Annotated in this window: 50 protein-coding genes and 3 tRNA genes (2 of these 53 running past the window's edge); 25 read left to right on the forward strand and 28 right to left on the reverse strand. The window is 66.8% G+C overall.

The window, feature by feature from the left end:
• The 4 genes in view from ASG71_RS02385 to ASG71_RS02400 are tightly spaced (at most 53 nt apart) and all read right to left on the reverse strand, a layout consistent with a single transcriptional unit that may run on beyond the window.
• Nucleotides 1-955 carry the 5' portion of a biotin carboxylase N-terminal domain-containing protein gene (locus tag ASG71_RS02385; protein WP_056736693.1) on the reverse strand. The gene continues 830 nt to the left of window position 1, outside the view, so the window shows 955 of its 1,785 coding nt (coding positions 1-955); its start codon is at nt 953-955; the stop codon falls past the left edge of the window.
• Nucleotides 955-2,616 (reverse strand): 5-oxoprolinase/urea amidolyase family protein, encoded by a 1,662-nt coding sequence (locus ASG71_RS02390; RefSeq protein ID WP_056736695.1) that lies wholly within the window; start codon nt 2,614-2,616, stop codon nt 955-957. The genes ASG71_RS02385 and ASG71_RS02390 overlap by 1 nt, the downstream gene beginning before the upstream one ends.
• 42 nt (nt 2,617-2,658) lie before the next feature.
• Entirely contained in the window at nt 2,659-4,008 is a 1,350-nt protein-coding gene (locus ASG71_RS02395) for an MFS transporter (protein ID WP_056736697.1), read from the reverse strand.
• A gap of 53 nt (nt 4,009-4,061) precedes the next feature.
• Entirely contained in the window at nt 4,062-4,835 is a 774-nt protein-coding gene (locus ASG71_RS02400; protein WP_056736699.1) for a LamB/YcsF family protein, read from the reverse strand.
• A gap of 107 nt (nt 4,836-4,942) precedes the next feature.
• Between ASG71_RS02400 and ASG71_RS02405 the strand changes: the two genes are divergently transcribed.
• Entirely contained in the window at nt 4,943-5,623 is a 681-nt protein-coding gene (locus ASG71_RS02405; RefSeq protein WP_056736700.1) for a GntR family transcriptional regulator, read from the forward strand.
• Between the two features lie 41 nt (nt 5,624-5,664).
• Nucleotides 5,665-6,000 carry a hypothetical protein gene (locus tag ASG71_RS02410; protein ID WP_056736702.1) on the forward strand — a complete coding sequence of 112 codons (336 nt, stop codon included), beginning with the start codon at nt 5,665-5,667 and terminating at the stop codon, nt 5,998-6,000.
• A 44-nt stretch (nt 6,001-6,044) separates the two neighbouring features.
• Here the strand turns inward: ASG71_RS02410 and ASG71_RS02415 are convergent, their stop codons facing one another.
• Nucleotides 6,045-6,782, reverse strand: a complete 738-nt coding sequence (locus ASG71_RS02415) for a LysR family substrate-binding domain-containing protein (RefSeq protein ID WP_056736704.1) — start codon at nt 6,780-6,782, stop codon at nt 6,045-6,047.
• A gap of 89 nt (nt 6,783-6,871) precedes the next feature.
• Between ASG71_RS02415 and ASG71_RS02420 the strand changes: the two genes are divergently transcribed.
• On the forward strand, nt 6,872-7,276 hold the full coding sequence (locus ASG71_RS02420) for a DUF5997 family protein (RefSeq protein WP_056736706.1): 405 nt from the start codon (nt 6,872-6,874) through the stop codon (nt 7,274-7,276).
• A 23-nt stretch (nt 7,277-7,299) separates the two neighbouring features.
• On the opposite strand, the gene ASG71_RS02425 is transcribed toward ASG71_RS02420, so the two are convergent.
• On the reverse strand, nt 7,300-7,677 hold the full coding sequence (locus tag ASG71_RS02425; RefSeq protein ID WP_056736708.1) for a VOC family protein: 378 nt from the start codon (nt 7,675-7,677) through the stop codon (nt 7,300-7,302).
• A gap of 123 nt (nt 7,678-7,800) precedes the next feature.
• Here ASG71_RS02425 and ASG71_RS02430 point away from each other — a divergent pair, with 123 nt between their 5' ends.
• Together ASG71_RS02430 and ASG71_RS02435 are read left to right on the forward strand one after the other, a co-directional pair.
• Nucleotides 7,801-8,409: a hypothetical protein gene (locus ASG71_RS02430; protein WP_056736710.1), complete on the forward strand. Its 609-nt coding sequence runs from the start codon at nt 7,801-7,803 to the stop codon at nt 8,407-8,409.
• Nucleotides 8,406-9,044 carry an NADPH-dependent F420 reductase gene (locus tag ASG71_RS02435; protein WP_056736712.1) on the forward strand — a complete coding sequence of 213 codons (639 nt, stop codon included), beginning with the start codon at nt 8,406-8,408 and terminating at the stop codon, nt 9,042-9,044. The genes ASG71_RS02430 and ASG71_RS02435 overlap by 4 nt, the downstream gene beginning before the upstream one ends.
• A gap of 32 nt (nt 9,045-9,076) precedes the next feature.
• Here ASG71_RS02435 and ASG71_RS02440 read toward each other — a convergent pair whose 3' ends face one another.
• The 4 genes from ASG71_RS02440 to ASG71_RS02455 all read right to left on the reverse strand — a co-directional run bounded on the left by ASG71_RS02440 (nt 9,077) and on the right by ASG71_RS02455 (nt 13,567).
• A complete protein-coding gene (locus ASG71_RS02440) occupies nt 9,077-9,559 on the reverse strand; it encodes a pyridoxamine 5'-phosphate oxidase family protein (RefSeq protein ID WP_056736715.1) in 483 nt (160 codons plus the stop codon).
• Between the two features lie 116 nt (nt 9,560-9,675).
• On the reverse strand, nt 9,676-11,205 hold the full coding sequence (locus ASG71_RS02445; protein WP_056736717.1) for an APC family permease: 1,530 nt from the start codon (nt 11,203-11,205) through the stop codon (nt 9,676-9,678).
• Complete coding sequence (locus ASG71_RS02450) at nt 11,202-12,116, reverse strand: universal stress protein (RefSeq protein ID WP_056736720.1); 915 nt, start codon at nt 12,114-12,116, stop codon at nt 11,202-11,204. The genes ASG71_RS02445 and ASG71_RS02450 overlap by 4 nt, the downstream gene beginning before the upstream one ends.
• A 59-nt stretch (nt 12,117-12,175) precedes the next feature.
• Nucleotides 12,176-13,567 carry a flavin monoamine oxidase family protein gene (locus ASG71_RS02455; RefSeq protein WP_056736722.1) on the reverse strand — a complete coding sequence of 464 codons (1,392 nt, stop codon included), beginning with the start codon at nt 13,565-13,567 and terminating at the stop codon, nt 12,176-12,178.
• A 156-nt stretch (nt 13,568-13,723) separates the two neighbouring features.
• Here ASG71_RS02455 and ASG71_RS02460 point away from each other — a divergent pair, with 156 nt between their 5' ends.
• Nucleotides 13,724-14,413, forward strand: coding sequence for a TetR/AcrR family transcriptional regulator (locus ASG71_RS02460; RefSeq protein ID WP_056736724.1), 690 nt, complete (start codon nt 13,724-13,726; stop codon nt 14,411-14,413).
• A 117-nt stretch (nt 14,414-14,530) separates the two neighbouring features.
• On the opposite strand, the gene ASG71_RS02465 is transcribed toward ASG71_RS02460, so the two are convergent.
• Nucleotides 14,531-14,613, reverse strand: a tRNA-Leu gene (locus ASG71_RS02465).
• 384 nt (nt 14,614-14,997) lie between these two features.
• On the opposite strand from ASG71_RS02465, the gene ASG71_RS02470 reads away from it, so the two are divergent.
• Genes ASG71_RS02470 through pknB form a run of 7 tightly spaced genes read left to right on the forward strand, consistent with a single transcriptional unit; the run spans nt 14,998 to nt 24,592 of the window.
• Nucleotides 14,998-15,741 (forward strand): FhaA domain-containing protein, encoded by a 744-nt coding sequence (locus ASG71_RS02470; protein WP_056736726.1) that lies wholly within the window; start codon nt 14,998-15,000, stop codon nt 15,739-15,741.
• Complete coding sequence (locus ASG71_RS02475; RefSeq protein WP_056736728.1) at nt 15,738-16,220, forward strand: FHA domain-containing protein; 483 nt, start codon at nt 15,738-15,740, stop codon at nt 16,218-16,220. The genes ASG71_RS02470 and ASG71_RS02475 overlap by 4 nt, the downstream gene beginning before the upstream one ends.
• A gap of 2 nt (nt 16,221-16,222) precedes the next feature.
• Entirely contained in the window at nt 16,223-17,887 is a 1,665-nt protein-coding gene (locus ASG71_RS02480; RefSeq protein ID WP_056736731.1) for a PP2C family protein-serine/threonine phosphatase, read from the forward strand.
• Nucleotides 17,884-19,338: an FtsW/RodA/SpoVE family cell cycle protein gene (locus ASG71_RS02485; protein ID WP_056736733.1), complete on the forward strand. Its 1,455-nt coding sequence runs from the start codon at nt 17,884-17,886 to the stop codon at nt 19,336-19,338. The genes ASG71_RS02480 and ASG71_RS02485 overlap by 4 nt, the downstream gene beginning before the upstream one ends.
• Nucleotides 19,335-20,792: a peptidoglycan D,D-transpeptidase FtsI family protein gene (locus ASG71_RS02490; RefSeq protein WP_056736735.1), complete on the forward strand. Its 1,458-nt coding sequence runs from the start codon at nt 19,335-19,337 to the stop codon at nt 20,790-20,792. The genes ASG71_RS02485 and ASG71_RS02490 overlap by 4 nt, the downstream gene beginning before the upstream one ends.
• Nucleotides 20,789-22,603, forward strand: coding sequence for a protein kinase domain-containing protein (locus ASG71_RS02495; protein ID WP_056736737.1), 1,815 nt, complete (start codon nt 20,789-20,791; stop codon nt 22,601-22,603). Before ASG71_RS02490 ends, ASG71_RS02495 begins: the two co-directional genes overlap by 4 nt.
• A 6-nt stretch (nt 22,604-22,609) precedes the next feature.
• Nucleotides 22,610-24,592, forward strand: a complete 1,983-nt coding sequence (pknB, locus tag ASG71_RS02500) for a Stk1 family PASTA domain-containing Ser/Thr kinase (RefSeq protein WP_056736739.1) — start codon at nt 22,610-22,612, stop codon at nt 24,590-24,592.
• Nucleotides 24,593-24,605: 13 nt separating this feature from the next.
• Here the strand turns inward: pknB and ASG71_RS02505 are convergent, their stop codons facing one another.
• A complete protein-coding gene (locus ASG71_RS02505; RefSeq protein WP_056736741.1) occupies nt 24,606-25,247 on the reverse strand; it encodes an aminodeoxychorismate/anthranilate synthase component II in 642 nt (213 codons plus the stop codon).
• Between the two features lie 231 nt (nt 25,248-25,478).
• On the opposite strand from ASG71_RS02505, the gene ASG71_RS02510 reads away from it, so the two are divergent.
• Complete coding sequence (locus ASG71_RS02510) at nt 25,479-25,733, forward strand: cell division protein CrgA (RefSeq protein WP_056737228.1); 255 nt, start codon at nt 25,479-25,481, stop codon at nt 25,731-25,733.
• A gap of 157 nt (nt 25,734-25,890) precedes the next feature.
• Nucleotides 25,891-26,496 carry a DNA-3-methyladenine glycosylase I gene (locus ASG71_RS02515; RefSeq protein ID WP_056736743.1) on the forward strand — a complete coding sequence of 202 codons (606 nt, stop codon included), beginning with the start codon at nt 25,891-25,893 and terminating at the stop codon, nt 26,494-26,496.
• A 1,088-nt stretch (nt 26,497-27,584) separates the two neighbouring features.
• Here the strand turns inward: ASG71_RS02515 and ASG71_RS02520 are convergent.
• The gene (locus ASG71_RS02520; RefSeq protein WP_056736745.1) at nt 27,585-28,478 is read right to left on the reverse strand and encodes a rhomboid family intramembrane serine protease; all 894 of its coding nucleotides are present in this window, start codon (nt 28,476-28,478) and stop codon (nt 27,585-27,587) included.
• Between the two features lie 7 nt (nt 28,479-28,485).
• Nucleotides 28,486-29,031 (reverse strand): peptidylprolyl isomerase, encoded by a 546-nt coding sequence (locus ASG71_RS02525; RefSeq protein ID WP_056736748.1) that lies wholly within the window; start codon nt 29,029-29,031, stop codon nt 28,486-28,488.
• Between the two features lie 154 nt (nt 29,032-29,185).
• Here ASG71_RS02525 and ASG71_RS02530 point away from each other — a divergent pair, with 154 nt between their 5' ends.
• Together ASG71_RS02530 and ASG71_RS02535 are read left to right on the forward strand one after the other, a co-directional pair.
• A complete protein-coding gene (locus ASG71_RS02530; protein WP_056736749.1) occupies nt 29,186-30,124 on the forward strand; it encodes a hypothetical protein in 939 nt (312 codons plus the stop codon).
• A gap of 148 nt (nt 30,125-30,272) precedes the next feature.
• Nucleotides 30,273-31,148 (forward strand): glycosyltransferase, encoded by an 876-nt coding sequence (locus ASG71_RS02535; protein WP_056736751.1) that lies wholly within the window; start codon nt 30,273-30,275, stop codon nt 31,146-31,148.
• A gap of 72 nt (nt 31,149-31,220) precedes the next feature.
• On the opposite strand, the gene ASG71_RS02540 is transcribed toward ASG71_RS02535, so the two are convergent.
• From ASG71_RS02540 to dnaA, 12 genes are all read right to left on the reverse strand, one after another.
• Complete coding sequence (locus tag ASG71_RS02540; RefSeq protein WP_056736753.1) at nt 31,221-32,135, reverse strand: DMT family transporter; 915 nt, start codon at nt 32,133-32,135, stop codon at nt 31,221-31,223.
• A 157-nt stretch (nt 32,136-32,292) separates the two neighbouring features.
• Nucleotides 32,293-32,368 (reverse strand) — tRNA-Ala (locus ASG71_RS02545).
• A 28-nt stretch (nt 32,369-32,396) separates the two neighbouring features.
• The gene (locus ASG71_RS16860) at nt 32,397-32,519 is read right to left on the reverse strand and encodes a DLW-39 family protein (RefSeq protein WP_414826639.1); all 123 of its coding nucleotides are present in this window, start codon (nt 32,517-32,519) and stop codon (nt 32,397-32,399) included.
• 53 nt (nt 32,520-32,572) lie between these two features.
• Nucleotides 32,573-32,646 (reverse strand) — tRNA-Ile (locus ASG71_RS02550).
• Nucleotides 32,647-32,711: 65 nt separating this feature from the next.
• Nucleotides 32,712-33,338 carry a DUF3566 domain-containing protein gene (locus ASG71_RS02555; protein WP_056736755.1) on the reverse strand — a complete coding sequence of 209 codons (627 nt, stop codon included), beginning with the start codon at nt 33,336-33,338 and terminating at the stop codon, nt 32,712-32,714.
• Nucleotides 33,335-36,040, reverse strand: coding sequence for a DNA gyrase subunit A (gene gyrA, locus ASG71_RS02560; RefSeq protein WP_056736757.1), 2,706 nt, complete (start codon nt 36,038-36,040; stop codon nt 33,335-33,337). The genes ASG71_RS02555 and gyrA overlap by 4 nt, the downstream gene beginning before the upstream one ends.
• A gap of 55 nt (nt 36,041-36,095) precedes the next feature.
• Nucleotides 36,096-38,180, reverse strand: a complete 2,085-nt coding sequence (gyrB, locus tag ASG71_RS02565; RefSeq protein WP_056736759.1) for a DNA topoisomerase (ATP-hydrolyzing) subunit B — start codon at nt 38,178-38,180, stop codon at nt 36,096-36,098.
• A 401-nt stretch (nt 38,181-38,581) separates the two neighbouring features.
• The gene (locus ASG71_RS02570; RefSeq protein ID WP_056736761.1) at nt 38,582-39,139 is read right to left on the reverse strand and encodes a DUF721 domain-containing protein; all 558 of its coding nucleotides are present in this window, start codon (nt 39,137-39,139) and stop codon (nt 38,582-38,584) included.
• A complete protein-coding gene (gene recF, locus ASG71_RS02575; RefSeq protein ID WP_056736763.1) occupies nt 39,136-40,326 on the reverse strand; it encodes a DNA replication/repair protein RecF in 1,191 nt (396 codons plus the stop codon). Before recF ends, ASG71_RS02570 begins: the two co-directional genes overlap by 4 nt.
• A gap of 22 nt (nt 40,327-40,348) precedes the next feature.
• Complete coding sequence (gnd, locus tag ASG71_RS02580) at nt 40,349-41,233, reverse strand: phosphogluconate dehydrogenase (NAD(+)-dependent, decarboxylating) (protein ID WP_056736765.1); 885 nt, start codon at nt 41,231-41,233, stop codon at nt 40,349-40,351.
• 120 nt (nt 41,234-41,353) lie between these two features.
• A complete protein-coding gene (gene dnaN, locus ASG71_RS02585) occupies nt 41,354-42,478 on the reverse strand; it encodes a DNA polymerase III subunit beta (RefSeq protein ID WP_056736767.1) in 1,125 nt (374 codons plus the stop codon).
• 598 nt (nt 42,479-43,076) lie between these two features.
• The gene (gene dnaA, locus ASG71_RS02590; protein ID WP_056736768.1) at nt 43,077-44,498 is read right to left on the reverse strand and encodes a chromosomal replication initiator protein DnaA; all 1,422 of its coding nucleotides are present in this window, start codon (nt 44,496-44,498) and stop codon (nt 43,077-43,079) included.
• 466 nt (nt 44,499-44,964) lie between these two features.
• On the opposite strand from dnaA, the gene rpmH reads away from it, so the two are divergent.
• The 8 genes from rpmH (at nt 44,965) to ASG71_RS02620 (ending at nt 50,728) form a co-directional block, all read left to right on the forward strand.
• Nucleotides 44,965-45,102 (forward strand): 50S ribosomal protein L34, encoded by a 138-nt coding sequence (gene rpmH, locus ASG71_RS16240; RefSeq protein ID WP_003800212.1) that lies wholly within the window; start codon nt 44,965-44,967, stop codon nt 45,100-45,102.
• Nucleotides 45,103-45,143: 41 nt separating this feature from the next.
• A complete protein-coding gene (gene rnpA / locus ASG71_RS16245; protein ID WP_082574762.1) occupies nt 45,144-45,554 on the forward strand; it encodes a ribonuclease P protein component in 411 nt (136 codons plus the stop codon).
• On the forward strand, nt 45,547-45,954 hold the full coding sequence (gene yidD / locus ASG71_RS02595) for a membrane protein insertion efficiency factor YidD (RefSeq protein WP_082574763.1): 408 nt from the start codon (nt 45,547-45,549) through the stop codon (nt 45,952-45,954). Before rnpA ends, yidD begins: the two co-directional genes overlap by 8 nt.
• A 16-nt stretch (nt 45,955-45,970) precedes the next feature.
• Nucleotides 45,971-46,942, forward strand: a complete 972-nt coding sequence (gene yidC, locus ASG71_RS02600) for a membrane protein insertase YidC (RefSeq protein ID WP_056736772.1) — start codon at nt 45,971-45,973, stop codon at nt 46,940-46,942.
• The gene (locus ASG71_RS02605) at nt 46,942-47,544 is read left to right on the forward strand and encodes a protein jag (RefSeq protein ID WP_056736774.1); all 603 of its coding nucleotides are present in this window, start codon (nt 46,942-46,944) and stop codon (nt 47,542-47,544) included. Before yidC ends, ASG71_RS02605 begins: the two co-directional genes overlap by 1 nt.
• Before the next feature lie 16 nt (nt 47,545-47,560).
• On the forward strand, nt 47,561-48,211 hold the full coding sequence (rsmG, locus tag ASG71_RS02610) for a 16S rRNA (guanine(527)-N(7))-methyltransferase RsmG (protein WP_056736776.1): 651 nt from the start codon (nt 47,561-47,563) through the stop codon (nt 48,209-48,211).
• An 85-nt stretch (nt 48,212-48,296) separates the two neighbouring features.
• A complete protein-coding gene (locus tag ASG71_RS02615; RefSeq protein ID WP_235563905.1) occupies nt 48,297-49,355 on the forward strand; it encodes a ParA family protein in 1,059 nt (352 codons plus the stop codon).
• 68 nt (nt 49,356-49,423) lie between these two features.
• Complete coding sequence (locus ASG71_RS02620; protein ID WP_056736778.1) at nt 49,424-50,728, forward strand: ParB/RepB/Spo0J family partition protein; 1,305 nt, start codon at nt 49,424-49,426, stop codon at nt 50,726-50,728.
• Between the two features lie 5,397 nt (nt 50,729-56,125).
• Here the strand turns inward: ASG71_RS02620 and trxA are convergent.
• Together trxA and trxB are read right to left on the reverse strand one after the other, a co-directional pair.
• Entirely contained in the window at nt 56,126-56,452 is a 327-nt protein-coding gene (gene trxA, locus ASG71_RS02625; protein WP_056736779.1) for a thioredoxin, read from the reverse strand.
• Nucleotides 56,453-56,490: 38 nt separating this feature from the next.
• Nucleotides 56,491-57,169: the 3' portion of a thioredoxin-disulfide reductase gene (gene trxB, locus ASG71_RS02630; RefSeq protein ID WP_056736782.1), read on the reverse strand. The gene runs 278 nt beyond the window's last position; 679 of the gene's 957 nt are visible here — the last part of the coding sequence; its start codon lies beyond the right edge, outside the window; it ends in the stop codon at nt 56,491-56,493.

Consider the following 57,169-nt stretch of genomic DNA (forward strand, 5'->3'; position numbering starts at 1 on the left):
GCTCCCCCGCGGCGATCCGGAACTGCTCCTGCACCAGATCGATCCCGGTGGTTTCCTCGGTGATGGGGTGTTCGACCTGAAGGCGCGTGTTGACCTCCAGGAAGGCGACCGTGCCGTCGGCGGCAACGAGGAACTCCACCGTGCCGGCCCCGGAGTAGCCGGCCTCGCGGCAGACGGCCTTGGCGGCGTCGTAGATCTGCCGCGTCTGGTCGTCCGTGAGGAACGGTGCGGGGGCTTCCTCGACGAGTTTCTGGTGCCGCCGCTGCAGTGAGCAGTCGCGGGTTCCGACGACGATGACGTTTCCGTGGGTGTCCGCCAGGACCTGGGCCTCGACGTGGCGTGGCCGGTCCAAGTAGCGCTCCACGAAGCACTCGCCCCGGCCGAAGGCGGCCACGGCCTCGCGGACGGCGGAATCGAACGCCTCCTCGATTTCATCGAGCGCCCGGACCACCTTCATGCCGCGGCCGCCGCCGCCGAACGCCGCCTTGATGGCCACGGGCAGGCCGTGCTGTTCTGCGAAGGCGCGGGCTTCCGCCGCGGAACCGACCGGGCCGTCGCTGCCGGCGACCAGGGGTGCGCCGGCGCGGACCGCGGTCTCCCGTGCCGTGATTTTGTTGCCGAGCAGCCGGATGGCGTCCGGTGCGGGGCCGATCCAGGTCAGCCCGGCGTCCAGGACGGCCTGGGCAAAGTCGGCGTTTTCGGAGAGGAAACCGTAGCCGGGGTGGATGGCGTCGGCGCCGGAGGCAGCGGCCGCGGCCAGCAGCTTGGGGATGTTCAGGTAGGTGTCCGCCGGCGCGTTCCCGCCCAGGGCGAAGGCCTCGTCCGCGGTGGCGGCGTGCATGGCGTCGGCGTCGATGTCGGCGTAGACCGCGACGGAGGCCAGTCCGGCGTCGTCGCAGGCCCGGGCGATCCGGACGGCGATCTCGCCGCGGTTGGCAATCAGGACCTTGCGCATCAGTTGCTCACTTCGTTGTCGTTGGGGGCGGTGTGCCCGGGGGTGGCAGGGCCGGGGTGGAGGCCGGACTCCGCCCAGCGGAACCGGATTGTCCCGCCGATCGGCACCTGTGCGGCCCGGTCCAGCTGCGAGTCGACGACGACGGCGATCACCGGGTAGCCGCCCGTGATGGGGTGGTCGGCGAGAAAGAGTACCGGCAGGCCTTCCGGCGGGACCTGGAGGGCACCGGCGACGGTCCCCTCGCTGGCCAGTTCACCCTCGCGGGAGCGCTTGAGCGGCGTGCCGTCCAGCCGCATGCCCACGCGGTTGGACTGCGGCTGCACCCGCCACTCCTGGCCAATGAAGGCGTCGAGCGCGGCCTGGTCGAACCAGTCCGCGCGCGGGCCGGGAACGACGTCGAGCACGGTGACCCCGGTGCCGGGAAAGTCCGGCTGCAGTTCCGGGTTTCCGACGACGCCGGACTCAGCCTCGCCGCCGGCGGCCAGCAGCTGCCCGGCGGCCAGCGGGGCGGGGCCGATTCCGGACATGGTGTCGGTGGACCGGCTGCCGAGGACCGGGGCGGCGTCGGCCCCGCCGCGGACCGCGAGGTAGCTGCGGAAGCCGCTCCGGGGCGCGCCGATGCGCAGCGTTTCGCCGTCCAGCAGGGCGAAGGGTGCCGCCATGGCGACGGTGCGGGACAGCGGTTCGGCCTCGGTGCCGGCCGGGCCGGTGATGACCAGGTCGGAGGGCGCTCCGGCGACGGCCAGGACCTGGTCCCCGACGGCCTGGACCGTGAGCCCGCCGGCGACGGTTTCAATCGCGGCGGCCGACGGCGCATTGCCGACCAGGCGGTTGGCGCGGCGCAGCGAGGCCCGGTCCAGGGCCCCCGCGACAGAGACGCCCAGGCCGGAGTGACCGTGCCGGCCGAGGTCCTGGATCAGGCTCTGCAGGCCGGGGGTGACGATCCGGAGCCCGGACGCTACCTTCGGCGGGGAGGTTTCGGCCGGTGGCTCCGGCGCCACGGCCACGGTCTCCCGGACTGCACGGAACCGGATCCGGTGTCCCGGTGCGGCCAGTGCGGGCTGCTCGCGGTCCAGGTCCCACATGCGGGCGGCGGTGCGGCCGATCAGCTGCCAGCCGCCCGGTGACCGGCGCGGGTAGACGGCCGAGTAGGTCCCGGCCAGTGCCACGGATCCCTCGGGCACGGCGGTGCGGGGCGAACTGCGGCGCGGAACGGTGAGGAGGTCGTTCTCGCCGACCAGGTAGCCGAAGCCCGGGGCGAAGCCTGCAAAGGCCACGGTCCACAGCTGGCCGGTGTGGGCGGCGATCACGCCGTCGATCCCGAGGCCGGTCAGTTCGGCCGCTTCGGCGAGGTCTTCGCCGTCGTACACGGTGTCGATCACCACCACACCGCCGTTCCGCTGTTCCGCGGCGGTGAGGTCAAGTTCCAGCAGCTGCGCGCCGATCCGCCGTGCGGAGGCGGGCGAGTCGGCCGTGACCAGCACCGTTTCGGCGGCTGCCAGCACCTCCAGCTGGCCCGGCAGCGGCTGCTCCAGCAGCCGCGCCTGCAGTGCCAGCACGTCCTCCATGCCGGCGAGTTCCGCGAGCACCGCCCGGGTCCCCACCGCGCGCACCGACCCCACCTTGTGGCCGGCCGCGCGCTGTTGTGCCACCGCTTCCATTGCCGCCTCCATCGTTGCCGTCATCTCCCGGATTCGCGCCGCTTAGGCGCGGGCTTCCTGCAGCAGCCGCTCTTCCTCGGCGGTCTGCGGGTTCCGGCCGATCAGCAGGCCCACGACCGTGACCGCCGCGGCCAGCGCCAGATAGCCGGCGATCAGGAACCAGTTGCCGGTGGCAGCGAACAGTGCCGTGAAGACCAGCGGGGCGATGGCCCCGCCGATAACCCCGGCCAGGGTGTAGGCCAGCGAGCTGCCGGCGTAGCGCAGGCGGGCCGGGAACTGTTCGGTGATGAAGGCGGCCTGCGGGCCGTACATGAACGCGTGCAGCGCCAGGCCGATGACGACGCCGATGGTCAGCATGAGCACCGATTTGCCCTGGATCATCAGGAAGAACAACGGGATGTAGGCGGCCGTGGCAACGGCCGCGATGCCGTAGACGAGCCGGCGGTTGAACCGGTCCGTCAGCGCGCCGGCGGCCGGGATCAGGGCCAGCTGGAAGGCCGAACCGATCAGGATGGCGCCGAGGACGTTGCCGGTGGTCATGCCCAGCGTCTTGGTGGCGTAGAGCGCCACGAACACGGTGAAGAGCGAGTAGAGCACGTCGGGGCAGATGCGGGACAGGGCCGCGGCGACCAGGGCGCGGGGTTCCGTGCCGAAGACCTCCTTGATGGGGGCCTTGGGCGCCTCGCCATGGGCCTGGATGGCCTTGAAGACCGGGGTCTCCTCAAGCTTGAGCCGGATCAGGAGGCCGAAGACCACCAGCAGGGCCGAGGCCAGGAAGGCCACCCGCCAGCCCCAGGACAGGAACGCCTCGTTGCTGAGGGTCGCCGCCAGCAGGGCCAGGACGCCATTGGCCATCAGGTTTCCGGCCGGCGGGCCGATCTGGGCAGCCGAGGACCAGAATCCGCGCTTGCGGGCATCGCCGAATTCGCTCGAGAGCAGGACCGCTCCGCCCCATTCGCCGCCGACGCCGATGCCCTGGGCCAGGCGCAGCAGCACCAGGATAGCCGGGGCGGCGACGCCCATGGCTGAGTAGTCCGGCAGCACACCGATCAGTACGGTGGCGACGCCGATCAGCATCAGCGTGACCACCAGGACGTGCTTGCGGCCGATCTTGTCACCGAGCCGGCCGAAGATGACGCCGCCGATGGGACGGGCGAGGTAGCCGACGGCGAAGGTGGAGAAGGACAGCAGCAGGCCGACCAGTTCGTCGCCGCTGGGGAAGAAGATCTTGGGGAAGATCAGGGCCGATGCCACCGAGTAGATCGCGAAGTCGTAGTACTCCAGCGAGGTGCCGGTGAGGCTGGCGATGTAGGCCTTGAGGGCCCCTGGCGGCAGATTCCTTTTGCCGGGCCTCTTGCCGGTGGCCGGGGCGGCCTGCTGCGGAGTGGTCATGATGTTCCTTCGGGTGGGTGCTGCCGGGAGGGGGTAAGGACGTGCGGGGTTGCTCAGACGAACGCGGCGGTGCCGATGCCGGCGGCGTTCAGTGCCTCGCGGACGGCGGCGGCCATGGCCACGGCCCCCGGGGAGTCGCCGTGGACGCAGACGCTCTCCGCCCGGATTTTCAGGATGGAACCGTCGATGGTGCGGACGGCGGAGTCGGCAGCCATCCGGAGGACGTGTTCGGTGACCTCCGCGTGGTCGTGTAGCACGGCGCCGGGCAGGGTTCGTGAGACGAGGGTGCCGTCCGGGTTGTAGGCCCGGTCCGCGAACGCCTCGCTGACCGCGCGCAGTCCGGCCGCTTCGGCCAGGCGCAGCACCTCGGAGCCCGGCAGGCCCAGGATGGGCAGGCCCGGATCGACGGACTTGACGGCGTCGACGACGGCCTTCGCCTGGGCGGTGTGCGCGACGATCGCGTTGTAGAGACCGCCGTGCGGCTTCACGTACGTGACGGTGCCGCCCTCAGCCGCGGCCAGCGCCTGCAGCGCGCCGATCTGGTAGACGACGTCGTCCGCCAGTTCGATCGGGTCGATGTCGAGGAACCGGCGGCCGAAGCCGGCGAGGTCGCGGTAGCCGACGTGGGCACCGATCCGGACGCCGGCCGCGACGGCTTCGCGGCAGGTCCGCCGGATCACGCTGGGGTCTCCGGCGTGGAATCCGCAGGCGACGTTGGCGCTGGAGACGGAACGGAACATGGCCGAATCGTCGCCTAGGTTCCAGCGTCCGTAGGATTCGCCGACGTCGCTGTTCAGGTCGATGGTGGAAAGTCCGGAGTGTGCCATGTGTGATCCTCGTCTCAAAGCTTGGCTTCTTCAAGGATGCACTACATCGCCGGATTGTTCAACAATCCGGCGATCCCCCTAAGGGACAATCGTGTAGATTCTGCTCCATGACTACTTCCGACGCCGGCCCCCGGGCGGCCGCCGCCCGGCTCCGCATCGCGGTGCCCTCGGTGGCGGACCGCGTGGCGGCCGAACTCCGCCGGATGCTGGCCGAGGGCGAGCTCCTGCCGGGGACCCGGCTGACCGAATCAACCGTCGCCGAGGATCTGGGCGTGTCCCGCAACACCGTCCGGGAGGCGTTCGCCGAGCTGGCCGCCGAACGCCTGGTGGTGCGGCAACCCAACCGGGGGGTCTTCGTGGCCAGCCTGGCCCCGGGCGACATCCATGACGTCTACACCGTGCGGCGCGCCATCGAGGTCGCCGCGCTGCGCGGGGGCGGCAGCGCAGAACGGATCGCGGCGGTCCGCGCCGCCGTCGAGGAGGGCAAGGCCGCCGCTGCTGCCGGCGATGAGGAGGCCCTCGGCACCGCCAACCAGCATTTCCACCGCGCCATTGTGGCGTTGGCCGGCAGCCGCCGGCTGGACACGATCATGGCCCAGGTCCTCGCCGAGATGCGGCTGTTCTTCCACCGGGCCACCGTGGACGCCCACTTCTACCGCGGCTACCTCGACGACAACGACCACATCTGCGCGGCACTCGAGGCCGGCGACACGGAGCGGGCGGCGGATTTGCTGCTGGCCTACCTCGACCGCTCCGAACAGAAGCAGGCCGCGGTCCACGGGAAGTAGGCCGCTCGGGTGCAGCGAAGGCGGCTTGCTAGGCTGGAAAGATGAAGCGCACCTTTGCAGCCGTGTCCCTTGCCGCCCTGGCGATCGCACTCTCCGGCTGCGGCCAGGTGCAGCAGGCCGCCGAAAACGCCGTCAGCGACGGCGCCTCCCAGGTCGCCTCCGCGGCCGGCGACGAGATCAAAAAGCAGGCCTGTTCCCTGGTCGAGGACGGCCTGGTCAGCGTCCAGGACAAGAAGGCCCTGGGCGGGCTGGTCGCAGGCGCACAGACTGCCGGCGTGCCAGCCGAAATCACCACCCCGCTGAAGCAGATCGCCGATTCCGGGGACCAGGTCCCGGCCGATTCCGTCAAGGCCCTTCGGGACGCCTGCGCAGGCTAAGCCGCCGCTGCGCCCCGGCCCCGGTTCCCGGCGGTCCGGCGGGCTTAGCGCTTCCCTTTCTTACGGGAGCCCCGGCCGCGGCCCTTGTCAGGGTTGGGGGCGTACCGCTGCGCCACCTTGGGTCTCTTCGCCGCCGGGCCGCGCCGGTCCGGCTTGGGTTCGCGTTTGGGCTTCTCCTGCTGCGCGGACGGCTGCCGGGAACTTGACGCGGTGCGGCCCCGGACAATGCCGATGAACTCCTCAATCACCTCATCCGTGGCATCCGTCGGCCAGGCCAGGGCGATGCCCGTGGGCGGGGCACCGGTAAGCCGCCGGGCCACGGTGTCCTTGACGTTGAAATGCCGGGCGACGGACATGGGCAGCACCACCAGCCCGGCTCCGGAAGCGACCACCTGCAGGGCCGGTTCGGGACCCCCGAGCGCGGCCACGTCCAGGAACGTTTCCTTGGCCAGGTCGGCCAGGTCCACCTCTTCGAAGACGGAGATTTCGTGGCCCTTGGGCGCCACCACCACGGGTTGCTCCTCGTAGAGCGGGATGACGCTCAGGCCCTCGCGCTCCACCGGGAGCCGGACGAAGCTCAGGTCCGCGGACCCGTCGCGGAGCACCGCGAGCTGCGCGCCGTCGTCGGAGAGGAAGGCGTGGAGCGGGACCTCGGGCATCCGCTCTTCCCACCGGCGGATCCACTTGCCCGGGGTCACGCCGGCAACGTACGCGAAGCGCAGCTCCCGGGGGGCGGGGGCGGACTCGTCGTGCGGCTGGGCGTTTTCTTCTTCTACGGACACACGTTCACAGTACCGCCCGGACCCCGGGAGGGCCCTGCCGCGCGGGGCCGGTGGTCCCCCGCCGGCGGTGCGCCGGATACCCTTTAACCATGACCTCTGCAAACTCCCAGTCCATGAAGCCGGCCACCGTTGCCAAGAAGCTCGGTATCTACCTGCCCGCGACACCGCAGGAGTTCCAGGATTCGGTCATCACCCGGGCCGAGTTCGCCGAGCTCCAGGCCAACCCGCCGGAGTGGCTGGCCGAGCTGCGCCGCACCGGCCCGCACCCGCGCCCGGTGGTGGCACAGAAACTCAATGTCTCCATCAGCGGCCTGGCCCGCGGCGGCGTCGAAGAGGCGCTGACGACGGCGGAAATCACCGCGCTGCTGCAGGCTCCCCCGGCCTGGCTGGTCGCCGAGCGCGCCACCCACGCCGCAGTCCGCGCCGAAGCCCAGCGCGTCAAGGAAGAATCGGCGAAGAAGACCGCCAAGAAGGCGCGCGCCCAGGCCGAGTAGTTCCCAGGCCGCTCAGGCGGCGCTCAGTCCTGGTGCAGCTGGACGTAGTTCCCGCAGCCGTCGTCGAGCACCGCAGTGGTACCCCAGGGGCCGTCGGCCGGTTCTGCTTGGAAGATGACGCCCTTGGCCGTCAGCCGCTCATACTCGGCCCGGACGTCCGGGACGCCGAACACGACCGCGGGCAGCCCGGCGTCGTGGACCGCGTTCATGTACGTGGCGCCGATCGGGTTGTCGCTGGGCTCCAGCAGCAGCCCCACGGACTCGCCGCCGCCGGGATCCTTGATGATGAACAGGTTGTGTTCGGGCATCGCCATGAGGGTGTCGAAGCCCAGGATCCCGGTGTAAAACTCGTGGGCCGCGGCGGGGTCCTTGACGTGGATGCTGCACATTTTTAGTCGCATGGGCCCTAGGCTACGCGAGCGGACCGCGCCCGGGAACCGGCCATTGACGCGGTGCCACCCATGGATTCCAATGGAATCAGTGGAGCCTTGCCCGCCCGTGACGGGTTCCGCGGGAGGTTTGAAATGCCAACTGAATCCGGCCCGCTCGGGCCGTGGCAGTTCCTGGTGCTGGCCCTCCTGGTCGCCGCCGCCGCGGCCGGGACCGTATACCGTGTCCGCAAACACCAGCTGTCCGACGGCGGTTTGCCGGACGCCGCGTTCTGGGACGGTTTCGCGGGGCTCGCCATCGTCAGCCCCGCCGTGCTGTTGCCCTCGCTGGCGGCGCCCTGGACCGGCCCAGTCCTCGCCGTCGCCGCCGCCGCGGCAGGGGCCGCGAGCTACCGCTGGACACCTGCCCTGCTGCGCCGGGGAGAGCTGCGTCGCTCCCTCCGGGAAGCGGCGGCCTGCGATGCCGCCGCGGCGCCCAGGCACCGAGCGGCGCTGGAGCGCTGGCAGCGATACGAGCTTGATCCCGCCCTCTGCATCGATTATCCGGCCATGAGGGACCCCGGCCGGCCGGAGACCGCCGCGATGATCAGGGCGATGAGGGCGGCCGGGGATCCGGGCGGCGTGCCCGGTCACCGGAGCCCGGCCGGAGGCTATGCCGCGGCGGTGGAACGGCTGGAAGTGTCCCTGGCCGCGGCCGAACGGGCGGCGGGCGTCATGGACGCCGCTGCCGGGGGAATCCGATGACTGACATCACCATCATCGGGGCGGGCAACATGGCCCGCGCGATCGGCCTGCGGGCCATCGCCGCGGGCCGTTCCGTGCAGGTCCTGGACCGGAGCCCGGAAAACGCGGCCGGTCTGGCGGCGGAACTGGCCGAGGGTACGACCTCCGGAGGGCTCGGGGACGTGCCCGAGGGCGACATTGTGGTGCTGGCGCTGTATTTCGAGCCGGCCAAGGAAGTCGCCATGCACTACGGGGACACCCTGAGCGGGAAGACGGTCGTGGAGATCAGCAACCCGGTCAACATGGAAACCGGTGACTCGCTGGTGGTCGGGCCGGGCACGTCCGCGGCGGAGGAAATCGCCCGGTTGCTGCCGGGGGCCCGGGTGGTGAAGGCGTTCAACACGACCTTCGCCGGCCCGTTGGCAGCCGGGTCCTCCCACGGGATGGCCCTGGACGTGTTCATCGCCTCGGACTCGGAAGCGGCACGCAACGAGGTGGCCGCCTTCGCCGCGGCTGCGGGCCTGCGGCCCCTCCAGGTCGGGGCGTTGCGCCATGCCCGCGAGCTGGAGGGGATGCAACTGCTGGTGATCGGATTGCAGCTGAACCCGGCCTATGAGTCCTTTGACTGGACCACGACCCTGAAGATCCTGGACTGAACGCCGCAGGACCCTCGGGACCCGGTGCCGGCCTAGAGTTCGACCGTGCCGCTCTCGCCGACGCTCATCCGGCTGTTGGTGACCTTTGATTTCACCCACTGCAGTACCGTCGCCGCCGTGCCGCCCGGGCTGGTCCAGTACTCGGCAGAGTCCGAGTCAACGTGGAGCAGGACAACGCCGGGGGTGTCCGGCCCGTCCGGGAACCATGCCTCGACGGCCTGGTTCCAGCGGTCGTGGATGGCCTGCCGGTCGGTGACCACCCGGGCCGTCCCCGCCACGGAAACCCATTCGGTGCCCTTGCCGAAGGAGACATTGACCGTGGGCTTGGCCGTGACGTGCGCGACCTGAGAGGTGTCCTGCGACGTGAAGAACCACATGTCGCCGTCGTCCTGGACGTCCTGGACCGCCAACGGCCGGCTGACCAGGGCGCCCTCTTCGTTGATGGTTGTGAACATCCCGATCCGCGAGTCGTTGATGATGTCTGTGACCTTGCTGATGTCCTGTGCGTCCGACATATGCCCACCTCATCCTTGGTTAACGGAGGAAGGTCCTCCTGCCGCCAGCCTAATAATAAGCGTACTTACTTTTCAAGCGCCTGGCTGGCGGCGGGAGGACCCCCGGGGGTGCGGTGCTACTGGCCGCGGGTCAGGACCTGGCCCTTGAAGAACTCGGGCCGCAGCTTGGCCATGATGAGCATGAGCACCGCGCCGAGCAGGATGACGCCGATGCCGAGGATGAAGACCAGGCCGAGCCCGCCGACCGACGATCCTGAACCGTACTCCGGATCCATCGAGTCGTAGGCGGTCTTGACGAACATCACCAGCAGGATGACGCCGCCCAGGAGGGGTGCGAGGAACTTGAAGAAGAACGCGCGCGCCCCGCTGAAGGCCTCGGCCCGGAAGAACCAGACGCAGGCCAGGGCGGTGATGCCGTAGTAGAAGCAGATCATCATGCCCAGCGCCGTGATGGTGTCCCAGAGCGCGTTTTCGGACAGGGTCCGGGTGACGACGTAGAACGCGGCGGCGGCGACGGCCGCGGCAATCGTGGCGTAGCTCGGGGACTTGTAGCTGGGGCTGATTCGGCCGAACTTCTGCGGCAGCGCCTTGTAGTGGCCCATCGAGAGCAGGGTGCGGGCCGGGGAGACGAAAGTGGACTGCAGCGACGCCGCCGAGCTGCTCAGGATGGCCAGCGACATGAGGATGGCGAACGGGCCCATGACCGGTCCGGCGAGGACGGCGAAGATGCTGCCCTGGTTCTCCGGGTTTCCGGCGCCGAGGCCTTCCTCGCCGATGCCGGCGTACGCCAGGGTGGCGAGGGCGACGGTCATGTAGATGATCACGATGACCAGGACGGTGACGGTGGCCGCCCGGCCCGGGGTCTTCTCCGGGTTGCGGGTCTCCTCGTTCATCGTCAGGGTCACGTCCCAGCCCCAGTAGATGAAGATCGACAGCGAAACGCCGGCGGCGAAGGCGGAGAAGGACTCGACGGCGAACGGGTTGAACCAGTCCGGGGCGATGGCGGTGGCGTCGAAGGCGGTGCCGTTCGCCACGTGGCTCAAGGCCGCGACGGCGAACCAGCCCAGCACCAGCAGCTGGAAGGCGACCAGGACGTACTGCACGGTCTTGGTGGTTTCCATGCCGCGGTAGGAGACCCAGCAGGCCAGGGCGATGAAGACCAGCGTCGTGGCGATGTTCAGCGGCAGGTTGGTGGTCAGGTCCGCCAGTTCGGGGTTGCCGAAGAGCTGGGCCAGCATCAGGTAGAAGAAGTCGACGGCGACAGCGGCCAGGTTGGACAGCACGATGATGGTCGCCGCGATGAGCCCCCAGCCGCCCATCCAGCCGAGCCACGGGCCGAAGGCCCGCGATGCCCAGGTGAACGAGGTGCCCGCATCGGGCATGGCGTTGTTCAGCTCCCGGTAGCCGAAGGCCACCAGCAGCATCGGGATGAAGCCGACCAGGAAGATGGCCGGCAGGTGGACGCCGACCTCGGAAACGGTCGGGCCCAGGGCCGCGGTCAGGGTGTAGGCCGGGGCGATGCAGGAGACGCCGATGACGACGGCGCCGATCAGCCCCACCGATCCGGCCTTCAGCCCTTTCTCGCTCAGGCCGTGGTCCTGCTGGCGGTGTGCTGCGGCCTTGGCGGTCGCGTGTTCGGTGCTCATGCTTGTGCCTCTCGGGAGGTGTCATTCGACGTTGAATGGGTCAGGTGCTTCAGTTCGTAGTCGCTGGGGACCACGATCATCGGCACCGGCAGGGCGCGCAGGATGCGGTTGGCGGTGCTGCCCAGGAAGATGGAGCGGCTCCGGGCGAGACGGCTCGAGCCGATCAGCAGGATCTCGCCGTCCTCCCAGTCCAGCCGGTCGACGGCCTCTTCGACGCTGCGGCCCTGGGCAACGACGACGTCGGCCTTCACTGCCGGCGCGGCGCCGGAAGCATCGGTGGGTAGTGCCGCGGCCAAGTGCTTGCCGGCGTAGTCGCGGGCGGTTTCGGCGGCGTCGGCCGCACCACCCTCGTCCAGGGTCAGCAGCGACACGACCCGCAGCGGCACCTGCCGGTTCACCGCCATGGAGACGGCGAAGTCCAGCAGTTCCTCGGCGCCGGGCCGGTCGCCCAGACCGCAGCTGACGCGGGTCAGCGCCTCCCGGCGGTGGTACCCGTGCGGGGCCAGCGCCACCGGGACGGTGGCGGCATGCAGCAGGGCACCGGCCACCGATCCGACGGTGAACCGCTTGAACAGACCGTTGCTGGTGGCGCCGATGATGAGCATGTCCGCGCCGAACTCATCGCAGGCGTCGATCAGGGTCTGCGCGTCGGATTCGCCGCTGCGGATGTGCGCCTTCGCCGGAACGTCGGCCGGCACCAGGGCCAGGGCCTCGTCCAGCCACTCGGCGGCCTGCTGGTGCAGGTAGCTGTCGTAGCCGGCGGCCGGAGCATGCGCGGCGTTGAACGGACCGGGCTCCGGGATCGCCACCACCAGGTCCAGGGCCGCGCCGCGGCCGCGGGCCAGGGAGACGGCCAGGTTTACCGCGTCGCGGCCTCTGGCATTCGCTGAATACCCCACTACGTAACGCATCTGGCCGACCTCTCTGGTTATTGGGTTAGTGGTTGGAGATAAAGGGTGGTGCCGCGCGGCTAGCGCGCTGCCGGCGTCCGGTCGGCCGCGCCCACGATCCGGGCCGCTACCTGGCGTCCCATCCGTACCGCGCCGTCCACGTGCTGGTATCCCTCGGCCGCAAGGTCGGAGGAGGCCCAGTAGATCGGGCCCACCGGGGCGTGCTGGTCCTTGCCGTAGCGGTGCAGGCCGCCCAGGTCGTAGCTGGCCGCGTAGGCGCCGCGGGTCCATTCCTCCGAGCCCCAGTCGGACTCGTAGTAGACCTCAGGGGTGAGGGCTTTCTCGCCCAGGAAGCCGGCGATCGATTCGAGGATGGCGCGGCGGCGTTCGTCGGCGCTGAGCTCGAACATGGCATCGGCCTTCTCGTCGGAGACGAAGCCCACCAGGGTGCCCCGGGCATCGCCGTGGTTGGTGTTGTCGTACACCTCCTGGACCAGCGCATCGGCCCCGAAGCAGGTCCCGGAGAGTCCGTCCTCCCGCCAGAAGGGGGTGCTGTAGACGGCGTGCACCTTGATTACCAGGCCCAGCGATTGGTGCTGGTGCATCTGGTGCTGGCGGCGCGGCAGCGGCGGGTCGTAGGAGACGCGGGAATAAAGGTTCGGCGGCACCGCCATGATGACGAAGCGGGCGTTGACGGCGGCGCGGTCGGAAGCCACGGTGGCCCGTGGGGAGCCACCTTCGCGGCCTTCCTCCCAACGGATCGTGCGCACGGGGCTGGAGAGGACGACGTCGTCGCCCAGTTCCGCTGCCTGAAGCAGCGAGACCTGCTGCATGCCGCCGACGACGCGCTTGTCCAGGATGAAGTCCTCGTCGGTGAGGTTGGTGAAGGAACCGGCGGACGCGGCCATCAGCACGGCCTGCAGGGCCGAGAACGCGTGCGCGGGTTTGGTGAGCATGCCGCCGGCGATGAACAGGCCGATGTTGTTGCAGGCCTCCTCGTCCGGGGAGTTCGCGCGCAGCCAGTGGTGGAAGGAGATCGTGTCCAGTTCGCGGGCCTTGGGGTGCGCCCAGGGTTCCTCGGCACCGATTTCCTCGGCCAGGGAATCCAGCAGGGCGGTCAGCTTGTCCATCTCCGCGGCGGTGCCTTCACTCACCGGGAAGGTGTCGCCGGTGTAGAGGGTCCGCTTGCCGTCGGCGCCGATGTAGACCGACTGGCCGGCACGGTAGCGGTCGTAGGTCTGCAGCCCGAGCTCGTCCAGCAGGCCCAGCAGCGCGGTCTGGTCCGGCGAGACCCACTGTCCGCCGATTTCCAGCATGGCGCCGTCAACGGTGTCGGTCCAGGTCCGGCCGCCCACCCGGTCGCGTGCCTCCAGGACGGCGACGCTCAGTCCCGCCTTCCGCAGTTCGCGGGCTGCGGTCAGCCCTGCGGGTCCGGCTCCGACAATGGCGACGTCGCGGTCAAGTTCCAGCATGATGTCCTCTCTGCGGCCGCTGAAGTGACGCGGCCCACTAAATGAATGCCATTCATTTGTGACGACTATAGCCCGCCCCGCGGAAAGAGGGAAGACCCCGCGCAAAATCGCTTCCGGTGGAATACTCAAGAGGACAGTCCAGGAGAAAGGCCCGAAATGCCGGCAACGCCAAGCGCCACCGCGGACCCGCACCGCCCGGACGCCAAGCCGCGCCGCCGCGTGGGCCGGCCCGCCTCGGCGGTTCTTGACCAGGAGGGCATCACCGCTGCGGCCCTGCGGCTGGTCCGCAAGAGCGGGTACGACGGCTTCACTATGGCGGCCCTGGCACGGACCCTGAACGTCGCGCCGTCTGCCCTGTACAACCACGTTTCGTCCAAGCGCGACGTCCTGGTCCTGGTCCAGGACCACCTGACGTCGTTCGTGGACGTGTCGGCGTTCGAGACCCAGCCCTGGGACCAGGCCGTGCGGGACTGGGCCTGGAGCTACCGCGACGTCTTTGCCCGGCACACTCCGCTGATCCCGGTGATCGCCGTGTTGCCCGTGGCCGATGCCCCCAAGACCCTGGCCATGTACGAAGCCGTCAGCGCCGGGTTCCGGCGGGCCGGCTTTCCGCAGGAGCGCATCATTCCCGCCATCGTGGCCCTGGAGTCCTTTATCTTTGGCTCGGCCTATGACGTCACGGCGCCGGCGGACATCTTTGATTCCGGCAGCCTCGGGGCCGCGACGCCGAACTTCTCCGCCGCCGTCGCAAGCCTGGGCGACCAGGGCTACACCAACCAGGCGGACGTGGCCTTCAGCCTCGGGCTGGAGGCGCTGGTGGCGGGCTTCGGGGCGCTGCGGTCCTGACACGCGGCGCCCGGCGGTCCCCCGGCAGGACTCCGGCCGTCAGCCGGCTAAGGCGGCACATCTACACGGCAAACAAAAAAGAACCCCGGTCCGAAGACCGGGGTTCTTTCATCTGCGTGCGCGAGGGGGGATTTGAACCCCCACGCCCTTTCGGACACTGGCACCTGAAGCCAGCGCGTCTGCCGTTCCGCCACTCGCGCGCAACTTCTTCCACATCGGAGGGAGCCGGAATCCGTTTCCAACCTCGTAAAAGCAGCGAGATCAAGCATAACGGACAAACGGCGGAAAACACTAATCGGCCTCCGGGAAGGTCCCGGGCCGCGTTGGGCAGCCGGCGCCGCGCCCTCTGCCAGGCCCCCGGCGGGGAGGCGGCGCGGAGGGCAACGGGACGGGTATCGGCGCATGTCAGCGCCGCGGCGGGGCAAATTTTCCGGCAGCGGCCGCGGGCCTCATTAAGGCCATTCCCAGCCTCGCCCAGTAGTATCTGATCTAGGAGTGCCCGATTCCCGGGGACACCTGCGATTGTTGGAAACCGAGTTCCGGAACAAACACTGCCCCGCAGTTGCCAGGAAAGGAGAAGGACCATGGGCTTGCTGGACAAAGTCGAGCGCGGCATCGAAAAGGCCGTCCGCGGAGTCTTCTCCACCGGTTCCCGCGCGCAGGTCGAGCCGGTCGAGATCGCCAGCCATCTCCGCCGCGAGGTGGATAACAAGGCTCTCACCATCGCCGCCGGCCGCACCCTCGCTCCGAATGTTTTCGACGTCCTGCTCAGCGGTGACGATTTCCAGCGCGCCCAGGAATGGGGCACGCCGCTGGCAGAGGAACTGTGCGACGTCGTCATCAACCACGTCCGCAGCCAGGGTTACACGCTGCAGGGCCCGGTCCGGATCAGCTTCCGACGCGACGAGGACCGGCGCGCCGGCGATTTCGAGATCGCATCACGGACTGAAAAAGCCCCGGGCGCAGCTCCCCAGGCCGCGGGGCAGCCCGCCATGCCGGCAGCACCGACCCGGCAACCCGGCCGCCTCCAGCCCGTGCTGGACATCGACGGCCAGCGTTACTCGCTGAACGCGCCCTCCGTCGTACTGGGCCGCTCCTCCGAGGCGGACATCCTGATCGACGACACCGGGGTCTCGCGCCGGCACCTGGAAATCCGCAGCGGCCAGGGCACCGCGCAGGCGATCGACCTGGGCTCCACGAACGGCAGTTACGTCAACGGCCACAAGGTCGTGGGAAGCTCCGAACTCACCGACGGCGCAACGATCACGATGGGACGGACCAAAATCACTTTCCGCCTGATGCCCGCGAACCCGGGCGGCCGCCCGTGAGCGAACTGACCATCACCGCACTGCGCTTTGGTTTCCTGATTCTCCTCTGGGTGCTGATCTTCAGCATTGTCTCGGCCATGCGCCGGGACCTCATGATCGGCCGCAAGGCGGCCGCCGGGGCACCAACGGCGCGGCAGGTACGCCGGAACCCGGCCCTGGCCGAGCCCGCCCCGGCCCCCGTAAAGCAGCAGGCACGGCAGCTCGTCGTGACCGAGGGCCCGCTGAAGGGCACCACCCTGCCGCTGGCGGCCAGCCCCATCCTGCTCGGCCGCGCGCAGGAAGCCACCCTGGTCCTGGAGGACGACTACGCCTCCGGCCGGCACGCGCGCCTCTTCCCGCAAGGCAGCCGCTGGTTCATCGAGGACCTCGGGTCCACCAACGGCACGTATCTGGCAGACCAGCAGCTGACCCGGGCCCTCCCGGTGGAGCTGGGTGTCCCCGTGAGAATCGGCAAGACGGTCATTGAATTGAGGCCGTAGCCATGGCTACCCCCGAATCCCCCGCAGAAGAGGCAGCAACTGCCCCGAAGCGGCCGCTCATCATGCGCTACGCCGCGCGTTCCGACGTCGGACGCGTGCGGGCGAAAAACGACGACTCCGCCTACGTCGGCCGCCACCTTGCCGTCGTCGCGGACGGCATGGGCGGGCACGCCGGCGGCGACGTGGCATCCGCCGCCACCGTGCTGGACATGATCCACCTCGACCGGGACGACTACGACGCCGAGACCGGCGAAGCGGACACCGTGCTGGCGGACGAGATCCAGACCGCCAACTCGCTGCTCTCCGAGCTGGTCCACATGAACCCCAAACTGGCCGGGATGGGGACCACGGTCACGGCCCTGCTGCTCGCGGGCGGACGGCTCCATTTCGCCCACATTGGTGATTCCCGCGCCTACCGGCTGCGCAACGGCGAGTTCGAACAGGTCAGCGTCGACCACACCTTCGTCCAGCGCCTGATTGACGAAGGCCGGCTCCGCCCGGAAGAGGCGGAAACCCACCCGCACAAGAACGTCCTCATGCGCGTCCTGGGCGACGTCGATGCCAGCCCCGAGCTGGACCTCGACGTCCTGGAGGTCCAGCCTGGTGAACGCTGGCTGCTCTGCTCTGACGGACTGAACTATGTCGCCGGGCACGTCGTGGAACGCACCGTGCGCGAAACGAAGAGCCTGCGCGAATGCGCCGACACCCTCGTCGAACTCACGCTGAAGGCCGGCGCGCCGGACAACGTAACCGTCGTGATGGTCGACATCGCGGAGCAAACCCCCGACGATGTCAGCACCGCCGCCGTCGAGGTCATCCCGACGCCGGTGGCGGCTCCGGCCCCGCAGCCGCCCGCCGTGTCCGCGGCCCCGTCCGCGCCCGGCAGCGGCAGCGTGTTCGCCGCCAAGGCCCCCGACGCCGCCGGCCTCCCGGACAAACCGCAGGACGGTTCCGGCGAAGGACACAAAGAGCCCCAGCCGTCGACCGACCCGCACCTTGGCGAGCACCTGTCCGCCGAAGTTTTGCGCGAGGAACTCTCCACACGCCCGCACGAACTGGTCGGAGCCGCGGCGTCCGCGGCGGCCTCGGGCTCCATCCCGTCCATCGCCGGCCGCACCGTGGCCCGCCGTGCCGCGACAGTCCTGACCCACAAGGCCGATCCGGACAAAGACGAACCCGACGAGTTCAAACCGCCCGTCAGGCGCCGGCGCTGGCTGACCGTGTCCATCGCCGCGGCCATCGTCGCCGTCCTGGGGATCGGCCTGTGGCTCGGCTACGCGTGGACGCAGACGCGGTACTACGTCGGCGAATACGACCAGCGCGTAGCGATTTTCAACGGCGTCTCCCAGCGGCTTGGCCCCATCCCGCTTTCCACCCTCGAAACGGTGACCGATATCCGCATGTCAGACCTGCCAGAATTCTCGCAGCAGCGGGTCCGCCAGACGGTCCCTGCGCGGGACCTCTACGATGCCCAGCGGATCGTGAAGAACCTTGAGCGCACCGGCACGACGGCGCCCGCCGACGAGTGCCTGACCCCCTCGCCCACGGCCACTCCCAGCGCCTCGGCGTCCCCGCGCAGCTCCGCGTCGGCGGGCGCCGCCGCCCGCACGAAGTCGCCCAGCCCCACCCCGTCCCCGACCCCGACCTACTGCGAGGGGGACAAATGACACCGATCGATCCCACGCCCAAGCCGCGCCGCAACGCCGAGCTGGTCCTGCTGATCCTGGCCCTCGTGGTCGGGATCGGCGCGAACGCCCTCGTCGGAGTGGACCGGCAGAAGGCGTTCGACACCGACTTCTGGTTCCAGTCCGGGCTCCTTGCGGCGGCGGCGCTGGCATTCCACGTGGTGTTACGGCTCCGGGCGAAATATGCCGATCCGGTAATACTTCCCCTGGTGGTGGCCCTCAACGGGCTCGGCCTGGCGATGATCCACCGCCTGGACCGGGTCGGTGAGGACACCGGCAACAACCAGCTCCGCTGGACCCTGGTGGCCATGGCCGTCGCGATCGCCGTCATTTTCTTCCTCAAGGACCACCGCCTGTTGCGGCGCTTCACCTACATCTCGCTCGCCGTCAGCGCGGTGCTGCTGATCCTGCCGCTGGTTCCGGGCATTTCCGCCGGCGAGGTCCTGGGCGCCAGCGTCTGGATCAAGCTGGGGTCCATGACCTTCCAGCCGGGCGAAATCGCCAAGATCACCCTCGCGATCTTCTTCGCCGGGTATCTGTCCTCCAACCGGGACCTGATCCTGCTCGCGGGCCGGAAGATCGGGCCGGTGCAGTTCCCCCGGTTCAAGGACATGGGCCCGATGATCACGGCCTGGCTGGTCAGCATCGGGGTGCTGATCTTCCAGCGGGACCTGGGGACCTCGATCCTCTTCTTCGGCCTGTTCCTCGTCATGATCTATGTCGCCACCAGCCGGATCAGCTGGGTCATCATCGGCGTGGTCCTGATGGCAGCCGGCGGCTTCGTGGCGTCCAAGGTCTTCTCCCACGTCGCGCTCCGCATCGACGGCTGGCTCAACGCCTTCACCCCCGAGGTCTACGACCGTGAGTTCGGCGGCAGCCGGCAGATCGTCGAAGGTCTCTTCGGCATGGCCAACGGTGGCCTGGTCGGCACCGGGCTGGGCCAGGGCCGCCCGAACCTGGTTCCCTTCGCCAACAGCGACATGATCATCGCGTCCTTCGGCGAGGAACTGGGGCTGATCGGCGTCTTCGCGATCGTCCTCATGTACTTGTTGCTCTTCACCCGCGGATTCCGGGCCGCGCTCGGCACCCGGGACGCCTTCGGCAAGCTGCTCGCCACGGGCTTGTCTTTCGCCGTCGCCCTGCAGTGCTTCGTCGTCATCGGCGGCGTCACCCGGCTGATCCCGCTGACCGGACTGACCACGCCGTTTCTGGCCGCCGGCGGTTCCTCGCTGCTGGCCAACTGGATCATCGTCGGCCTGCTCCTGATGATCTCGCACGCCGCGCGCGGTCCGGTGGACACCACCCCGCTGCCGCCGGGACAGGCGCCCGACGCCGAGACGGGGGCGGCGGCTGTGCCGCCGAGGCCGGCCGCGGCGCCGTCGTCCCCCCGTACCAGTCCAGACGCTCCCACCGAGGCGGTGAAACACCTGTGAACCAGGCCATTCGCAACTCCTGGATCGCGGCGATCGCCATGTTCGCCCTCATCTTCGGGGCGCTCAGCTACGTGCAGGTGGTCGGCGCCGACGAGCTGAAGACCAACGCATGGAACAAGCGCACACTGCTGCAGAACTACTGCAACGACCGCGGCGCGATCATTGTCGGCGGCACCCCCATCGCGCAGTCGGTGGCCGGTTCGGAGACCTGCCAGTTCCAGCGCAGCTACCCGCAGCCGGAGCTGTACGCCGGGATCACCGGCTATTTCTCCAAGAACTACGGCCTGACCGGCATGGAACTGGCGATGAACGAGCAGCTCGCCGGTAGCTCGGACCAGCTCTTCCTCGACCGGGTCGGGCAGCTGTTCCTCGGGAACCAGCCCAAGGGTGCCTCGGTGGAGCTGACTCTGGATCCGAAAATCCAGAAGCTGGCCTATGACCTGATCCCGGAGGGCCAGCGCGGTTCGATCGTGGTCACCAATCCCCGGACCGGCGCGATCCTGGCGATGGTGTCCAAGCCTTCGTACGATCCGAACCTGATCGCCACGCAGGACGCGGACGCCGAAGCGGCAAACATCACGGCGTTGAACAAGATCCCCGGGATCAACCTCAACCAGTCGGTGAGCGGCCCCACCGGGGCGCTGCTGGCGCCCGGTTCGGTGTTCAAGCTGATCGACACCGCCGCCGCACTGAATTCCGGCAAATACAACAAGGACAGCGTGTTGCCTAACCCGGCGGAAATGCCGTTCCCGGGCATCCAGTACAAGCTGCCAAACTACGCCGGCGGCAACTGTTACACCCGGAACACCGCGACGTTCGCCTTCGCCCTGCAGCAGTCCTGCAACACGCCGTTCGCCCGCATCGCTATCGATCTGGGCCAGAAGGCCATCGAAGAGCAGGCCGCCAAGTTCGGTTTCGGCCAGGACTTCGGCGACCAGCTCAAGCTCGAGAGCGCCAAGAGCTTCTTCCCGAGCGAACCGCTGGACGACGCCGGCCTGGCCCAGTCGGCCATCGGCCAACGCGACGTCCGCGCCACGCCGTTGCAGATCAACACGATGACCGCCGCGATCGCCAACGGCGGGGTGCAGATGAAGCCGAGCCTGGTCAAGGCCCTGCGGTCGCCGGACCTGCGGATCATCAACGAGCCCAAGCCTGAGGTCCTGCGGACGTCGACCAGCCCCGAAATTGCGCGCCAGATCTCCGAGTGGATGGCCAGCGTGGTCAGCGACGGCATCGCCCGGGGCGCCGCGGTGCCCGGCATTGAAGTGGCCGGCAAGACCGGCACGGCCGAACTCGGCACCGGCTTGAACAATTCATGGTTTACCGGGTTTGCCCCGGCAAACGACCCGCAAGTGGCCGTCACCATCGTCATGCAAGGCGTGGACATCACCACCGGCGCAAACCTAACCAGTCCGAACGCGAAGAAGATTTTTGAGGCGGTGTTGAATAAGTGAGGCCTACATCGGGAATCACCCTCGGCGGCAGGTTCCAGCTGACCACACGCATTGCGATCGGCGGCATGGGGGAAGTGTGGAAGGCCAAGGACCTGATCCTGGGCCGGATCGTCGCGATCAAGGTCCTCAAGGAGGAGTACACCGGCGATCCCGGATTCCTGCAGCGTTTCCGTGCCGAGGCGCGGCACACCGCCCTGCTGAACCACGTCGGCATCGCGAATGTCTTCGACTACGGCGAGGAAGAGGGCTCCGCCTACCTCGTGATGGAGCTCGTCCCCGGCCAGCCGCTGAGCAGCATCATCGAACACGAGCAGGTGCTCTCCCCGGACCGCACCCTCTCGATGATCTCGCAGACGGCGCGGGCCCTGTCCGTCGCGCACGCCCAGGGCCTGGTGCACCGCGACATCAAACCGGGCAACCTGCTGATCACGCCGGACGGCCGGGTCAAGGTCACCGACTTCGGGATCGCCCGGCTGGCAGACCAGGTGCCGCTGACCCAGACCGGCCAGGTGATGGGCACGGCCCAGTACCTGGCCCCGGAACAGGCCACCGGCCAGACCGCCACCGGTGCCTCGGACATCTATTCGCTGGGCGTCATCGGGTATGAGTGCCTTACCGGCCACCGCCCCTTCTCCGGGGAATCCCAGATCGCGATCGCCCTGGCCCAGGTTAACGACGCGCCGCCGCCGCTGCCGGACACCCTGCCCCGGCCGGTGCGTGCGCTGCTGATGTCAATGCTGGCCAAGGATCCGAAAAACCGCCCGGCCGACGCGATCAAGCTCGCCGAAGCGGCCGACGCCATCCGCAACGGGGATATTGCGGCGGCCCACGCCGCTGTCCCGGGCATGCTGCTGTTCGAGGCCGCCACCGGGCCGATCACCGCGCCGGTCAACGTGCCCACGGCGGCGACCGGCGTAATCGGTGCGTCCGCGGCGGAAGACAAGTCGACGTCGGCGCTGCCGGTGCTCGGGGCAGCCGGCGCCGGCGCTGCCGCAGGCCTCGCGGCAGGTGCCGCCGCCGCCAGTGGCCACGGCGCCCGCAACGCGCTCAACCGCGCCGATGCCTTGGCCGCGGAGCGGACTTGGGAGCAGGAGGAAGAGGACTACGACGGCTACGAGCCCGCGGAGGAGAAGCGCCGCCGTGGCCGCAGCCCGTGGACCTGGCCGCTGATCGCCCTGATCCTGCTGGTGCTGTTCGCCCTGGTGGGGATCGTCCTGTCCCAGGCCGGGGTTTTGTTCCCGTCTTCTCCCGCCGTCACGAGTTCCAGCGCCAAGGCGACCACGACGAGCGCCGCTCCCACCTCGAAGTCGCCCAGCCCGACCAGCAGCTCGGCCACGCCCACGGAATCGACGCCCCCGGCGATCAACCTGATCCCGGACGCCTACAAGGGCCGTCCTTACGAAGAGGTCAGGGCCGAACTGATCGGTCTCGGCCTGCAGGTCAGGGGCAACGGGGTCGCCGATCCCGCCGCGCCGGGCACGGTCCTGGACATCGATCCCTCCGGCCCGGTCCAGCCCGGCGAGACCATCACCGTGACCTACTCCAAGGGTCCGGAGAAGGTGGCGGTCCCGTCGCTGGAACCGGGTGCGAGCGAAAAGCAGGTCCAGCGGGCGATTGAGAACGCCGGGCTGCGGTGGCAGAAGGGCGAACCGGTCGAGGGCGACGGCACCCAGAAAGAGGGCACGTTCGTCAGCTCCGAGCCGGCCTCCGGCGATGAGGTTCCCGCGGGTTCGGTCGTGACCTACCACCTCGCCGCCCCGACGGCTCCGGACGCGTCTTCACCATCCCCGAGCGCCACCTCCACGAAGTAGCCTTCCATGTCGACTTCACCCCGCACTCCAGCGCACCGGGAGGACAGCAGCCCCGCGTCGGCCCGGCGCGTCCTCAGCGGACGCTACGAGCTGGGTGAGCTGATCGGCCGCGGCGGCATGGCGGACGTCTACCGGGGGGTGGACACCAGGCTCGGCCGAACCGTGGCGATCAAGCTGCTCCGGCCCGATCTGGCCCGTGACCCCCAGTTCCAATCCCGCTTCAAGCGCGAGGCCCAGGCCGTCGCGGCGTTGAACCACCCGTCGATCGTGGCCGTCTTCGACACCGGAGACCACGCCGTCCCGGGCGGTCACGACGACAGTGTCCGGGTGCCGTACATCGTCATGGAGTACGTATCCGGCAAAACCATCCGCGACCTGATCAAGGCCAACGAGGTCACCATCGACCAGGCGATCGACTTCACCCTCGGCGTGCTGTCCGCGCTGGACTACAGCCACCGCGCCGGGATCGTGCACCGCGACATCAAGCCCGCGAACGTGATGTGCCCGGGTGCCAACACCGTCAAGGTGATGGACTTCGGAATCGCCCGCGCCATGGCCGATGCCTCGGCGACCATGACACAGACCCAGGCCGTCGTGGGTACGGCGCAGTATCTCTCCCCCGAGCAGGCGCGGGGCGAGACCGTCGACGCGCGCAGCGACCTGTATTCAGCCGGTTGCCTGCTGTACGAGATGCTGACCGGCCGTCCGCCCTTCGTCGGCGACAGCCCGGTGTCCGTCGCTTACCAGCACGTGCGGGAGATCCCGGAGCCCGCGAGCAGTCTCAACCCGGACGTTTCCCCCGCCCTCGACAGTGTGCTGGCTAAGGCCCTGCAAAAGAACCGGGCGGACCGGTTCCAGGACGCCGCGGCCTTCCGTCGCGCCCTGCGCGCGGCCCGCAGCGGCGTCGCCGTCGCTGCCCTGCCGCCCGGCGAAGCCCCGACGGACCCGAACAATACGGTCGAAGGCACCGGCCAGCTGCCCCCGACAGCGGCCTTCGCCCTGACCGGCGCCAAGTTCCTCGACGACGCCCCGTCCGGCCGTCTCCCGGCCGTGCCAGCCGACGCCGGGGACACTGCCCTGGACGGAACGACGGCGGCCGCTCCGCCGGACACGGGCAGCCTCGGCCTGAGCCTGCCGGCTGAACGCGAGCCCAGTCCCCGGCAGAAAACCCGCCGCCGGATGTGGATCGCGACGCTGGTGATCTTTACCCTGCTTGTTCTGGCCGGCGGCGGTCTGTGGCTTTACAACATGGTCAACCAGCGGCCGGCGCCGGTTGCCAAGGTGGACGTTCCTGCCGTTACGGCGCTGACCGAATCCGAGGCGCTGCAGAAGCTCTACAACGTCGGGCTCAAACCCCAGCTGCAGCGCGTCCAGCACGAGACGGTACCGAAGGGCATCGCCGTCGGGACCGAACCTGTTGCGGGCACCGCCCTGGAGCCGAACGCGGATATCACCCTCACCATCTCCGAAGGGCCCAGCGTCGTCACGATCCCCACCGATCTGCCGGGCCGGACCGAAGCTGATGCGAGGGACGAACTGCGACGCACCGGGCTGAGCGGAGCGCCCAAAACGACGCTGAACAACAGCCCCAACGTGCCGGCCGGGATTGTGATCACCACCAACCCCGCTCCGGGCCAGTCCGTCGCGGTGGACAGCACGGTCGAAATCATTGTCTCCACCGGCAAGGTGGCCGTTCCGCAGCTCATCGGGCTGACCCGGGCCGAGGCGCAGGCAGCCCTGAAGAAGGCCGGCCTGGGCGCGGCCATCAAGGAAGTCGAAAACTCGCAGGTGCAGCCGGGCAGGGTGACGGCCCAGAGCGATGCCGCGGATGCGGCTGTTGAACAGGGCAAGACCGTGACCATCACGGTGGCGAAGGCCCCGGCGCCGAAGCCGACGCCCACTCCCACGCCCACTCCGACGCCTTCCGACTCCGGAAACGGCGACAACACGACCGAGGGCCTCGGCCAGCTGCTGGATCCCGGAGCCTAGCGCCTCGCCGTCGTCAGTGCCGGATTAGCGGACTCAGCTCGGCGGCCCGTGCGGCAGCCCCGGCCATGCCCAGCGACTCGAGCCAGTTGCCCAGCATCAGGTAGCCGCCCTCGGTCAGGACCGACTCCGGGTGGAACTGGACTCCGCACAGGGGCGCGGTACGGTGCTGCAGGCCCATCACGACGCCGGTGGCGGTCTCCGCCGTGACCTCAAGTTCCGCGGGGATGCTGTCGCGGACCGCCGCAAGGGAGTGGTACCGCGTGGCCGTGAAAGGCGACGGCAGGCCGGTGAAAACGCTGCCGCCCTGGTGTTCCACGAGCGAGGTTTTGCCGTGCATGAGCTCCGGGGCATGGGTTACACGGCCGCCAAAGGCCTCGGCCAGCGCCTGGTGCCCGAGGCAGACGCCGAGCATGGGCTTGCCGTGGCTGCCGCACCACTTGATCAGTTCAATGCAGACGCCGGCCTCCGCCGGGGCCCCGGGGCCGGGCGAGATGAGCACGCCGTCGCGCGCCTCCGCCATTTCGACCGCCTCGGCCAGGGTCACATCATCGTTGCGGACCACGGTAGTTTCCGCACCGAGCTCCTGCAGGTAGCCGACCAGGGTGTAGACAAAGCTGTCGTAGTTGTCTACGACCAGGATCTTGGTTGTACTCATGGGTGCCTTGCTGAACCAATCGTCGAATCAGTGGACGGCCCACGCTGCGCCGTCCGGGAAAAGGAACCTGCCCCGGCGTCCGGACGCGCCCAAACCACAGCCGCCCGGAGTCCAGCTAGAATTGGCTGCGATTAGGATTTCAAACTTGACCAAGAGCGCGTGGCCGCCGGCTATTCCTCCCTGCAGGATACCAAGCCCGGCAGCGCCCTCTCATCCCGCCAAGGAGGACCCGTGCCCGAGTCTAAGCCGCGGAAGAGGACTGCGCGCGTGGCGCCGCAGACCTCCGCCACGCAGGCCTACAAGCCCAACCCCGTCTGGTTTAAGCCGGTGATGTTCGGCCTGATGATCCTCGGACTGCTGTGGATCATTACGTTTTACATCAGCGAAGGCACCCTCCCCGTCAGGGCTTGGGAGTCCTGGAACATTGTTGCCGGCTTCGGCATCGCGATCGTGGGCTTCCTGATGACCACGCGGTGGCGTTCCTGACGGCACTTCTGGCGCTGCCCCTGCCCCGACGCAGGACTGAAGCACCCCCGCAGGCCGGCACACACCGTGTGCCGGCCTGCGGCTTTAATCACCCGGCCAGCGTGTTCCCGCCGCCCCGAATGGCGGGGCGCGGGGCCCCTCCCCGCAAAGGAATCGCATGAACCCCGAACCCAGTGGCTGCATCATCGGCGAGGACGGGCTCGCACGGCCGGCCTGGGCGGCCACCGACCCAGTGCTGCGGAACTACTACGACACCGAGTGGGGCCTGCCCGTCCGGGACGAACAGGGACTCTATGAGCGCATCAGCCTCGAGGCCTTCCAGGCCGGCCTGTCCTGGGCGACAATCCTGCGCAAGCGTCCGGCCTTCCGGGCCGCCTTTGCGGATTTTCACCCGGAAACCGTGGCCTCCTTTACCGAGGACGACGTCGACCGGCTGCTCCAGGACGCCGGCATTGTGCGCAACAGGCTCAAGATCCGCGCGACCATCACCAACGCCCGGGCGACCCTGGAGCTGAGGAACGACGGCGGCCTGGTGGACTTCGTGTGGGGATTCCGCCCCGCCGCCACTCCCGAGCCCACGTCGCTGGCGCAGATCCCGACGACCTCGCCTGAGTCCGTCGCGCTTTCCAAGGCGCTGCGCAAGCGTGGCTTTGTGTTCGTCGGGCCCACCATCATGTTCGCGCTCATGGAGGCGATTGGGATGGTCGACACGCACCTTCTCGACAGCCACCGCCGGGGCAGCTCCGGCGTCTGGGCCTCCTAACCCCTGCCGAGCGCCGGCGGGTCCACAGCTGTGCACAACCAGGCGACCGGTTATCCACAGGCTGTTGACCGGGCTGTGGCCTCCAGACCGTAGCGCCGCGCCGACGCTGGACGCCCACGGCCCCGGTAGGCGGGTGTCCGGACGCGCCGGACGGTTCCTAACTACGGCCCTGTAGTTATTAACAGTGTGGAATACCTGTGGATAAGCCCGAAAGCCTGCGGAGCGGCGCCCGACTGCCCACAAAGACCTCCGACGGCTTGCCTTACCGGACGGTCCTGCCGCTGCCGAGGGGCCGTTTTGGGAGTCGGCGTCCGGATCCTGGTGTTATCCACTTAACAACATGCGGCTACCCACACGTTATCCACAGCTGGGGATAATTTGTGCCTTGGGCCGGCAAGGCACTGCGGATAGAAGCGCCATGGCGCCGCTTTTCGCCGAGAAACTAAGACCATCAAGTTATTAACACTGTGAACAAGCCTGTGAATAACCGCCATTAAATACGACGTAAGAACCGTGGGGACCCTCGGGGGCGCGCGGAGCCGTTCCTATAACTGCGCTCAGGCAAGCCGTGCCTGGGGTCGGCGGCACAAGGCGGAGCGGGACCTAGGAACCGGGTCTTTTCGCGCAATCCCCGCCGCCGGGAAGATCATGGCCGGTAATGACAGCAGCGCTTGGGTTTTGTCCACTTAACCACAGGGCATGCCCACAGAGTTATCCACAGTTGTGGACGACAGTTTCCGTCGAAGGCGCCGATCCGCCTGTCATGGCCTTGAGAACCGGCGCCGCGGACTGAACTACAGGGTTGTAAGTTACCAACAGTGTGGATAACGGTTGTGGACAACTCGTGACGCTGGCTTGGGATGGCGAGCCGCCGGCGTGAGAGGCCCGCTCGGGCGACGGGCGCGGGGCTAAGACAGCCCGTGGCTTCTAGGGGGCCATAGGTCCGGCGCCGGCCCGTAGGCCTGGAAAGGGAGACCGGGCCGAGGGCGCGAGGAAGCCAGGAGACGAGCCGGGGTGGTGTGGAGCATGAGGACGCGCGGGACCGGCCAGCTGCCAACGGCCCGGTCCGGGACGCGCGGGAGGGGCCGCTAGGCCGGAAGCGCGGTGGCTGAGGCGTGGAGGGCAGTCACCGCGACCAGCAGGAGCAGCACCGCCGTCAGACCGGCAGCCTGGAGCGCTCCCTGGCGGCGGCCGCGCGGAGCGTAGGCAATGACCGCAGCGCAGAGCGCACCGGTGATCAGGCCGCCGAGGTGGGCCTGCCAGGCGATCTGGGGGACCACAAAGCCGATGACGCCGTTGACTGCAATGAGGACCCACAGTTGGCGGGTGTCGCCGCCGCGGTGGCGCTGGACCACGAGCATGGCACCGAAGAGCCCGAAGATGGCGCCCGAGGCGCCCACGACGCCGGCCAGCGCCTGGCCCGGAGTGTAGGCCGGGGTGAGCAACAGGTAGCCGACCGATCCGCCGATGGCGGAGAGCAGGTACACGGCGAGGAAGCGCATACGCCCCAGCAGGGGCTCCAGCGCCTGACCGAACATCCACAGCATGTACATGTTCAGCGCGATGTGCAGGATGAAGCCCTGGGAGTGCAGGAAGGCGGAAGTCAGCATCCGCCAGGGCTCGAACGCCCCAAAGCCGGGATCGGCGTAGACGGTGGCGAAGGCGAAGTTCTGGTAGATCCAGTCGTTGGGGACGAGCCACTGCAGCACGTAGACCAGGACGCAGGCGGCGATGATGCCGAAAGTGACCAGGGGCCGGCCCGCGGCAGCGGCGCCGCCGTAGACGGACTTAACGGCCGGCGTCGTCCGTTTGGTTTCGTTGACACAGTCAACGCACTGGAATCCGACGGCGGCCGCCCGCTGGCAGTCGGGGCACGCGGGGCGCCCGCAGCGCTGGCACCGGACATAGGCCGGGCGGTCCGGGTGCCGGGGGCACACCGGAATCTGCGCGGACGGCTCTGCCGCCGGAATTCCATAGCTCATGGCTGGACTAGAGCTGTTCGATGTCGATGCTGTTGATGACGACGTCTTCGACGGGGCGGTCGCCCATGCCCGTGCGTACGCCTTCGATGGCGTCGACGACCTTCTTGGATTCCTCGTCGGCCACCTCACCGAAGATGCTGTGCTTGCCCTGCAGCCAGCCGGTCGGGATCGTGGTGATGAAGAACTGCGAGCCGTTGGTGCCCCGGCCCATCTGGATGCCGGCGTTGGCCATGGCCAGCTTGTAGGGCTCGTTGAAAGTCAGCTCAGGGTGGATTTCGTCGTCGAACTTGTAGCCCGGGCCGCCGGTGCCGCGGCCCAGCGGGTCGCCGGCCTGGATCATGAAGTCCTTGATGATGCGGTGGAAGATGGTGCCGTTGTACAGCGGAGTGCCGGTCTTGTCCTCGCCGCTTTCCGGATGGGTCCAGGCCTGTTCCCCGGTGGCCAGGCCGACGAAGTTCTTGACGGTCTTGGGCGCGTGGTTGCCGAAGAGGTTGACGACGATGTCGCCCAGGCTCGTGTGGATGGTTGCTTTTGCGGTTGCGATGGCAGTCATGGCCCTATTCTTCCACGGCAGGGGTTCGGGTACAGGGCCGCGCAGTCAGTTCCGCGCTGGGTGAAATCGGGCCGAAAACCGGCGGGAGAATAGCCCGTCGGGTCCCGGACACGTAGGCTAACAGCAGAACCGTCACATTAATCGGGAGGTAGTTGTGAAGAAAACGGATCGTATTGCCCGTGAGCTGGAGCACTCGGTCAGCAGCGCAGTGGAGAACGCCAAGGACTGGGCAGCACCCCGGGTTGAGGCCGCCGTCGACTGGGCCGTTCCCCGCCTGCAGCAGGGTCTGGACACCGCCTCTCCGAAGATCCAGGAGGGCCTGAAGTCGGCGGCCCACAACCTGGCCGGCGGCGTCGCCACGGTCACCCCCCGCATCCAGGACGGGCTCGCGCAGCTCGCGCCGAAGATCCACGACGCCGTCGAAGGTGCCACGCCGCGGCTGCACGAAGCCCTCGACAAGGCGACCCCGGTGATCGCCAACGCCCGCGACCGGGTGGTCGTGGAGTACCTGCCGCGGCTGTCGGACCAGATCGGCCACGCCTCCGACGCCGTGCACCGCACGCTTGAGGGCGCACCGGCCCATGTGGATGCCGTGGCGCAGCGGCTGGCCGACTCCGGCGTCGTGCACTCGGTCCAGGAGCAGGCACAGTCCGCCGGCAAGCACCTCAAGGCCGCCGGCGCCGGCCTGGTGGCCTCGGCGGAACTGGCCAAGAAAGAGAAGCCCAAGCACCGCGGCTTCCTGATCTTCGGTGTCATCGCGGCTGCTGTTGCCGCCGGCGTCGCCGCGTGGAAGGCCTCCAAGCCGATCGAGGACCCGTGGAAGACGCCCGCTCCGGTTAAGCCCGCCACGCCGGCTCCGGTTCCCGCCACCACCGTTACCGAGGTCAAGGAGGAGGCGAAGCAGAACATCAGCGATGCTGCAGACTCCGCGGGTTCGGCCACCGTGGCCGCCGCCGACAAGGCAGCGGAAGCTTCGCACGAGGCCGCGGAGAAGGCCACGACGGAGGATGCCTCCGCCAAGGTCGCTACCGATGCCAAGACTGCGGTGCGCAACATCGCCGCCAGCCTGAACAACGACGACAAGACCAAGTAGTCCCTTCCTCCGCCGGCTCGCCGCGCGGGGAAACTGAGGGACAGACGCAGAAGAGGGATACCGCCGCGGCGGTGTCCCTCTTTTGTTTTCCCGTATCCGTGGCCCGCGCACGGCCGCGGCGTCCGGTGCGGATGCTAAATTTGGGGGGATGTCAGCCGAAGAATCCTCCGTGGACGCCAGTGACGCCGCCGTGCAGCCTCCGGCGGTCTCTATCGTCATCCCGGCGTACAACGAGGAAAGCGTCATCCGGCAGTGCCTGATTGCCGCTGTCTACCAGTCGGTCCCGGCCCACGAAATCATCGTGGTGGACAACATGTCCAAGGACCGCACCGCCCGGATCGTCCGGCAGATGCAACAGGAGTACCCGGAGAGCCCGATCATCCTGCTCAGCCAGGACAAGGACCAGGGCCTCATCCCCACCCGGAATTTCGGTCTGGACCACGCGACCGGCGAGGTGCTCGGCCGGATCGACGCCGACTCGGTGCTGGAACCTGACTGGGTGGAGCAGGTGCAGAAAGCCTTCGCGGACCCGTCCGTGGCGGCAGCGACCGGCCCGGTGGTCTACTACGACATGCCCATGCGCCGCTTCGGCCTCAAGGCCGACGACAAGATGCGCCAGCTCATGCTCAAACTGGCCAAGCACCAGTACCACTTCCTCTTCGGATCCAACATGGCGCTGCGCCGCTCGGCCTGGGACGTCATCCGGCTGGAAACATGCCGGGACGAGAAGGACGAGATGCACGAGGACATCGATCTCTCCCTTCACCTCGCCGACCACGAGCTGAGGATCCAGTACTGGCCGCAGATGGTCTCCGGAATGTCAGCCCGGCGGCTCGAGGACTCCCCGCGGGACTACCGCTACTACGTCACCCGGTTCGACCGGACCTACAAGGCGCACAACGTCAAGAAAATGGCGTTGAAGGCCCCCATGGTCGTGTTTTTCTCGGTGTACTTCCCGGCCAAGCTGCTGCGCGCCATCCACACGGTCAACACTGCCCAGCCGGTCCGGCGCGGCGGGCAATAACCGCTTCCGGCCACGCTACCCGCAGCTAACCGCGGCGCTTCCGCCGTCGGGTGCTACCGCCGTCGTGCTGTCCTAGTCGGTGCCCAGTTCCGCGATCCGGTCAGCCCCGCGGCGCACCCGCAGGGAGCGCCGCTGGCCCGCGACCACGACGGCGAGCCCCACCAGGATCATGCCGAGGCCGGCGTAGGTGCCGCCGGGGAGCGTTTCGCCCAGGAAGCCGGCCGCGAGCAGCGCCGCGCCGGGGATCTCCAGCAGGATGATCATTGACACCAGCAGCGGGCTCCAGGTCGCCAGCAGGTGGTTGAAGGCCGTGTGGCCCACCAGCTGCGCGCAGACGGTTATGGCCAGGATCCCCAGCCAGCCGGCAGCATCGAAGCCCGCCAGGGGTTGGCCGGCTGCCAAGGCCAGGACCGCCACCACGGCGGCACACATGCCGTAGCAGAGCGTGGTGTACACGCCCGTGCCCATCGTCCGCCGGGCGCGGCCGCCGGCCAGCGTGTAGGCACCCGCCAGGATGCCGCCGGCCACGGCGAGCAGGTCGCCGACGAGGGCCTGCGGCGAGGTGCCCATATCGAAGCCGGTGATTGCCACGACGCCGCCGAACGCCAGTCCAAGCCCGGCCAGGACCTCCCAGCGGTGGCGCACGCCGCGGAAGAGCTGGAAGACGGCGATCCAGCCGGACTGGAGACAGACCAGGGCAGTGGCCGCCGCGACGGAGGTCAGCTGCAGCGAGGTGATGAAGCAGGCGAAATGGAGGGCCAGCGATACCGCCGCGGCCAAGGACCAGCGGAATTCACTGCCCGTGACCCGGCCGAACTGCCGGGGTTGCCGGACCAGCACAGGTCCGGCCATGACCGCCGAACCGATGGCATTGCGCCAGAAGGCAATGGCGAGGGCGCTGACCGACGTAGCGCCGAGGGTGGCCGCGATCAGCGGGCCGGAGGAGGCCACGCCCAGCACGCCCAAGGCGGCAAGGAAGAAGTTCACGCTCCCACAGTAGTGGTCCGGCAAAGCCGGGCCGTGCTCCGTTCCATACGGTGACGGAACCGGGGCTCACCGGGAGGACACGGCACCGGGATCTGGGCGCACAGGCCGGAACGCAAAAGGTCCCGGCCAGCGTTTCCGCTGGCCGGGACCTTTTCTATGGTGGAGGCACGGGGACTCGAACCCCGAACCCCCTGCTTGCAAAGCAGGTGCGCTACCAATTGCGCCATGCCCCCATAGGAACTACCCGGTATCTTCCGGGAGCTAGTCGACCGTGTCGGTCGCCTCGCTCCAGACTGTCTTCCGGGCTTCGGACTCCTGCACTTTCCTGTAGACAAGAACGCTTGCGATGGTGGCTGCTACAACCAGCAACTTCTTCACATGCACCTCATCCCGGTCCGCTTTGCAACGGACCTGTCCAGGAACCTGTACAGGTTCCGTGGGCGTACCAGGACTTGAACCTGGGACCTCTTCGTTATCAGCGAAGCGCTCTAACCGCCTGAGCTATACGCCCCGATGCCTCATCGGGCCGAGATATGACTTTACAGCACATCCCGGCCCGATCTCAAATCGAGGGTTTTAGTCGTCCGTCAGGGTGACGCCGATGCCGCCCACAAGGGTCGCGGCGATGTTGTACAGCACCGCCGAGAGCATCGACAGGGCCGTCAGCAGCACCACGTTGATCACGGCGATGATGACCGCGAAGGAGGCCACCTGGCCGAGCGAGGCGACCTTCTTCAGCTCGAAGCCGCCGCTTTCCGACCCGGCGAGGGTTCCGAGGAGGCCGTCGACCTGGTCGAAGATGCCGGTCAGGTCCAGGACGGTCCAGAGCACGATCGCGGCAACCACCGTGACGATGCCGAGGGCCACCGAGAGCAGGAACGCCATCTTGAGCACGGACCACGGGTCGACCTTGCTGATCAGCAGGCGGGCGCGGCGGACCTTGGCCTTCGGTGCCGGCTTGACCAGGCCCGGAGCTCCCTGTCCGGGGCGCTGGCCCGCGGAGTCGGGGCGCTGGCCCGGAACAGCAGGACGCTGGCCGGGGGCAGCAGGGCGCTGCGGCGCTCCTGCGGGACGCTGGCCCGATCCGGCCAGGCCCGGGCGCTGCTGCGGCCGTGACGGGGCCGCGACCCTGGGGGCGGCAGCGGGCTGCCGCATGCCGCCGGCGCCGCTGCTGGACTTGGGATATGAGTCGGAATTACTCACGCGTTACCTCCGGTGTTGTCTTCGTCCAGTTCGGCATGGCCTGATGACTCATCTGACTCCGGGGCCGGTACTGATTCTGCCTCTGCGGACCCATCGATCGGTCCAGTTGCTTCAGCCAACGTTACGTCATCCTGCCCCGTGGCCGGACTTTCGGCGCCGTCCTCGGGGGCGGTTTCCTCTGTCTCAAGGCCGCGTTCGCTGTTGCGGGCGACGGCGATGATGCGGTCGTTCTTGTCCGGCTTGGCGAAAATGACGCCCATGGTGTCGCGGCCCTTGGCCGGCACGCCGGCGACCGAGGAACGGACCACCTTGCCGCCCTCCATGACCACCAGGACCTCATCCTCTTCCTGGACGATCAGGGCGCCGACGAGGTGTCCGCGTTCCTCCTGGTACTTGCCGACCTTGATGCCGAGCCCGCCGCGGCCCTGGAGACGGTATTCCTCCACCGCCGTCCGCTTCGCGAAGCCGCCCTCGGTGACGATGAACACGAAGGACCCGTCGCGCACGACGTCGGCCGCCAGCAGTTCGTCATCCTCGCGGAACTTCATTCCGGTGACACCGGACGTGGCCCGGCCCATGGGGCGCAGAGCCTCGTCGGTGGCGGTGAAGCGGATCGACTGGCCCTTCCGGGACACCAGCATCAGGTCATCCGTTTCGGAGACCAGCTGCGCGGAGACCAGCTCATCGCCGTCGCGCAGGTTGATGGCGATCACGCCGGCGGAGCGGTTGGTGTCGTAGTCCTCGAGCCGGGTCTTCTTGACCAGGCCGCGCTTGGTCGCCAGGACCAGGTACGGGGCGTGCTGGTAGTCGCGCAGGTCCAGCACCTGGGCGATGTGCTCGTCCGGCTGGAAGGCCAACAGGTTGGCCACATGCTGGCCTTTCGCGTCACGGGCCGCTTCCACCAGCTCGTACGCCTTCGCCCGGTAGACCCGGCCCAGGTTCGTGAAGAACAGCAGCCAGTGGTGCGTGGTGGTCACGAAGAAGTGCTCGACGACGTCGTCGCCGCGCAGCTGCGCGCCCCGGATGCCCTTGCCGCCGCGCTGCTGCGAACGGTAGTTGTCGCTGCGCGTGCGCTTGACGTAGCCGCCGCGGGTGATCGTGACGACCATTTCCTCTTCGGGGATCAGGTCCTCGATCGACATGTCGCCGTCGAAGCCCATCAGGACCTTGGTCTTGCGGTCGTCGCCGTGCTTGGCCACGATTTCCGCGAGCTCGGTGCTGATGATCTCGCGCTGCCGCTCTTCCGAGGCCAGGATGGCGTTGTACTCGGCGATCAGCGCCTCGAGTTCGGCGTGACGGTCCTGGATTTTCTGGCGTTCCAGGGCGGCGAGCCGGCGCAGCTGCATGTCCAGGATGGCCCGGGCCTGCAGTTCGTCAATGTCCAGCAGTTCCATCAGCCCGTCGCGTGCGGCTTCGGTGGTGGTGGAGGCGCGGATCAGGGCGATGACCTCGTCGAGGGCATCGAGGGCCTTGAGCAGGGCGCGCAGGATGTGCGCTTCCTCCTCCGCCTTGCGCAGCCGGTACCTGGTGCGCCGGGCGATGACGTCCATCTGGTGCGTGACCCAGTGGCGAATGAACGCGTCGAGGCTCAGCGTGCGCGGCACGCCGTCGACGATCGCCAGCATGTTGGCCGCGAAGTTGTCCTGCAGCTGGGTGTGCTTGTAGAGGTTGTTCAGCACCACCTTGGCGACGGCGTCGCGCTTGAGCACGATCACCAGGCGCTGGCCGGTGCGGCCCGAGGTCTCGTCGCGGAGGTCGGCAATGCCGGAGATCTTGCCGTCCTTGACCAGCTCTGCGATCTTGATCGCCAGGTTGTCCGGGTTGGCCTGGTAGGGCAGCTCGGTGACCACCAGGCAGGTCCTGCCCTGGAGTTCCTCGACGTTGACGACGGCGCGCATCGTGATGGAGCCGCGCCCGGTCCGGTAGGCGTCCTCGATGCCCTTGTGGCCCAGAATCGTGGCGCCGGTCGGGAAGTCGGGTCCCTTGATCCGCTGGATCAGTTCCTCCAGCAGCTCTTCGCGGCTGGCGGTCGGGTTGGCCAGGTACCACTGCACGCCGTCGGCTACCTCGCGGAGGTTGTGCGGCGGGATGTTCGTGGCCATGCCGACGGCGATGCCGGAGGACCCGTTGACCAAAAGGTTCGGGAAACGCGCCGGCAGGATGGTGGGTTCCTGGTTCTTGCCGTCGTAGTTGTCCTGGAAGTCGACGGTTTCCTCGTCGATGTCCCGGACCATCTCCATCGCCAGCGGCGCCATCTTGGTTTCGGTGTACCGCGGGGCCGCGGCGCCGTCGTTGCCCGGGGAACCGAAGTTGCCCTGGCCCAAGGCCAGCGGGTAGCGCATGGTCCAGTCCTGGATCAGGCGGACCAGGGCGTCGTAGATCGCGGTGTCGCCGTGCGGGTGGTACTGGCCCATGACCTCGCCGACGACGCGGGCGCACTTGTTGAAGGAACGGTCCGGGCGGTAGCCGCCGTCGAACATCGCGTAGAGCACGCGGCGGTGGACAGGCTTCAGGCCGTCGCGGACATCCGGCAGCGCGCGGCCCACGATGACGGCCATCGCGTAGTCCAGGTAGGAGCGCTGCATTTCGGTCTGCAGGTCGACCTGCTCGACGCGGTCGCCCAGCACCTCGGCATCCAGAACGGTGCCTTCGAGCACGGAATCCGCGCCGTCGGCGGGAACCTCGGGTGTTTCGTCACTCATAGTCTATATTTTCCGTTTCAGGTATATATCGGCTCGGGGATATAAGCGACAAGCGCTAGATATCGAGGAACCGGACGTCCTTGGCGTTCTGCTGGATGAAGTTCCGTCGCGATTCGACATCCTCGCCCATCAGGACGGAGAAGGTCTGGTCCGCGGCCAGGGCGTCATCCATGGTCACCTGCAGGAGGGTGCGGTGTTCGGGGTCCATGGTGGTGTCCCAGAGTTCCGTGTAGTCCATTTCGCCGAGACCCTTGTAGCGCTGGATGCCGTTGTCCTTGGGGATGCGGCGGCCGGCGGCCTGGCCGGAGACCAGCTTCGCGTCGCGTTCCCGGTCGCTGTAGACGTAGTCGTGCGGGGCGTTGGACCACTTGATCCGGTACAGCGGCGGCTGGGCCAGGTAGACGTAGCCGTTTTCGATCAGCGGACGCATGTACCGGAACAGCAGGGTCATCAGCAGCGTGGTGATGTGCTGGCCGTCGACGTCGGCGTCGGCCATCAGGACGATCTTGTGGTACCGCAACTTGGCCAGGTCGAAGTCCTCTCCGATGCCGGTGCCGAACGCCGTGATCATCGACTGGACCTCGGCGTTGCCCAGGGCCTTGTCCAGCCGGGCCCGCTCGACGTTGAGGATCTTGCCGCGCAGCGGCAGGATGGCCTGCGTCTCGGGGTTGCGGCCGCGCTTGGCCGAACCGCCGGCGGAGTCGCCCTCCACAATGTAGACCTCGCACTTCTGCGGGTCCTTGGAGGAGCAGTCGGAGAGCTTGCCGGGCATGCCGAAGGATTCCAGCGGGCTCTTGCGGCGGGCATTGTCGCGGGCCTTGCGGGCGGCCATGCGGGCCTGCGCGGCGGAGATGGCCTTGCGGATCACATCGCGTGCCGGGCCGGGGTTGCGCTCCAGCCAGTCGCCCAGGCCGTCGGTGACGACGCGCTGGACGAAGCCGCGGACCTCGGAGTTGCCGAGCTTGGTCTTGGTCTGGCCCTCGAACTGGGGCTCGGAGAGCTTGACCGAGATGACCGCGGTCAGGCCTTCGCGGATGTCGTCTCCGGTGAGGTTGTCGTCCTTTTCCTTGATGATGCTTTTCTCCCGCGCATAACGGTTGATCAGCGAGGTCATCGCGGCACGGAAACCTTCTTCGTGCGTTCCGCCTTCGTGGGTGTTGATCGTGTTGGCGTAGGTATGGACGCTTTCGGAGTAGGCATTCGTCCACTGCATCGCCATTTCCAGAGCGATGTGCCGCTCGGTGTCCTCGGTTTCGAAGGCGATGACGTCTTCATGGACGACGTCGACCTTCTTGCCGGAGTTCAGGTGCTTCACATAGTCCAGCAGGCCGTCGTCGTACTGGTAGACGACGGTGTGGAATTCCGCGGGGACTTCGCCCTCGGTTTCGACGGCGTCCAGATCGAGGTCTTCCTCGCCGGACGGCTCGCCGGCCSCCTGCCGCTCGTCCGTCAGGGTGATCCGCAGGCCCTTGTTCAGGAACGCCATCTGCTGGAAGCGGGCCCGGAGGGTCTCGAAATCGAATTCCGTGGTCTCAAAGATGCTGGCGTCCGGGTAGAACGTCTGGGTGGTACCGGTCTCGGTGGTTTCCTCACCCTTGACCAGGCTGCCCTGCGGCTTGCCGCCGTCGGCGAAGGACATCCGCCACACGTGGCCCTGGCGCCGTACCTCGGTGTCGACGCGGCTCGAGAGCGCGTTGACGACCGAAATGCCCACGCCGTGCAGGCCGCCGGACACGGCATAGCCGCCGCCGCCGAACTTGCCGCCGGCGTGCAGGATGGTCATGACCACCTCGACCGTGGGCTTCTGCTCGGTGGGGTGCAGGTCGACCGGGATGCCGCGGCCGTTGTCGACGACCTTCACGCCGCCGTCGGCCTGCAGCACGATCTCGATGTGGGTGCAGTAGCCGGCCAGTGCCTCATCCACCGAGTTGTCCACGACCTCGTAGACCAGGTGGTGCAGGCCGCGGGGACCGGTGGATCCGATGTACATGCCCGGGCGCTTCCGGACAGCCTCCAGGCCCTCAAGGACGGTGATGTCGCTGGCGCCGTACTCGCGGGGTGCCACAGCTTCGGCCGGGGTGTCGGCCGGGGCGCCCTCCGCCGCTGGGTCCGCCGGGAATTCTGTATTGTCGTTAGCCACAGGCGCTTTCGACTCCTCTACGTTCGTTGAAGGCCGGCCGTGGCCGCGTCCGGAGAGGAACGGCTACCGCCAACAGGCACGTCACTGACGGCGCCGGCAGCATCGCCCGAGGAACCGATCTCCGCACAGAAAAACCGCGTCGGAAACGGACTCAGTCGACGTTTCACCGGCGCCCAGTTATCGACTCTGATTCTACCGTGTTACAGTGCGGAATCTTGCATTCTGCGGGGCTAAACGGGAATCAAAATGCCGCTGGGAGGCCGCTGGCCCGCCCTTCACGGCCCCAGCAGTGCCTCGGCTGGGGGTCTATATGCCCACGGGGCGCCCGGGCGCCCTACACGGCGCTTGCGGTTTTTTCAAGAGTTTTGGAAGAAGTGCTTCACACCCCGGGTTGACTGCGCCTACCCGTAGGTGTCACGGGGGCCGCGGCCGTGCACCGTGCGGGCGCCTTTGCGCCAGCTCGGCGCGGCCGGGCCGAGGACCTGGATGCTGGTTACCACGCCCTCGCCGAGTTCGACGCGGAACTTCTCCAGCAGGCTGTGCCTGAGCAACCGAAGCTGCGTGGCCCAGGCGGTTGAGTCGCAGCGTACGTGCAGGGTGGTGTCGGTGAAACTCTCCGGGGTGCAGTGCGCAGAGATCTCCGGGCCCACGAGGGCAGGCCACTGCGCCATCACGGATCCGACCGCCACCGGCGAACTCCAGCCGCGCTCGGCCACCAGGCGTCCGACGACCTTTCCGAGGCCCAGCGGGTCCCTGCCGTTGGTGTGGAACTGGCTGAACCCGCGGCTTCCCGCGGCGCGGGACGGTTTCTGGTCCTTGCCCGGGCGGGGAGGTGCCTTGCGGCGGATTTCTCCGCGGGCCGCCGCCGCGTCGCGCATCCGGTTCAGGGCGGCCTGGGCGGCATCGATGTCGTCGGGGTCGCGGCCGGGCTGCAGGGCGCCGTCGGTGTCCTTATTCATTGCTTGTCCGGATCATCGATTCCTCCCGGAATGACCTTCACCCGCCGTCCGGCCAGTTCCGCCGGAATGTCATCCTCGACGGCGGCGGTCACCAGGACCTGTTCCGCGCCGGAGACTACTGCCGCCAGTTTACGCCGCCGCTGGACATCGAGTTCGGCAAAGACATCGTCCAGGATCAGGATCGGCGCGGACCCGCCGGTGCGTGCATCGTCCAACATCACGTAGTACGAGGCGAGCCGCAGTGACAGGCACATGGACCAGGTTTCGCCGTGGGAGGCGTAGCCCTTGGCCGGCGCCTGGCCGAGGATCAGCTGCAGTTCGTCGCGGTGCGGGCCCACGAGGGAAATTCCGCGTTCCAGTTCCTTGCGCCGCGACGCCGCGAACGCCTGCACGTAGCGGTCGGCCAGCTCCTCGACGCTCAGCTGCCTCAGGTCCTCGGCTCCCGCCGTGGGACCGGCCGAACTTTCGCCGTCGTCGTCGAGCACGGCCTGCAGCGTGGAGCGGTAGACGGCGCCGGCGGCCTTGGACCCGTCCGTGAGCTGCGCGTACGCGCGCTGCAGGTGCGGCTGCAGCCGTTCCACCAGCTCGAGCCGGGCGTGCAGCAGTTCCGCTCCCGCCCGTGCCATGTGCTGGTCCCAGACATCGAGGGTTGCCTCGTGCCCGGCGGTGAACTTGCCGGCACGGCCGGACTTGAGCAGGGCATTGCGCTGCTTGAGCACCCGGTCATAGTCGGCGCGCGTGGCTGCGTGCCGGGGCACCAGGCTGACCAGCAGTTCGTCGAGGAAACGGCGCCGGCTGGACGGATCGCCCTTGACCAGGGCCAGGTCTTCCGGGGCGAAGAGCACCGTCTGGCAAATGCCCAGAATATCCCTGGCCCGGACCGGGTTGCTGCGGTTGATCCGCGCCCGGTTGGCCCGGCCGGCATTGATTTCCAGCTCGAGTACGGTGGCCTGTTCACCACGGACCAGCCTCGCCCGGATCATCGCCCGGTCGGTGCCGAACCGCAGCAGCGGCCCGTCACTGCTGACCCGGTGGGAGCTGAGCGTGGCCAGATAGCCGATCGCTTCCATCAGGTTGGTCTTACCGATCCCGTTGGAACCGACCAGCACCGTCACGCCGGGTTCCAGGCTCAGGTCGACCTGGGCGTAACTGCGGAAATCCGTCAGCGAAAGTTGTTCTAGGTACACGCCGGGTTCAGGATCCCAAGGCTCACTTGGCGGGACGGGTCGCGTGTCCGCCGAACTGGTGGCGCAGGGCGGAAACCATCTTCATGGCCGGCGAGCTGTCCTCCCGGGAAGCAAAGCGGGCGAACAGTGCCGCGGTGATGGCCGGGGCCGGCACCGCATTGGCGATTGCTTCCTCCACCGTCCAGCGCCCTTCGCCGGAATCTTCGACGTAGTCGTCGATGGATTCCAGGCCCGGGTCTTCTTCCAGGGCCTTGACCATCAGGTCCAGCAGCCAGGACCGGACCACCGTTCCCTTTTGCCAGGCGCGGAACGTGCCGGGCAGGTCGGTCACGATGTCCTTGGCTGCGAGGAGTTCATAGCCTTCCGCGTACGCCTGCATCAGGCCGTACTCGATGCCGTTGTGGACCATCTTGGCGTAGTGGCCGGCACCCACGCCGCCGACGTGGACAAAGCTGTCGGCCCGGTCGCCTTCGGGACGCAGGGCGTCGAAGACCGGGAGGGCGCGCTCGATGTCGGCAACGTCGCCGCCGGCCATCAGTCCGTAGCCGTTCTGCAGGCCCCAGACCCCACCGGAGACACCGCAGTCGGCGAAGCGGATGCCCTTTTCGGCCAGCGCGGCAGCGTGCTTCTGGTCCTCGGTGAACCGGGAATTCCCGCCGTCGATCACCAGGTCTCCCGCTTCGAGCTTGGTGCCGAGCTCGGCGATGACCGCGTCGGTGATCTCGCCGGACGGAACCATGACCCACACCAGCCGCGGCGCCGGGAGGGCGGCAACGAGCTCATCGACGCTGGAAACGTCGGTGATCTCCGGGTTGCGGTCGAAGCCGGTGACTTCGATGCCGCCCTTGCGCAGGCGTTCGCGCATGTTGAAACCCATTTTGCCAAGGCCGATTAGTCCGATGTGCACGGAAGAACTCTTTTCTGCGCCGGGTGTGGTTGGTGTTTTGGGGCCCAGAGCGACAACAGCCTGGGCCCACGCCGCCAGGGTTCCCTGGCCGAGCTTGCGAGGCTAGGGAGGCGGGTGGGGCTAGTTGGGCAGGCGGACGGGCATGACCAGGTAACGGTAGTCGTCCTGGTCCTCGCCGTCGGCATCCTGCTGGGCGGTGATCATCGCCGGCTTCGGAGCCGTGGTGAAGGAGAACCGCACGAACTTGGTTTCGATGACGCTCAGGCCCTCGATCAGGTAGTGCGGGTTGAAGGCGACGGTGATCTCCTCGCCGGTCAGCTGGGCCTCGAGTTCTTCGGACGCCTGGGCGTCCTCACCCGTGCCGGCGTCGAGGTGCAGCTGCCCGTCGGTGAAGGCCAGCCGGACGGGGGTGTTGCGCTCGGCCACAAGGGAAACTCGGCGGACGGCCTCGACCAGTTCCTGGGTCTGGACCGTGGCGTGGATCGGCGTGGAGTCGGGGAACAGCGAACGGATCTTCGGGTAGTCGCCGTCGACGAGCAGCGACGTCGTGGTGCGGCCGCCGCTTTCGAAGCCGATCAGGCGGCTGTCGTCATCGGCGAGGGCAAGGTGGATCTCACCGCTGCCGCCGAGGGTCTTGGCCACCTCGTTCAGGGTCTTGGCCTTGACCAGGGCGCTGGTGGAAATGCCGGGCGTTACCGGCTTCCACGGAACTTCGCGCATGGCGAGCCGGTACCGGTCGGTGGCCAGCAGCGTGATGAGGTCGTCTTCGATTTCCATCCGCACCCCGGTGAGGATGGGCAGGGTGTCGTCCTTGCTGGCGGCAATGATCACCTGGGAGACAGCCTGGGCGAAGGAGTCGCCCGGAACTGTGCCGCTGATCGGGGGCAGGGCAGGCAGCGGCGGGTACTCCGCTTCCGGCATCGTGGCCAGGTGGAAGCTGCTTCGACGGCAGCTCAGGGTCACTTTGTTGCCGTCGGTCTCGATGTCTACCGGGGCGGAGGGCAGGCTGCGGCAGATGTCCGCGAGCAGACGGCCGGAGACCAGGATGGTGCCCTCGGTGGTGATATCGGCCGGGATCTCCAGCCGTGCTGAAGTCTCGTAATCAAAGCTGGAAAGGCTGACCGTGCCGGCCTCTGCCTTGAGCAGCAGGCCGGATAGCACGGGGACAGGCGGCCGCGGAGACAACGACCGGGCGGTCCAAGTCACGGCTTCGGCCAGGACGTCCCGCTCGACTCTGAACTTCACGGAAGGGTGCCGCCTTTCATTGCTGCTGACATGAGCTAAAAATCCCAGAACCGACGGCGGTCCCGGAGAGGTTCCGGATCCGCCAAAGGGTAAGTGCGCGCGTCCCGGTGAGCTTGACCGGACGGAACCCCTCGGGAACCGACCGCAAACGAGTGGCCGGGACCGACACACTGCAGACAGCTTAGCCCCAAGACCAAGGTTCTCCCATCCCCGGCTTACACGCTTGTGGTTCAGCCGGGGGTCTCCGGCTGTTGCCGGGATATGTTCGGCGGGCCGGCGGGTGGGTCGTCAGGAAACTGTTGTTTGAGGGAATTTCATTTTCTTGGGATTAGTAGTGTTAATAACTGCTGTGGAAACTGTGGATAACTCGGTCTGGCGGCGCGGTTCCGCGGTTAAGCCCTGTTCATGGACTGTGGGCGGCCCTGGTTTTAAACAGGGTGTGGATGGGGACAAGATTTTCGGCCGTTTTGCCGATCCACAGGCGGCTTAAGGGTTTTAAGCCCATTAACCGCCGTTGTCCCCTTAACTATCCACAGGCTTGTCCACAGGCCCCTGTTAATAAGGTATGAGTGCGCGTTTGCTCAGGGCAGGAACCAGCTCAGGAATTACGCTGCTGCTGCTTGATCCGGTTGGTCAGTTCGGTCACCTGGTTGTAGATCACACGGCGCTCGGCCATCAGCTCGCGGATCTTCCGGTCGGCGTGGATCACCGTGGTGTGGTCACGGCCGCCCAGTTCCTGTCCGATCTTGGGCAGCGACATGTCCGTCAGCTCCCGGCAGAGGTACATCGCGATCTGCCGTGCCGTGACCAGGGTCCGGGTGCGGGACTTGCTGCAGAGCTCCTCCATGCTGAGCTTGAAGTAGTCGGCCGTCTGGGTGAGGATCTGCGCCGAGGTGATTTCCTGGGCGCCGTCGTCGGTAATCAGGTCCTTGAGGACCATTTCCGCCAAGGCCACATCGACCGGCTGGCGGTTCAGGCTCGCGAACGCGGTGACACGGATCAGGGCGCCTTCCAGTTCGCGAATGTTGCTTGAGATCTTGGAGGCGATGTATTCCAGGGCATCGTCCGGGGCGGAGAGACCTTCACTGAGCGCCTTCTTGCGCAGGATCGCGATGCGCGTTTCCAGCTCCGGCGGCTGGATGTCGGTCAGCAGGCCCCATTCGAATCGGGATTTCATGCGGTCCTCGAAGCCGGCCAGCAGCTTGGGTGGCTGGTCGGAGGTGATGACGACCTGCTTGTTGTTGTTGTGCAGGGCATTGAAGGTGTGGAAGAACTCCTCCAGGGTCCGGTCCTTGCCGGCGAGGAACTGGATGTCGTCGATCAGCAGCACGTCGACGTTGCGGTAGGTCGTCTTGAAACTCGTGCCTTCGTCATCCCGGATGGAGTTGATGAAGTCGTTGGTGAATTCCTCGGAGTTGACGTACCGGACGCGGATCCCGCTGTAGAGCCGCCGTGCGTAGTGGCCGATCGCGTGGAGCAGGTGGGTCTTGCCCAGCCCCGAGTCACCGTAGATGAACAGCGGGTTGTATGCCTTGGCGGGGGCTTCGGCGACGGCGACGGCGGCCGCGTGCGCAAAGCGGTTGGAGGAGCCGATCACGAAGGTGTCGAAAACGTACTTCGGGTTGAGCCGGCCGAATTCGTGGGAGGTGCTGGGGAGCATGGGCTGCGGCTTGAGCTCGACGGCGGCGTCGGGTGCCAGGCTGAGCTCGACGGCGGGTTCCGGCTCAACATGGAGCGGGACCAGATCGGTGTCGACGTCGATCGCGCAGCGGATCTCGTCGGAGAAGACATCCCGGAGGGCGTCGTCGAGGGCTTCCTTGACCTGCGTCTGCAGCACCTCACGGGTGAGCTCGTTGGGAACGGCCACCAGCAGGGTCGAACCGATGAGCCCCTGCGCCTGGGCGAGGATCACAAAGCCGCGCTGCCGCGGGGAGACCCGGTGGTCATTCTCAAGAAGGCTGACCACCCGGCGCCAGGAACTTCCGACGGTGTTGGCGTGGTTGGCTTCGTCTACCGTCATCAATCAGTTCCTCAAACATTGCTTGCCTGCGTTACGTGCAGCCGCAGGCCCCGGACCGGACTTCCGGTCCCGGCGTAATCCACAGGGTTGTGCACAGTCCGTGGATAATCGGCTACTGGGACACTCTAGGGGATGAAATGCCCAGAAGATAGCTGGGATCAGCCCTGTGGATAATTACACCGTTGTGGTTCCCGATCGGCGGGCGTGACCCAGTTCATCCACAGGCCCCGGCGGCGGTTAACCACAGCTGGGGACAGCGGCCGGAGGGGCTTCCGGTTTGACTCGAGGGCCGTTTTTCCCCTAACGTTGTGAAGTCCTTTGTGTCCGCTTTTCGCCTCATTTGAATCCCTCCCCGACGCCTGCGTCTTGCGAGTTGAGGGTGGCGGCACATACAAAACTTAGCGTCGGCCAGTTCTTCCCCTTTTTGATCGGGTGGACGCACCTTTGATCCACTGGAGTAACTAACGTGAGCAAGCGGACTTTTCAGCCGAATAACCGCCGTCGAGCCAAGAAGCACGGCTTCCGCCTTCGTATGCGTACCCGTGCCGGCCGCGCCATCCTGGCAGCCCGCCGTGGCAAGGGCCGCACCGAGCTGTCGGCTTAAATAACTGACTCGTCGGTCAGTATCCTGATGCGAGTTGAACGGTGCTAGCCACCCGGAACCGTCTGAGGACTTCAACCGATTTTTCAACAACTGTACGTTCCGGCGTCCGCAATGGACGCCGGAACTTAGTGTTATATACGGCAGCTCTGGCTGCCGACGAACCAAGCCGGATCGGTTTCATCGTTTCCAAGAGTGTTGGGAACGCTGTTGTCAGGAACCTCGTTAAGAGGAGACTAAGAGAAGCCGGCTTCAAGGCGCTGCAAAAGTACCCTTACGGGTTCGCTATCGTGGTGCGGGCTCTGCCCGCCTCGGCAGCGGCCGGCTGGACCGGACTCTGCAGCGACTTCGATGCCGCTTTGGAGACAACCATGAAACGGCTGGGCGGCCGCCTTCCGCAGGCCGCTTCGAAAGTTTCTGACGCGACATCACAGGAAGGGACCCCGCGTGCATAACCACACTGCCGCCGTCGTCCCTGCTCCAGGCCAGCGCCTCAAGGCGGCCGCCCGCTGGGTCGGCCGGGCCGTCTGGAACCTGCCGCGGAACCTTCTCATCCTCTTGCTGATGGCCTACCGCAAGCTGGTCTCCCCGCTGTACGGGCAGGTGTGCCGGTTCTTCCCCAGCTGCTCCGCCTATGCACTGGAGGCGGTCACCGTCCACGGCGCCGTCAAGGGCAGCTGGCTCGCGGCGCGGCGCCTCGGCCGCTGCCACCCATGGAATTCCGGCGGTGTGGACCATGTCCCCGCCGGGCACCGGGAGTGGCCGGAGGGCCACACCCCCAGAATTGTTGTGCTGAACAACCCGGACAAGTACCTGGCTGCTCAGTCTGATGGAGAAGGCCGCACGGCGGCCTGACGAATAGGGATATCGTATGGACTTCTTTGAAACAATCATGTTTCCGTTCAAGTGGCTGGTTTCCGTCATCATGGTGGGCTTCCACGATGGACTGAGCGCGATCGGCCTCCCGGCAGCCAACGGCTGGACCTGGACGCTGTCCATCATCGGGCTGGTCCTGGTCATCCGTGCCGCCCTGATCCCTGTGTTCGTCAAGCAGATCAAAGCCCAGCGCGGCATGCAGCTGCTGCAGCCGGACCTGAAGAAGCTTCAGGACAAGTACAAAGGCAAAACGGACCAGCTGTCCCGCCAGGCCATGGCACAGGAACAGATGGCCATGTACAAGAAGCACGGCACCAACCCGTTCTCGGCCTGCCTGCCGATGCTGATCCAGATGCCGTTCTTCTTCGCGCTCTTCCAGGTGCTCTCGGGCATTTCCGCGGCCAAGGACAAGGGTGCCGGCATCGGGGCCATGAGCCATGAACAGGTTGTCGAGTTCGACGCTTCGAGCATTTTCGGTGCCCCGCTCTCCGCCGCACTGCTGCATGGCGGCGCCGGCAATGTCGCCGTCGTGGTGCTCTCGATCGTCATGATCCTCGCCATGACCGCCTCGCAGTTCATCACCCAGAAGCAGATCATGGCGAAGAACATGTCCGAAGAGGCCATGGCCAGCCCGTTCATGAAGCAGCAGAAGATGATGCTCTACATCCTGCCGCTCGTCTTCGGCGTCGGCGGCATCAACTTCCCCATCGGTGTCCTCATTTACTGGACCACCACGAACCTCTGGACCATGGGGCAGCAGTTCTTCGTGATCCGCCGCATGCCGACCCCCGGCTCTCCCGCCGCCAAGGCACTGGCAGAACGCCGTGCCGCCAAGGGCCTGCCCAGCCTGCCCCTGATGGGTGCCAAGAAGGCCGACGCCGAGGCTGAAGCGGAGGCCGCTGCGGCTGCCGTCGCGGCAAAGACCCAGCGCGTCCAGCCCCAGCGTAAGAACAGGAAGAGGAAGTAATGTCTGCCGAGAGCACCGAACACGCTATTTCCGTCGAATCCGCGTCCGCCGACGAGGTCCGGACGGACGACGTCGCGGAGGCCGCAGCTGCTGCAGACGCCGAGCCCGGCACGGCTTCGGGCAAGGGATCGCAGGCCAGCCGCCTGGAGGAGGAGGGCGACGTCGCCGCCGACTACCTTGAGGAGCTGCTGGACATCGCCGATATCGACGGCGACATCGATATTGAGGTTCGCAACGGCCGCACGTACATCTCGATCGTCGCCGAGGATGAATCCCCGGGGCTGGAGAGCCTGGTCGGCCGGGACGGCGAAGTCCTTGAAGCCTTGCAGGAACTCACCCGGCTCGCCGTGCTCTCCGCAACGGAGAACCGTTCGCGCCTGGTCCTCGACATCAACGGATACCGGGCGGACCGCGCCGGTGACCTGCAGCAGATCGCCGAGGACGCCATCGCTTCCGTCAAGGAAACCGGCAAGAGCGTAGCGCTGGCTCCGATGAGCGCTTACGAGCGCAAGATTGTCCACGACGCCGTGGCCGACCTGGGCTTTGCCAGCGAATCCGAAGGCGAAGGCGCCGATCGGCACATCGTTGTCTCAGCAAACTGAATCCCGGACAGCATTGATGGTTGAGATGACCGCGGCCGAACGCAGGGCCGCAGAATCCATTTTTGGTGACCGGCTGGACCTGGCGCAGCGCTACGTCGAGCACCTGGCAACCTCCGGAACGGAACGCGGACTAATTGGCCCGCGTGAAGTGCCCCGGCTCTGGAGCCGCCATGTGCTCAACTGTGCCGTCATCGAACGCGAGATCGCCCCGGGCAGCCACGTCGCCGACGTCGGAAGCGGGGCGGGGCTCCCCGGCCTCTGCCTGGCGATTGCGCGTCCGGATCTTGAACTGACGCTGATCGAACCGCTCGAGCGCCGGGTGATCTGGCTGCAGGAAGTGGTTGACGATCTGGGCCTTGAGAACGTGACGGTGATGCGGACCCGGGCAGAACTGGCCGTGGGACAGGTGGACGCCGACGTCGTGACCGCCCGGGCTGTCTCGGCACTGTCCAACCTCGCGGGGCTGACCATTCCCCTGCTGGGCGGAAGCGGCGAAGTCGTGGCGATCAAGGGTCGGAGCGCCGGCGAAGAGATCGAAAAGGCGGCAAAGGTGATCCGCAAGCTCGGCGGCGTGGAAACCTCCGTCGTGGTGGTCGGTGAAGACCTCCTCGAGGAGCCCACCACCGTGGTCCGCATTGTGGTGAACAAGCCCCGAAAGATTGCGTAGCACCAGAGAGGTGCCGACGGACTCGGAGGGGAAGCGGTTAGGCTAGTAAGCGGCAGCAAAAGCCGGATGAGAGTGAGAGTGTCAAGTGAGCAGTAGCGAAGCCTCCACACAGCGGATACCCCCGTTTGTGTCCCTGGGGTCGGCGCGGGCTATGTCTGCGACGCCGGTTGCTCACGGCATCTCGTCCAAGCAATCGGTATCGGTTGCAGAGGTGAGCAATGTTTCACGTGAAACGTCCCTGCCCTCGGTGAGTAACGTCCTCGACTCCATTGACGATTCCAGCCCGATCGCCCGGGAACTTGCGCACGAAAATAAGCGCCGGGAACGGTTGCTCGGCCGGCAGCTGCCAAAGCCGGAGAAAACCCGCATCTTCACCGTCTCCAACCAAAAGGGCGGCGTGGGTAAGACCACGACTACCGTCAACATTGCCGCCGCCTTGGCCGCAGCCGGACTCAACGTTCTCGTGATCGACATCGATCCCCAGGGCAATGCTTCCACCGCGCTCGGCATCGAGCACCACGCCGACGTCGACAGTATCTATGACGTCCTGATCAACGACGTGCCGCTTCAGGATGTCGTGGCGCCCTGCCCGGACATCGCGAAACTCATCTGCGCCCCGGCCACGATTCACCTTGCGGGCGCCGAAATTGAGCTTGTCAGCCTCGTTGCCCGCGAGCAGCGCCTGCGACGTGCCATCGACGTGTACGCCAAAGAGCGGGCCAAGAACGGCGAGGAGCGGCTCGACTACATCTTCATCGACTGCCCGCCCAGCCTGGGGCTTCTGACGGTTAACGCCTTCTGCGCGGCCAGCGAAGTCCTGATTCCGATCCAGTGCGAGTACTACGCTCTCGAGGGTCTAAGCCAGCTGCTGAAGAACATTGAGATGATTCAGAAGCACCTCAATGCCGATCTCGTGGTGTCGACCATCCTGCTGACGATGTATGACGGACGCACCAACCTGGCAGCGCAGGTGGCGGCCGAGGTACGGGAACATTTCCCGGAGCAGGTTCTGGGCGCGGTGGTTCCGCGCTCGGTCCGCATTTCGGAGGCACCCAGCTACCAGCAGACCGTCATGACCTACGACCCTTCCTCCAGCGGCGCCCTATCCTATTTGGAAGCCGCAGCGGAAATCGCTGAACGTTAGACTCTTCTCGTCAATTGCACTAGCCAGAGCCGGAGTATGCCGGGCTCTTCCACTGGAGGGATTTATCCATGAGCGATAAGCGACGCGGCCTCGGCCGTGGACTTGGCGCGCTGATTCCAAGTTCCGCCTCGGCCAACGCCTCCGGGAACGGCGCTGCTCCGTCCCGTCCCGTGGATCTGTTCTTCCCTGAGGCCAGGAAGCGGGCTGCGGATACCTCGACCGACGAGGCTGCCAGCACACCGGAGGAGACGACGACGTCCCCTGCCGCTACGCCGGCTGCTAAGGCCGCCGCAGATGCCGCACCAGAGGCCTCACCGGCCGCAGCGGACGCGGTGCAGAAGGCGAAGCCCGCCCGGAAGTCGCCAGCCGCCGTTGCTAAGGAACCGACTCGAGCTGCTGGCTCCGCCCCTGCTCCCGCTGCAAAGAAGAACTCGCGCAAGGATGCCACCGAGGCGGAAGCCAGCAAGCCGGCCGCCCCGGAGGCCGCCAGCGTGCCTGCGGAAGCTCCGGAGCAGGAGCTGACCCCCGCTCGGGATGACGTGGAGCTCGTGGAAGTGCCCGGCGTCCGCTTTGCTGAGATCCCGGTTACCGACATCCACCCCAACCGCAAACAGCCCCGTTCTGTCTTCGATGAGGACGACATGGCGGAGCTGGTACACTCTGTTCGGGAAATCGGCGTCCTCCAGCCAATTGTGGTCCGTACTTCAACCGAAGCCGGTGGAGAACCCTACGAGCTCGTCATGGGTGAGCGTCGCTGGCGTGCCGTACAGGCTGCAGGGCTTGAGACGATCCCCGCCATCGTCCGGGACACCACCGATGATGACCTTCTCCGCGATGCGCTGCTGGAGAACCTCCACCGCAGCCAGCTGAACCCGCTTGAAGAGGCGGCCGCCTACCAGCAGTTGCTGGAGGACTTTGGGACGACCCACGAGCAGCTCGCCGACCGGATCGGCCGTTCCCGCCCGCAGGTTTCCAACACGCTCCGCCTTCTCAAGCTGCCGCCGCTAGTTCAGCGCCGTGTTGGGGCAGGCGTGATTTCCGCCGGCCATGCCCGTGCCCTGCTGGCCCTCCCTGACGCCGCTGCGATGGAGCGCCTTGCGCAGAAGATCGTGGCCGAAGGCATGTCGGTACGCGCCACCGAGGAAGCCGTGACGCTGTACCAGGAGCCGTCCACGCCGACGAAGAACAACATCCCGCGGCCAGGGGCACGGCACGAACGGCTGGATTACCTGGCCTCCTCACTGTCGGACCGCCTGGATACGAACGTAAAGATTTCGCTCGGGGCCCGAAAGGGACGCGTAAGCATTGAATTTGCCAGCGTTGAGGATCTGAACCGCATCATGGAGGTCCTCAGCCCCGGGAGCCCAAACTAGGCAGTCCCGCGTTGTAGAGCCAGGAATGTTCGCAGGGCCCGTTTCACGTTAGTTTCACGTGAAACGGGCCCTGCCTTTGTTCCCGTTTCCGTGGCTGCTTGTGTGGGACCTGAGGCTCCTCAGCTGGCACCGAGGGTGCCCAATTTCGGTGCGCAGGCGAGGATTGACGGTGCTTACCTCCCTCTCGGGCGTCCAAGTGCTGGTCGTGAGGCGCCGTGGGCGGCCTAGCGTCCCACCGATGTACCCGCCAGCCCCTGGGCGGCCTGACGCGCTCAGATGGCCGCCGACGCTCCAGCGGGTCCCACGGCTGCCTCAGGGTGCTCGGATGCGCCAAGGGGCGCCAGGGACGCCTCAGGCGGACGCACTCGCGTTAGGAGGTGCCACGGATGCCCCGCGCGTTCATTGTGGCGCGTTGGACGGGCTAGGAGTGATGCAGCCGCCTCAGGTATGTCCCCGCGATTCCCCGACGTCCCGCGGGACGACGCCGCTACTGTTTTTCCGCACGCCGCGAAGCTCCCGACCTCCAACGCTCGATAGTGAAGCTGGCTGCGTGGCAACCGGGGGCTGAAGACCGCCTTGTGCGATATGGTGCCGCATCTGATCCCCTGCACTCCGGCGCTGAACTCGGAAACGGGGTATGTCTTGGAAACGGGGTATGTCTTGCCCTGCGTCCTCCCTTTCGGTTGTCACGCGTGCAGGGCGCTGCCAGATGCACCCACTGGAGATTCGTACACCTGGTGCCATGCCCTGGTCGTCGCAACCGTGTAGCCCTCACAAATATTCGGCCTGTTCGCTCCTCGGCTGCTGTAGGAAGGACTACCGTGAAGACGGAGCAATTTGCTCCTCCCAGCCTTACGCCCATGAGCCTAGGAGGTCCGCGCGATAAGAAAGGGTGACCCGGCGTGGGACCACTTAAGAGGCCGGCGCCGGCATTGGATCTGCTCTGTTTCACGTGAAACATAACGTCGCGTTCCGCGTCAGTGGATTGGGTAGGCAGCCGGGTATGTCGTGATGGATACTGATAGTTGTATCCTAATTACGTGGAGCCAGGCGAGGGTCGGCTGCCGCTGTGGCGTACTACGTCTTTGGCTGGCTACGAACTACGCGTGGATTTCAGAATTCGAGGCTGTACCGGCTCCCTTGTGCCCCTTCATTCGGCGGGAATTTGTCCGGAGGGCGCCGTCTCGGCGATGGTCGAAGTCCCGTCATCTCCCCAAGCTTGGATTGGGGGGTGCGCGATTGCCGTAGTCTCCACTGGGCGCAACCCTCGTCGAACCGAATCATGAGGGCGGCGCCCCGACGAAGTTCCTCTGGTGTTCATCGACTCGGACTCGTCCATAAGGTAGTGGTAGCTACTTGGGGCAGGAGTCCGGTGCACCTGTTCTCTACGCCGTTCCCTCTGGGCTGGGTCCACTGGCGCCTGCTGTTCGGTGCCCCGTGTTTCACGTGAAACTCTTTCCCCGCGGTGCTGGAACTGCCCGCTCACCGTGCCGGTGTGAAGGGTCCAAAGTCACGAGGGTCGGGCGGTCCACAGGAACATTCGGGCGGAGGTCGGCGCGTGGCGCCAAGCGCGGTCTGGCCGCTTCAGAGCGAGGTATCGGGTCTATTGTCGTCCTGGCGGACGACCATGGAGGCCGGCGGTCCCCCGCACCGTTAACGCGGCTACCCACGGGTCGACGGTGCACCTCGCGTCGCATGTTCACGCCCCCGAACTTCGTGGTCTTCCCTTTGAGGAAGCCCGTGAGCAGTATTTATTCTTCTCCAGGCCCACGGCGAGCATCGCGGACGGGCCTCACGATGACTGTTCCCCAGCCACCCTGACTACGAGTGGCTCGCGGCAGGAACCGGTGAATGCTGTGAAGCACCGGACCTCGCCGGCGGCCCGTTCTGCCCGCGGGTCCCCCCGGAGCGTCATGGGCGACCAGGATAGGGAGACGTCATCGGCAGAGAGGCAGTGCTGGGTCTGGCGGTCCGCGCTCGTCGCAGTCGCTCGCATTTCGTCGCTGCCTGAACCTGGGGCCTGCGTTTAGGGACGATTGACTGTGGTGCTCGCACGATGTTCTTAGGGGCTTCTTCAAACCGCCTTGGGACGTTCCGTGCCGGTGCCATCATCCCCGGCGGGCTCCTGAGGATAGCCCAGCCGGACGGCCGTGGCGGGCCCCACGCCCAGTGAGGAGCCGTGGATATCGCTGTGGATAACTTTGTGGATTAGAAGTCTGTCAGTGTCCACTGCTCGAGGGGTGGGGCGGAAGAACCCGGTACCTGCACCCTGGTCGAACCCGAGATGCAATACGCCGTATTCCTGACGGACGCCGCCGTTTCACGTGAAACATAGATCGACCCCATGGATCGAAACGAAATTGCGCCGTTAAGGCTGGAAAAACCGTCTCTCTGGGTTACTGAAGCGGGTTTGGTGTTTGTCATTTTGGTTGAGGCACTCTGTGCGGCCTGGGACGCCCGTGGGTTCCCTGGGGCCGCCTGACTGCGGAGGGGCGGCGGGGGTGCCGCTGGCAGTCGGGTTGACGCCCCAGGGGCTGTGGATAGCGCTGTGCGTAATGTCTCAGCTACCTGTGGATAACGATGTGAATAACCTTCGGAGAGAGTGCTCGCAGATCCGTCATTTTCAAGCTGCCGAACAGCACGTAATGCCTAGTGGCGTGGCTGTTCGTAACGACGAACAACCGACATCTGGGAGGACCTTCCTGCTTCGGTTACGGGTCATCTTTAGGGCGGCGTACCGGTCGGACGCCAAAGTGTTTTCGACACATCGGTGTGTGACGCGGCAGGCAAGGTAACTGTCGATTCGCCTGGAAGGGAGAGCGGCCGACCGCAATCTAGGGCCGACGCAGGAGGGTCATGCACCGACCGGCTCTGGGGCTTGGCGTGGACGACGCGGCTTCTTGCCGGGCGCGACCCGCCCGATGGAAGGGGTGGCGGATGACATCCGGTGTCTATGGCCAGGGCTGTTAGCAGGTGCGCGCGGCACCGGCCAGGGCGGCTACGCCCCTGTCACCTAGCGGGCGTGCGCGGCAGTGCACCGCGTCCGTGCGGGTGAGCTGGCAGGCATTCTGTTTGGCCCTCTCGTCTGCCGGCGTGACGCCCTCCCCATATTCGCCCAGCGCTCCGATGGCCGCCCGGAACAGGCAACAAGGTTCTCTGCTCCCCCGCCAAGCAGCAGGCACGGCCACGAGCCCACGGCAAGCGGCCGGCTTCTGGCGTCCGTGGCCAGCTCCGGTGCCGTGGGCGGGTGTGGTGACCAGGGAGTGCGGAGCGCCGCCGGTCCGACCGCACCTCTGTTCCTCTCTGTATGCCCCGAGCGACCCGCAGGTAGCTGGGCTGGGGCCGTGGAACGACTCGACCCTGGTGCGCTAGGTCTAGAGGCAGAGTGCACCTTTGCCGCATAGTCATGGGAGCCACCCAGCGGAATCCACTCGACGTCCGGTGTGCCCGGTGCAGCTACACCGTGTTGGCGCTTCGGCGGCCCCTCACTGCTGGTATCCAAACCCCAACGCCTGCGCTTACCGATCGTTGCGTGCATCCCCGCACCCGCCAAGTAGGGACCTACCTGTGCTGCGCAGGGGGCTGTGGATTCCATGGAGGTGACTGAAAGGGCCGTGGTTGGCTTCGGGACGCTCGACGCTTTGAGCATTGGACTGTGCCCAAGACACCGCGAGGTGCCGATTTCCTGGTGACAAATATGCTTAGGTCTCGGGTCAGTAGATCCCGGAGCCCCTACGGTTAGATACGCGGCGATCCCATGCCCGAGGAATCGGTTACGTCAGCTCGAGTTCACACACGTACTGTGGGTCTGCGGACGAGCTTATCGGTGCGGCGGGCCTTCTCTTCTCGTGCGGCGATCATAGGCCGGCGGGGCGCGAGGAGGAGCCGCCGAGCTAAAGATTGGGTCCTGGGGCTGTCCTGAGCCCCCTACCCGTTGCTTTGTACGATCTTTCTTCGTGTGGTTTTCCTCTGAGCCGGAGCTTAGCACCGCCGTCGATCGTGATGTTTCACGTGAAACGGTGCGATGGACTCTTGACTGCTGGCATCTTGGTGACGCTTCAGCCATGCGACGCCACGGTACCAGAGAAGGAGCCCCAGCCGAGTTTCTTGCTGGCTGATCTGGGTTTGCGTGGTTAGACAAGAAGTCCAGGGAGCGTTAGGCAAGACGGATTTGGCGTTCCTGAGAACGCTTACAACACGAAGCAGCTGAAAATTGATTGACCCTTGGTGGTCTCAAGCGATCTCGGTATGTGACAGGTGACAATTCCTTCGTCCCGAAGGGCATCAGAATGGTTCATCTCCGCGGTCACGGAGCCGCAGAGATGCATTGAAAGCCACTCTCGGCCGGTGCACCCGAAGGTTTCACGTGAAACGTCGACCGCTTTGTGAAAGGAAAAAGGAACGAATTATGCCTGCACACCGCGCTAGGTGAGACATCGTAGTTCCAGGGTCGTTGTAGCGGTCCTTCATTCCGTCATTGCTGTCAGGTAGTAGTTCCTTGTCGAGGAGTCGCAATTCGAGGGCTGTCAGGAGTGGCTCTTCGTGAAGTGGTGTTGTTGAGAGGGCTCGAACTTCCTGTCTCGCTGCGTGGCTCCAGCCGCACGGAAGTTTCGTTAAACGGATCATCCCTGCTTGTTGGCCAGTGGGGGCCATGTTTCACGTGAAACGCCGCGGAGAAGCCGTTGGTTTGCGTGATGCGGGCCTGTTGGCTCGACCACGAGTTGCACGGGAGCCGTCCTAAGAACCGATATTCACGTTAACGAGACGGGCTCAGGGGAACCACCTGCGTTGTGGCATCGAAGTGGGCTTCAGCCGGCGGCTGGGCGTCTGACCTAGCACCGGTCCGTGTGCTTCAACCACCGTGCACGACGTGGGAGCGACGGACGCACTACTTCGAGCGCGCCGGGCTCGGGGAACGTAGTGACGCTCCGATCTGGGCTGACTGGAGCCGTTATGGAAGTTTCACGTGAAACATCTTCGAACCGGCGACCGAGAACCGGGACAGAGACGCCGGGGAGGGCCGCCGCACGAACGATACGGGCGAGCATTTGCACCTCAGGAGCCGCTTGCCCGGGGCCCTCCCCCATCCGTCGGCTCTGCAGGCGCCGGCCGCGAAGTAACAGGGACGCGCCCAGTGTGCTGGTCGACCTAACGGCCGAAGATGAGGCGGTGGTCTCACCACGGCCAGCTGGTACAGCACCCAGAACTCTCCAGCCAGCGAGAGAGTTCATTGCAGCGAAATCTCACCGTTATGGCAGCGCAATACAGTTGCGTTAGAGAGTTTTGTCCGTCGATGTATGACGTCCGGGTGTTCTAGCCGCAGAAAAAACGGCCCCCCGCGCGTAGCGGGAGGCCGTTTTGGGTAGTGCTGCGCCGTGAGGGCGCCGAGCTGGGAACTTAGGACAGGACGTCCGCGAATTCCTTCTCGAAGTACTGCTTCGGGCGGGCGCCGATGACGGTGCTCTTCACCTCGCCGCCCTGGAACAGGTACACGGCCGGGATGGAGGTGATGCCGTACTCCGCGGCAATGCCGGGGTTATCATCGACGTTCACCTTGACCACGTCGACCTTCTCCCCGTATTCCACCGAGATCTCGTCGAGGATCGGGCCGAGCTTGCGGCACGGGCCGCACCATTCCGCCCAGAAATCCACGATAACGGGCTTGTCCGCGCCCAGCACGTCGGTGCTGAAGCTGGCGTCAGTTACGTCTTTTGCGTTGCTCATAACCTTGTCTCTCCCTTGGGTTGCTTGCCGCGCGCAGTTTAGGCGTGGAGGTCTGCTAGGTAGTGTTCGACGTCGAGGGCGGCTACGCAGCCGGAGCCCGAGGCGGTGATCGCCTGGCGGTACGTCGGGTCGATCACGTCGCCGGCAGCGAACACACCGGGGACGCTGGTCTTGGAGCTGCGGCCCTGGACAGCGATGGTGCCTTCCGGTGAAAGCTCCAGCTTGCCCTTGACCAGGTCGGTGCGGGGATCGTTGCCGATGGCGACGAAAACGCCGGTCACAGCCAGTTCGGTTTCCGTGCCGTCCACCAGGTTCTTCAACCGGAGTCCGGTGACTTTGTCGCCGCCGAGAACGTCTTCGACCGCACTGTTCCAGACGAAATTGATCTTCTCGTGCGCCAGCGCGCGGTCTGCCATGATCTTCGAGGCGCGGAGGCTGTCACGGCGGTGGACGACGGTCACTGACTTCGCGAACTTGGTCAGGAACAGTGCCTCTTCCATGGCCGAGTCACCGCCGCCGATCACGGCGATGTCCTGATCCTTGAAGAAGAAACCATCGCAGGTTGCGCACCAGCTGACACCGTGGCCGGACAAGCGCTTTTCATTGGCCAGGCCGAGCTCGCGGTAAGCGGAGCCGGTGGACAGAATGATCGACCGGGCTTGGAATTTCTCCCCCGTCGCAATGGTCACGGTCTTGATCTCGCCGTCGAGGTCCAGT

Source organism: Arthrobacter sp. Soil763 (assembly GCF_001428365.1).
GTDB lineage: Bacteria > Actinomycetota > Actinomycetes > Actinomycetales > Micrococcaceae > Arthrobacter.

Excerpts from the sequence above, each read along its gene's own strand:
- ASG71_RS02445 (WP_056736717.1), bottom strand. The coding sequence starts at position 11,205 with ATGAGCACCGAACACGCGACCGCCAAGGCCGCAGCACACCGCCAGCAG.
- ASG71_RS02480 (WP_056736731.1), top strand. The coding sequence starts at position 16,223 with ATGGCTACCCCCGAATCCCCCGCAGAAGAGGCAGCAACTGCCCCGAAG.
- ASG71_RS02420 (WP_056736706.1), top strand. The coding sequence starts at position 6,872 with ATGACCTCTGCAAACTCCCAGTCCATGAAGCCGGCCACCGTTGCCAAG.
- ASG71_RS02395 (WP_056736697.1), bottom strand. The coding sequence starts at position 4,008 with ATGACCACTCCGCAGCAGGCCGCCCCGGCCACCGGCAAGAGGCCCGGC.
- ASG71_RS02605 (WP_056736774.1), top strand. The coding sequence starts at position 46,942 with ATGTCTGCCGAGAGCACCGAACACGCTATTTCCGTCGAATCCGCGTCC.
- pknB (WP_056736739.1), top strand. The coding sequence starts at position 22,610 with ATGTCGACTTCACCCCGCACTCCAGCGCACCGGGAGGACAGCAGCCCC.
- ASG71_RS02570 (WP_056736761.1), bottom strand. The coding sequence starts at position 39,139 with ATGAATAAGGACACCGACGGCGCCCTGCAGCCCGGCCGCGACCCCGAC.
- ASG71_RS02485 (WP_056736733.1), top strand. The coding sequence starts at position 17,884 with ATGACACCGATCGATCCCACGCCCAAGCCGCGCCGCAACGCCGAGCTG.
- ASG71_RS02525 (WP_056736748.1), bottom strand. The coding sequence starts at position 29,031 with ATGACTGCCATCGCAACCGCAAAAGCAACCATCCACACGAGCCTGGGC.
- ASG71_RS02435 (WP_056736712.1), top strand. The coding sequence starts at position 8,406 with ATGACTGACATCACCATCATCGGGGCGGGCAACATGGCCCGCGCGATC.
- ASG71_RS02440 (WP_056736715.1), bottom strand. The coding sequence starts at position 9,559 with ATGTCGGACGCACAGGACATCAGCAAGGTCACAGACATCATCAACGAC.
- ASG71_RS02390 (WP_056736695.1), bottom strand. The coding sequence starts at position 2,616 with ATGGAAGCGGTGGCACAACAGCGCGCGGCCGGCCACAAGGTGGGGTCG.
- ASG71_RS02460 (WP_056736724.1), top strand. The coding sequence starts at position 13,724 with ATGCCGGCAACGCCAAGCGCCACCGCGGACCCGCACCGCCCGGACGCC.
- ASG71_RS02455 (WP_056736722.1), bottom strand. The coding sequence starts at position 13,567 with ATGCTGGAACTTGACCGCGACGTCGCCATTGTCGGAGCCGGACCCGCA.
- trxA (WP_056736779.1), bottom strand. The coding sequence starts at position 56,452 with ATGAGCAACGCAAAAGACGTAACTGACGCCAGCTTCAGCACCGACGTG.
- ASG71_RS02405 (WP_056736700.1), top strand. The coding sequence starts at position 4,943 with ATGACTACTTCCGACGCCGGCCCCCGGGCGGCCGCCGCCCGGCTCCGC.
- ASG71_RS02520 (WP_056736745.1), bottom strand. The coding sequence starts at position 28,478 with ATGAGCTATGGAATTCCGGCGGCAGAGCCGTCCGCGCAGATTCCGGTG.
- ASG71_RS02515 (WP_056736743.1), top strand. The coding sequence starts at position 25,891 with ATGAACCCCGAACCCAGTGGCTGCATCATCGGCGAGGACGGGCTCGCA.
- ASG71_RS02505 (WP_056736741.1), bottom strand. The coding sequence starts at position 25,247 with ATGAGTACAACCAAGATCCTGGTCGTAGACAACTACGACAGCTTTGTC.
- ASG71_RS02535 (WP_056736751.1), top strand. The coding sequence starts at position 30,273 with ATGTCAGCCGAAGAATCCTCCGTGGACGCCAGTGACGCCGCCGTGCAG.
- ASG71_RS02400 (WP_056736699.1), bottom strand. The coding sequence starts at position 4,835 with ATGGCACACTCCGGACTTTCCACCATCGACCTGAACAGCGACGTCGGC.
- ASG71_RS02425 (WP_056736708.1), bottom strand. The coding sequence starts at position 7,677 with ATGCGACTAAAAATGTGCAGCATCCACGTCAAGGACCCCGCCGCGGCC.
- ASG71_RS02430 (WP_056736710.1), top strand. The coding sequence starts at position 7,801 with ATGCCAACTGAATCCGGCCCGCTCGGGCCGTGGCAGTTCCTGGTGCTG.
- ASG71_RS02450 (WP_056736720.1), bottom strand. The coding sequence starts at position 12,116 with ATGCGTTACGTAGTGGGGTATTCAGCGAATGCCAGAGGCCGCGACGCG.
- ASG71_RS02620 (WP_056736778.1), top strand. The coding sequence starts at position 49,424 with ATGAGCGATAAGCGACGCGGCCTCGGCCGTGGACTTGGCGCGCTGATT.
- gyrA (WP_056736757.1), bottom strand. The coding sequence starts at position 36,040 with ATGAGTGACGAAACACCCGAGGTTCCCGCCGACGGCGCGGATTCCGTG.
- ASG71_RS02470 (WP_056736726.1), top strand. The coding sequence starts at position 14,998 with ATGGGCTTGCTGGACAAAGTCGAGCGCGGCATCGAAAAGGCCGTCCGC.
- ASG71_RS02410 (WP_056736702.1), top strand. The coding sequence starts at position 5,665 with ATGAAGCGCACCTTTGCAGCCGTGTCCCTTGCCGCCCTGGCGATCGCA.
- yidC (WP_056736772.1), top strand. The coding sequence starts at position 45,971 with ATGGACTTCTTTGAAACAATCATGTTTCCGTTCAAGTGGCTGGTTTCC.
- rsmG (WP_056736776.1), top strand. The coding sequence starts at position 47,561 with ATGGTTGAGATGACCGCGGCCGAACGCAGGGCCGCAGAATCCATTTTT.
- dnaA (WP_056736768.1), bottom strand. The coding sequence starts at position 44,498 with ATGACGGTAGACGAAGCCAACCACGCCAACACCGTCGGAAGTTCCTGG.